42 protein-coding genes, 3 tRNA genes, 2 pseudogenes and 2 riboswitches are annotated in these 41,139 nt (G+C 67.4%); of the genes and pseudogenes, 21 read left to right on the forward strand and 26 right to left on the reverse strand.

Features of this window, described 5'->3' with window-relative positions:
• Window positions 1–659: 659 nt before the first annotated feature.
• The 3 genes and pseudogenes from DTQ71_RS21720 to DTQ71_RS21730 form a co-directional block, all read right to left on the reverse strand.
• The gene (locus DTQ71_RS21720; protein ID WP_109566394.1) at window positions 660–2,630 is read right to left on the reverse strand and encodes a molybdopterin-containing oxidoreductase family protein; all 1,971 of its coding nucleotides are present in this window, start codon (window positions 2,628–2,630) and stop codon (window positions 660–662) included.
• Window positions 2,631–2,838: 208 nt separating this feature from the next.
• Window positions 2,839–3,471, reverse strand: a pseudogene (locus DTQ71_RS21725) (tyrosine-type recombinase/integrase).
• Window positions 3,472–3,883: 412 nt separating this feature from the next.
• Entirely contained in the window at window positions 3,884–4,351 is a 468-nt protein-coding gene (locus tag DTQ71_RS21730) for a cupin domain-containing protein (protein ID WP_109566395.1), read from the reverse strand.
• 79 nt (window positions 4,352–4,430) lie between these two features.
• Here DTQ71_RS21730 and DTQ71_RS21735 point away from each other — a divergent pair, with 79 nt between their 5' ends.
• Complete coding sequence (locus tag DTQ71_RS21735; RefSeq protein WP_245947693.1) at window positions 4,431–5,381, forward strand: LysR family transcriptional regulator; 951 nt, start codon at window positions 4,431–4,433, stop codon at window positions 5,379–5,381.
• Window positions 5,382–6,046: 665 nt separating this feature from the next.
• Here the strand turns inward: DTQ71_RS21735 and DTQ71_RS23715 are convergent.
• The 3 genes from DTQ71_RS23715 to DTQ71_RS21750 form a co-directional block, all read right to left on the reverse strand.
• Window positions 6,047–6,211, reverse strand: a complete 165-nt coding sequence (locus DTQ71_RS23715) for a hypothetical protein (protein WP_170125539.1) — start codon at window positions 6,209–6,211, stop codon at window positions 6,047–6,049.
• A 241-nt stretch (window positions 6,212–6,452) separates the two neighbouring features.
• Window positions 6,453–6,527: transfer RNA gene (locus tag DTQ71_RS21745), tRNA-Asn, on the reverse strand.
• 58 nt (window positions 6,528–6,585) lie between these two features.
• On the reverse strand, window positions 6,586–7,473 hold the full coding sequence (locus DTQ71_RS21750; RefSeq protein ID WP_109566397.1) for an MBL fold metallo-hydrolase: 888 nt from the start codon (window positions 7,471–7,473) through the stop codon (window positions 6,586–6,588).
• Here DTQ71_RS21750 and DTQ71_RS21755 point away from each other — a divergent pair.
• Window positions 7,472–8,731, forward strand: a complete 1,260-nt coding sequence (locus tag DTQ71_RS21755) for an ATP-binding protein (protein ID WP_109566398.1) — start codon at window positions 7,472–7,474, stop codon at window positions 8,729–8,731. The two genes, DTQ71_RS21750 and DTQ71_RS21755, sit on opposite strands and share 2 nt — an antisense overlap.
• A 311-nt stretch (window positions 8,732–9,042) precedes the next feature.
• Here DTQ71_RS21755 and infC read toward each other — a convergent pair whose 3' ends face one another.
• Complete coding sequence (infC, locus tag DTQ71_RS21760) at window positions 9,043–9,609, reverse strand: translation initiation factor IF-3 (protein ID WP_109566399.1); 567 nt, start codon at window positions 9,607–9,609, stop codon at window positions 9,043–9,045.
• A 142-nt stretch (window positions 9,610–9,751) separates the two neighbouring features.
• Here infC and DTQ71_RS21765 point away from each other — a divergent pair, with 142 nt between their 5' ends.
• Window positions 9,752–10,630, forward strand: a complete 879-nt coding sequence (locus DTQ71_RS21765; protein ID WP_109566400.1) for a hypothetical protein — start codon at window positions 9,752–9,754, stop codon at window positions 10,628–10,630.
• A 111-nt stretch (window positions 10,631–10,741) separates the two neighbouring features.
• Window positions 10,742–11,431 (forward strand): RraA family protein, encoded by a 690-nt coding sequence (locus DTQ71_RS21770; RefSeq protein WP_109566401.1) that lies wholly within the window; start codon window positions 10,742–10,744, stop codon window positions 11,429–11,431.
• 73 nt (window positions 11,432–11,504) lie between these two features.
• Here the strand turns inward: DTQ71_RS21770 and DTQ71_RS21775 are convergent, their stop codons facing one another.
• The 6 genes from DTQ71_RS21775 to cysG all read right to left on the reverse strand — a co-directional run bounded on the left by DTQ71_RS21775 (window position 11,505) and on the right by cysG (window position 16,921).
• Complete coding sequence (locus DTQ71_RS21775) at window positions 11,505–12,362, reverse strand: ferredoxin--NADP reductase (RefSeq protein ID WP_109566430.1); 858 nt, start codon at window positions 12,360–12,362, stop codon at window positions 11,505–11,507.
• A 68-nt stretch (window positions 12,363–12,430) separates the two neighbouring features.
• Window positions 12,431–12,850 (reverse strand): DUF934 domain-containing protein, encoded by a 420-nt coding sequence (locus tag DTQ71_RS21780; protein ID WP_109566402.1) that lies wholly within the window; start codon window positions 12,848–12,850, stop codon window positions 12,431–12,433.
• A 1-nt stretch (window position 12,851) separates the two neighbouring features.
• A complete protein-coding gene (locus DTQ71_RS21785) occupies window positions 12,852–13,601 on the reverse strand; it encodes a phosphoadenylyl-sulfate reductase (RefSeq protein ID WP_109566403.1) in 750 nt (249 codons plus the stop codon).
• A complete protein-coding gene (locus DTQ71_RS21790; protein ID WP_109566404.1) occupies window positions 13,591–15,237 on the reverse strand; it encodes a nitrite/sulfite reductase in 1,647 nt (548 codons plus the stop codon). The genes DTQ71_RS21785 and DTQ71_RS21790 overlap by 11 nt, the downstream gene beginning before the upstream one ends.
• Window positions 15,237–15,542, reverse strand: coding sequence for a DUF2849 domain-containing protein (locus tag DTQ71_RS21795; protein ID WP_109566405.1), 306 nt, complete (start codon window positions 15,540–15,542; stop codon window positions 15,237–15,239). Before DTQ71_RS21795 ends, DTQ71_RS21790 begins: the two co-directional genes overlap by 1 nt.
• Window positions 15,539–16,921 carry a siroheme synthase CysG gene (cysG, locus tag DTQ71_RS21800; RefSeq protein ID WP_109566406.1) on the reverse strand — a complete coding sequence of 461 codons (1,383 nt, stop codon included), beginning with the start codon at window positions 16,919–16,921 and terminating at the stop codon, window positions 15,539–15,541. Before cysG ends, DTQ71_RS21795 begins: the two co-directional genes overlap by 4 nt.
• 116 nt (window positions 16,922–17,037) lie before the next feature.
• Here cysG and DTQ71_RS21805 point away from each other — a divergent pair, with 116 nt between their 5' ends.
• A complete protein-coding gene (locus tag DTQ71_RS21805; protein WP_109566407.1) occupies window positions 17,038–17,517 on the forward strand; it encodes an Lrp/AsnC family transcriptional regulator in 480 nt (159 codons plus the stop codon).
• A 366-nt stretch (window positions 17,518–17,883) separates the two neighbouring features.
• Here the strand turns inward: DTQ71_RS21805 and DTQ71_RS21810 are convergent, their stop codons facing one another.
• The 5 genes from DTQ71_RS21810 to DTQ71_RS21830 all read right to left on the reverse strand — a co-directional run bounded on the left by DTQ71_RS21810 (window position 17,884) and on the right by DTQ71_RS21830 (window position 20,436).
• Window positions 17,884–18,345, reverse strand: coding sequence for a SixA phosphatase family protein (locus DTQ71_RS21810; RefSeq protein WP_109566408.1), 462 nt, complete (start codon window positions 18,343–18,345; stop codon window positions 17,884–17,886).
• On the reverse strand, window positions 18,342–18,950 hold the full coding sequence (locus tag DTQ71_RS21815; RefSeq protein ID WP_109566409.1) for a 4Fe-4S dicluster domain-containing protein: 609 nt from the start codon (window positions 18,948–18,950) through the stop codon (window positions 18,342–18,344). The genes DTQ71_RS21810 and DTQ71_RS21815 overlap by 4 nt, the downstream gene beginning before the upstream one ends.
• Window positions 18,947–19,957 carry a GTP 3',8-cyclase MoaA gene (moaA, locus tag DTQ71_RS21820; RefSeq protein WP_109566431.1) on the reverse strand — a complete coding sequence of 337 codons (1,011 nt, stop codon included), beginning with the start codon at window positions 19,955–19,957 and terminating at the stop codon, window positions 18,947–18,949. Before moaA ends, DTQ71_RS21815 begins: the two co-directional genes overlap by 4 nt.
• Before the next feature lie 177 nt (window positions 19,958–20,134).
• A complete protein-coding gene (gene ykgO / locus DTQ71_RS21825; protein ID WP_005850168.1) occupies window positions 20,135–20,260 on the reverse strand; it encodes a type B 50S ribosomal protein L36 in 126 nt (41 codons plus the stop codon).
• Between the two features lie 101 nt (window positions 20,261–20,361).
• Window positions 20,362–20,436: transfer RNA gene (locus DTQ71_RS21830), tRNA-Val, on the reverse strand.
• A 147-nt stretch (window positions 20,437–20,583) separates the two neighbouring features.
• On the opposite strand from DTQ71_RS21830, the gene DTQ71_RS21835 reads away from it, so the two are divergent.
• Window positions 20,584–21,441 (forward strand): N-formylglutamate amidohydrolase, encoded by an 858-nt coding sequence (locus DTQ71_RS21835; RefSeq protein ID WP_109566432.1) that lies wholly within the window; start codon window positions 20,584–20,586, stop codon window positions 21,439–21,441.
• A 23-nt stretch (window positions 21,442–21,464) separates the two neighbouring features.
• Here the strand turns inward: DTQ71_RS21835 and DTQ71_RS21840 are convergent, their stop codons facing one another.
• Both DTQ71_RS21840 and DTQ71_RS23720 read right to left on the reverse strand, forming a co-directional pair.
• Window positions 21,465–21,827, reverse strand: a complete 363-nt coding sequence (locus DTQ71_RS21840) for a GNAT family N-acetyltransferase (RefSeq protein ID WP_109566410.1) — start codon at window positions 21,825–21,827, stop codon at window positions 21,465–21,467.
• A 6-nt stretch (window positions 21,828–21,833) separates the two neighbouring features.
• The gene (locus DTQ71_RS23720) at window positions 21,834–22,010 is read right to left on the reverse strand and encodes a hypothetical protein (protein ID WP_170125540.1); all 177 of its coding nucleotides are present in this window, start codon (window positions 22,008–22,010) and stop codon (window positions 21,834–21,836) included.
• A gap of 154 nt (window positions 22,011–22,164) precedes the next feature.
• Between DTQ71_RS23720 and DTQ71_RS25010 the strand changes: the two are divergent.
• From DTQ71_RS25010 to DTQ71_RS21855, 3 genes and pseudogenes are all read left to right on the forward strand, one after another.
• Window positions 22,165–22,359: pseudogene (locus DTQ71_RS25010) on the forward strand (LysR family transcriptional regulator); the annotation flags it as partial.
• Window position 22,360: 1 nt separating this feature from the next.
• On the forward strand, window positions 22,361–23,155 hold the full coding sequence (locus tag DTQ71_RS25015) for a LysR substrate-binding domain-containing protein (RefSeq protein WP_109566433.1): 795 nt from the start codon (window positions 22,361–22,363) through the stop codon (window positions 23,153–23,155).
• On the forward strand, window positions 23,080–23,310 hold the full coding sequence (locus tag DTQ71_RS21855; RefSeq protein WP_109566412.1) for a tautomerase family protein: 231 nt from the start codon (window positions 23,080–23,082) through the stop codon (window positions 23,308–23,310). Before DTQ71_RS25015 ends, DTQ71_RS21855 begins: the two co-directional genes overlap by 76 nt.
• Here the strand turns inward: DTQ71_RS21855 and DTQ71_RS21860 are convergent.
• On the reverse strand, window positions 23,303–24,556 hold the full coding sequence (locus tag DTQ71_RS21860) for a DNA polymerase IV (RefSeq protein WP_109566413.1): 1,254 nt from the start codon (window positions 24,554–24,556) through the stop codon (window positions 23,303–23,305). The two genes, DTQ71_RS21855 and DTQ71_RS21860, sit on opposite strands and share 8 nt — an antisense overlap.
• A 222-nt stretch (window positions 24,557–24,778) precedes the next feature.
• On the opposite strand from DTQ71_RS21860, the gene DTQ71_RS21865 reads away from it, so the two are divergent.
• The 4 genes from DTQ71_RS21865 to DTQ71_RS21880 all read left to right on the forward strand — a co-directional run bounded on the left by DTQ71_RS21865 (window position 24,779) and on the right by DTQ71_RS21880 (window position 26,602).
• The gene (locus tag DTQ71_RS21865) at window positions 24,779–25,672 is read left to right on the forward strand and encodes an SPFH domain-containing protein (protein WP_109566414.1); all 894 of its coding nucleotides are present in this window, start codon (window positions 24,779–24,781) and stop codon (window positions 25,670–25,672) included.
• Window positions 25,669–25,956, forward strand: a complete 288-nt coding sequence (locus DTQ71_RS21870; RefSeq protein ID WP_109566415.1) for a hypothetical protein — start codon at window positions 25,669–25,671, stop codon at window positions 25,954–25,956. The genes DTQ71_RS21865 and DTQ71_RS21870 overlap by 4 nt, the downstream gene beginning before the upstream one ends.
• Window positions 25,957–26,024: 68 nt before the next feature.
• Window positions 26,025–26,306, forward strand: coding sequence for a hypothetical protein (locus DTQ71_RS21875; protein WP_109566416.1), 282 nt, complete (start codon window positions 26,025–26,027; stop codon window positions 26,304–26,306).
• Window positions 26,307–26,386: 80 nt separating this feature from the next.
• The gene (locus DTQ71_RS21880; protein ID WP_109566417.1) at window positions 26,387–26,602 is read left to right on the forward strand and encodes a hypothetical protein; all 216 of its coding nucleotides are present in this window, start codon (window positions 26,387–26,389) and stop codon (window positions 26,600–26,602) included.
• 24 nt (window positions 26,603–26,626) lie between these two features.
• On the opposite strand, the gene DTQ71_RS21885 is transcribed toward DTQ71_RS21880, so the two are convergent.
• Complete coding sequence (locus DTQ71_RS21885; protein ID WP_109566434.1) at window positions 26,627–27,544, reverse strand: LysR family transcriptional regulator; 918 nt, start codon at window positions 27,542–27,544, stop codon at window positions 26,627–26,629.
• 96 nt (window positions 27,545–27,640) lie between these two features.
• Between DTQ71_RS21885 and metF the strand changes: the two genes are divergently transcribed.
• The 3 genes from metF to DTQ71_RS21900 are packed head-to-tail and all read left to right on the forward strand — an operon-like array spanning window position 27,641 to window position 29,418.
• Complete coding sequence (gene metF, locus DTQ71_RS21890) at window positions 27,641–28,504, forward strand: methylenetetrahydrofolate reductase [NAD(P)H] (protein WP_109566418.1); 864 nt, start codon at window positions 27,641–27,643, stop codon at window positions 28,502–28,504.
• 48 nt (window positions 28,505–28,552) lie between these two features.
• Window positions 28,553–29,026 (forward strand): PaaI family thioesterase, encoded by a 474-nt coding sequence (locus DTQ71_RS21895; RefSeq protein WP_109566419.1) that lies wholly within the window; start codon window positions 28,553–28,555, stop codon window positions 29,024–29,026.
• Window positions 29,023–29,418 (forward strand): PaaI family thioesterase, encoded by a 396-nt coding sequence (locus tag DTQ71_RS21900; RefSeq protein ID WP_109566420.1) that lies wholly within the window; start codon window positions 29,023–29,025, stop codon window positions 29,416–29,418. Before DTQ71_RS21895 ends, DTQ71_RS21900 begins: the two co-directional genes overlap by 4 nt.
• Before the next feature lie 27 nt (window positions 29,419–29,445).
• On the opposite strand, the gene DTQ71_RS21905 is transcribed toward DTQ71_RS21900, so the two are convergent.
• A complete protein-coding gene (locus DTQ71_RS21905; RefSeq protein ID WP_109566421.1) occupies window positions 29,446–30,162 on the reverse strand; it encodes a DsbA family protein in 717 nt (238 codons plus the stop codon).
• 174 nt (window positions 30,163–30,336) lie between these two features.
• Between DTQ71_RS21905 and DTQ71_RS21910 the strand changes: the two genes are divergently transcribed.
• Complete coding sequence (locus DTQ71_RS21910; RefSeq protein ID WP_109566422.1) at window positions 30,337–32,343, forward strand: protein-disulfide reductase DsbD family protein; 2,007 nt, start codon at window positions 30,337–30,339, stop codon at window positions 32,341–32,343.
• Between the two features lie 19 nt (window positions 32,344–32,362).
• Here the strand turns inward: DTQ71_RS21910 and DTQ71_RS21915 are convergent, their stop codons facing one another.
• Window positions 32,363–32,887 carry a gamma-glutamylcyclotransferase family protein gene (locus DTQ71_RS21915; RefSeq protein ID WP_109566423.1) on the reverse strand — a complete coding sequence of 175 codons (525 nt, stop codon included), beginning with the start codon at window positions 32,885–32,887 and terminating at the stop codon, window positions 32,363–32,365.
• 61 nt (window positions 32,888–32,948) lie between these two features.
• A riboswitch (glycine riboswitch) is annotated at window positions 32,949–33,020 on the forward strand.
• A 4-nt stretch (window positions 33,021–33,024) separates the two neighbouring features.
• A riboswitch (glycine riboswitch) is annotated at window positions 33,025–33,103 on the forward strand.
• Between the two features lie 34 nt (window positions 33,104–33,137).
• Here DTQ71_RS21915 and gcvT point away from each other — a divergent pair.
• The 3 genes from gcvT (at window position 33,138) to gcvP (ending at window position 37,557) form a co-directional block, all read left to right on the forward strand.
• Window positions 33,138–34,259, forward strand: a complete 1,122-nt coding sequence (gcvT, locus tag DTQ71_RS21920) for a glycine cleavage system aminomethyltransferase GcvT (protein WP_109566424.1) — start codon at window positions 33,138–33,140, stop codon at window positions 34,257–34,259.
• 22 nt (window positions 34,260–34,281) lie between these two features.
• Window positions 34,282–34,638 (forward strand): glycine cleavage system protein GcvH, encoded by a 357-nt coding sequence (gene gcvH, locus DTQ71_RS21925; protein ID WP_109566425.1) that lies wholly within the window; start codon window positions 34,282–34,284, stop codon window positions 34,636–34,638.
• 90 nt (window positions 34,639–34,728) lie between these two features.
• Window positions 34,729–37,557: an aminomethyl-transferring glycine dehydrogenase gene (gene gcvP, locus DTQ71_RS21930; protein ID WP_109566426.1), complete on the forward strand. Its 2,829-nt coding sequence runs from the start codon at window positions 34,729–34,731 to the stop codon at window positions 37,555–37,557.
• Between the two features lie 69 nt (window positions 37,558–37,626).
• Here the strand turns inward: gcvP and DTQ71_RS21935 are convergent, their stop codons facing one another.
• Window positions 37,627–38,883 carry a DUF2254 domain-containing protein gene (locus DTQ71_RS21935; protein WP_109566427.1) on the reverse strand — a complete coding sequence of 419 codons (1,257 nt, stop codon included), beginning with the start codon at window positions 38,881–38,883 and terminating at the stop codon, window positions 37,627–37,629.
• Window positions 38,884–38,958: 75 nt separating this feature from the next.
• Window positions 38,959–40,317: an ABC transporter substrate-binding protein gene (locus tag DTQ71_RS21940; RefSeq protein WP_109566428.1), complete on the reverse strand. Its 1,359-nt coding sequence runs from the start codon at window positions 40,315–40,317 to the stop codon at window positions 38,959–38,961.
• A 157-nt stretch (window positions 40,318–40,474) separates the two neighbouring features.
• On the opposite strand from DTQ71_RS21940, the gene DTQ71_RS21945 reads away from it, so the two are divergent.
• Window positions 40,475–40,550: transfer RNA gene (locus DTQ71_RS21945), tRNA-Ala, on the forward strand.
• Window positions 40,551–41,139 lie beyond the last annotated feature (589 nt).

A 41,139-nucleotide genomic window follows, 5' to 3' on the forward strand; every position in this document is an offset into this window, starting at 1 on the left:
CATTGCCACGCCTTACGACCGCCGCGCCGATGTCTTCCTCTCCGCCGTCGCACTGGCCGCAACCGTCAGCTACTGGTTATCAGGCCGGAGCCTAGCGGCCAGAGAGCGTTCGACTCCGGTCCCGTCCCCTCCGTCACTTGCCCTCGCGAAAGCGTTCTCCCGATCCGGCGGCGGCCGGATTTTCTCGTTGTATTCGAGGGTTATGCGGGAAAGGCTGAGCACTGGCATAGTCGCTGGAAGGCCAGGAAGCGGTTTCTCTACCCCAAAATTCTCCGGACCTCATGACTGCGCCGATTTGGTGAATTCCTTTCAAGCCCCTGTATCCATGTGGCTTTTGGGGCCGACCACCTAAACAATTCGATCCCGGTGGCGTTCGGCGAGATGGAACAGAGATCGAACGTTCGCCATTGCGACCGTTCGCTGCGGCCGGCCCCAACGTCTGGGTCGCGGACTTACCGGACCGATGCGCCTGCGGCGTTGGTGGTCGTCCAGATCGCTTACCGACGGCTATTTCATCGCTACTGCGCAGCTCGGTTTCCCATAAGCGGTCGTTCGAGCATCGCTAGTTGGGCCAGATCGGAACCGGTCGTTCGCCGCGGAGCCACTTGATGTCTGACAAGCGGACTTTGCTGCCGTCGTGTTCCCCGACATCGCCGACCTTAGTTCGCCGCAGTCACCTTTACAAAGATGTCATTGAACGTTGGCTGTCCGCCGTCGGTCCAGTTGCTTTCGGCCAAACGGTTTGAGACCGGCGAACCATCCTTATCAGCGGTCCACCAAAACTTCCCTTCGAGAACAGTGGTGCCTCTGACAACGGTATCGGTGACACGTAGGATCGCCGGCAATGTGCCCTTTCCATTGTGGGCTACGACCCGATCGCCATCTTGCAATCCCAAGTTCGCGGCATCCGCCGGGTTCATCTCAAACGTGGGTATTCCCTGTTGTCCGGCCTGCCTTGGCATATTCGCGAATGTTGAGTTCAGGAGGTAGTGCGGCTTGACGGTAAGGAGCCGCAGTCTACCGTCCGGAAAGAGGTCGCTCACGTCGATGTCCTCCGGCCCGTCAAGAGCCGTAGACATCTTCAGTGTCCCTCCCATCGAAGCCGGGTCTCTCCTCGGCTGTGGCGCATAAAGCCAGCCTTGCCGATTGAGTGTCTCCCAGTCGAAGCCGTCCGGCAGGCAGGAACGGGCGGTTGTTTCGTCGTCTGCGAAGAGCGCTGGCTCGTCGAGTCCCATTTTACTTGCCAGGTGGCGCAGGATCTCGGTGTGAGGCTTGGCCTCACCCATCGGCGGGATGGCAGGTTTGTTCAGGCCCACGTAGCATTGGCCCCAGGAGCCCTGAACGTCGAAATGCTCCAGCTGGGTGGTAGACGGCAAGACGATGTCAGCATGTCGGGCGGTGTCGGTCATGAAGTGCTCGATCACGACCGTGAAGAGGTCATTTCGGCAGAGCCCGTGCCTAACCGTCTCCGCATCGATCTGGTTAACGACGGGATTGTGCCCCCAAACCATCAGTCCCTTGATTGGCGGATCGAGGTCAAGCGAGGTCAGGATCTGGCCAAGCTGGCCCCTGTGGAGGCTGCGTGTGCCCTCTGGTGAAAGTTCTGGGCACTCGGGTGCGGTATTGTCGAAGGTCGGATAGCCCTCGATGGAAAGGCCACCGCCGGGGAGCCTCCAGTGACCCGACAGGATCGCGAGCGCGCTCAGGCTCTTGACGAAGACATCACCAAACCGGGATTGCTGGGGGCCGATACCAACCCGAAGAGTGCCCGGACGAGCCGCCCCGTAAACTCGTGCGATCCGTACGACATCATCCGGCGCCACGCCCGTGATTTCGCCGACACGGTCCGGCGTCCAGGCTTGGATTTCCTCAAGATATGCATCCAGATCGTCGGCGGCCGAACGCGCGTATTCGAAATCGGCGATACCGTCCTCGACGAGCACATTCGCTATGCCAGCGGCAAGAAAAGCGTCCGTTCCTGGGCGGATTGGAATGTGTTCGTCGCATTTTGCGGCAGTTCGCGTCCGTCTGGGGTCGATGCTGATGATCTTGGCGCTCCGCGCCTTTCGCGCTTCGAGGCAAAAGTGCCAATGATGGTGGGCTGTGGACAGCAGATTTGCTCCCCATAGCAGGATGCATTCGCTGTTCGCGATCGTCTCGGGATCGAAGCTGATCGGGTGTCCTTCCGCAGCCACTGTGTTGCCGGACTGGCCGCACAGACTGCCGTGGAGGCGACTTGCGCCGATATGGTGAAAGAGACGCATGAGCGCGCGGCGCTGCAATGCCCCGGCTGAGCCCATGTCGTGAAGCGGCATCAACGCCTCGGAACCCCAGTCATCAATAATATTTCCAAACTCAGCGGCGATCTCGTGTATCGCTTCGTCCCAGGAAATTCGCTCGAACTCCCCGCTGCCCTTTGCTCCAGTGCGGCGCAACGGGTGGAGCAGACGATCCGGTGCGTAGGCCCGAGTTTGGTAGTCATTGATCTTGGCGCACAAGATACCGCGGGTGAAAAGATGCTGCTTGTTGCCGACAACCTTGGTAACTTGACCGTCTTCGACATGTGCCACCCAAGAGCAGCCGTCCTGGCAATCGTGAGGACAGCATCCCGGCACTTCCGAATTTGCCATATTACACACCTCCCCGAGATCGAATTCGTGCCCATAGGGAGATGATAACACAGTTAAGCATGTCAGCCGAATGTTGGGCTCATGCTGTCAAAGCGATGAGAAGTGGAAGACAACGCGCGGCCGCTCTGGGCTCTAAACGGACGCTATGGTCAGATGTGGGCAGTGTCCGGTCTTGGATGGCGGACGACTGCTGCCGTCCGCCAACGCCTCAGATGTCGATCTTCTCGGCGATGCCCAGGGCGTCGTCGAGTTCGACGCCGAGGTGTCGGGCCGTGCTGTTCACCTTGGTATGACCAAGCAAGAGCTGGACCGCTCTGAGGTTGCCAGTCTTCCTGTAGGTCAGCGCGGCCTTGGTCCTGCGTAGAGAATGCGTGCCATACCCGCTTGGATCGAGCCCGATTGCACATACCCAGTCATGAACGAGACGTGCGTACTGTCTCGTCGAGATGTGCGGTGAGCTGTGGAACCAGCTTGGGAACAGGAACACCTGACCAAGCACGGAGGGCGATGTCACCCACGCGAGTACCGATCTCCGGGTGTTCTCAGTTACCTAGAATTGCGCTGGACGCCCGGTCTTGCGCTGGACGACAGACGTGCGATCGCGGACGGAGCCGCCGGCGACGAGATCGATAACCTTGAGGCGAACCAGGTCACAGCCGCGAAGCTTGCTGTCGATCGCGAGGTTGAACAATGCCAGGTCCCGTAAGTTGTCCCCGAGTTTGAGCCGCGCACGAATGGCCCAGACCTGCCTGGGCAGAAGAGGACGTTTCTGGCCGATCGGCCGCCCCTTGTTCCACGGCGGGCGCGGTGGTCTGGTTGCTGGAAGCTGGATTCTGGACATGGTGAGGTTTCCATCCAGCCCTCCCTCACCAGGCACCGGCACCTTGCCGCCGGCCGGAGTCTACCCCGCGATAACGAATGACTGCTTCGCAATTGCCGGATCTGTCAGGCGTCGCTGCGCCGCAGTTGTCTGCAGTGAGCCCAACGTGCTCAATGCTGCGCCCTGTTCGAACCGGCGGAATGCGCGATTAGCGGACATATCAGGCAAAAGAGACAGCCGGGTGCGAACTTTCCCCGGCCATCCCACCGCTGCAATGCAGCTTCACCGAACCAGTCGTTCGCGCGGCGTGCAGCATCACAAGTCAGGCGTTCGACGGCTGTGCGGACAAAGCCGACTTTCTCATGTCTGGGTAGTACAGGTGCGGGCGCTGTTTGCGTCCCGCACCTGTGGTGCTTGCGTTTTGCGGGTCGGGTCAAGCTGGTGCTTCGGCCGGAGCCACAAATGTCATGCCAACTTTCTCCGCGAGGGATAACACAGACGGAATATCTGGCTCGCTGGGTTCCGGCAGTTCGGTCTGGCCCTCAGGAAGGGGGTGTCCGATTCCGGTAAAAAACTTGTCGTGCATGTGCCCGGGCGCGTTGATGATCAAGAGGCGGGCCGGCTTGTCTCCGACCGCTTGGAACGCGTGCACGGCCCCATCGGGAATTGCCACGTGATCGCCTGGACCAGCCAGGATTTCTTTGCCATCGACCATAAAACCAATCTGCCCATCGATGATATAGAACGACTCCGTCTCGCCCGCGTGGTGGTTCGGCGGCGCACCGGCTCCAACCGGGACAAGGCATTCGACAAAGCAGAACTTGTCCATCGTCTCGGACGGAAAGGCATGAAACTTCATGAGTATGTTCAGAACGTTATAGGTGCGGGGGCGATCCAGCATCTTGATCCTCCTAGGGCTGATCGTTGGAGCTGATCTCAGGCTACTCGCGCCAGGTTAATCTGTTAAATCGATAGATTGTATGATATCAATTGTCATGGCAAATTTATCCAGCTTTGATCTGAACCTCCTGCGTGTGCTCGATGCGCTGCTGATTGAGCATTCCACCGTAAGGGCCGGTGCGCGTTTGGGCCTCTCCCAGCCAGCCGTATCCGGAGCGCTGAAACGGCTTCGCCTGTCTCTCGGCGACGAGTTGTTCTTTCGGAGCGGACAGAAGCTCGAAGCGACCGAGTTCGCCCTCTCGCTCAAAGAACCGCTTCAAGACATTCTGAGCCGTGTCGAAGCGCTGATCCGCGCACAGGATGCGTTCGACCCTGCGACCGCAGAACACAGTTTCCGTATTTCGGGCAGCGACTTCTTTGCCGAAATGCTCATGCCAGCATTGGCCGAGCATTTGACAGCACATGCTCCTTCACTGCGTGTTCACCTCGTCGACCTTATCCCAGACGACCGTGTTGACACCTTGGCAAGCCACGACGTGGATTTTGCCTTGCTCCCTGAAACGCCGTTGCCCGACTGGGCAGAAGGCCAACCGGTGTTCAGCTCAACCTTCTCTGTCATTGCCAGGAAAGCTCACCCAAGGACAACCGAGCTTGCGCTTGCACGAGGCGATGTCATGCCGCTCGACCTCTTCTGCGACCTTGGGCATGTGCTGTTTTCGACTGAAGGCAATCCTAAAGGCCTTGGGGATGAGGCCCTTGCGCGGATCGGGCGCGAACGTAATGTGGCAATGACCCTGCCAGTTTTCTCTGGAGTATACCGCGCCGTCGCCGGTTCTGACCTCATCGCCTTGCTTCCATCCGCGTTGGCACATCGCATTGCCAAATCAGCAAATCTCAATGTGTTTGAGCCTCCGATCCGCGTGGATCCGGCCCGGTTGGTTCTAATTTGGCACCGTCGGTTTTCTGACAGCCCGCCACACCTGTGGTTGAGAAGCCGGATAACTGAGCTGTTGCAACCCTTGAATGCTTGAACGACGCAATGACAGCAGAGTGCTCAAGTGTCGATTCCGGGCTCAGAACCGTCATCTGAGTTTTTCTGTCGGATGTTCAGGGGTCGAACGGCCGCTTTCTAGCCCGGGGGTTGGTTCTCTTGGCGGTCTAGGCGAATGACGGCATGTCACCGCGGAATTTAATCGCCGCGTTCGCGAACCGCAGATGCCAGCCACTCGCGCGCGGCAGCCAAGCGACCGTTTCGTTCCGCAACCCGGACCTTGAGGTCTGAGATCTCGCTGCACCGGTCACGGATGACCGCTTTTCCTTCTGCGCCGCAGCGGTCAGGACCAGAGGTGTTTATGCTGCATTTGCTAGGGCTTCTGCTGGGTCACTTCTGGAAAGAGCTCACTGCCGTCATCTGACGGTTTTTGTCGGATGACGGCTTTGCCGCGGACTGCGGACATCACTGCGTTGATTCCATCGGCCACACCATCGTGATTCAAAGGCGACAGGAGGATATTCCATGTCGCATCTGTTCTGACTCGACCGCGAGCACCTGAAACGCATCCAGCACTTGTTCCCAAAGCCACGCGGCGTTGCTCGGTCTGACGACCGGAAGGTTCTCAGCGGCATCATCCATGTCATTCGCAATGGCCTGCGATGGGCGGGATGCACCAGCCGAGTATGGGCCGCATAAGACGCTCTATCTCAGCCCCGCCCAGTTCGAGGACCGCAACGCCCGCACACCTGTCAAAACCGCCGCGTGATCCTGGCTGCGCTTGACCTCCTGCCAGTGATCGTAAACGCGGGCGAGATCGTTTTCCAACGGATCGGCGCTGCCTCGCAGAGCTTTCATCACTTCGGACATGCGGTCTCCTGCGCTCGGCGCCTCGAGGCGGAGTTCTCAGGATTTCGCCAAACGTCCGGAATTTCAAACGGAATTCGGCTACGCGGCTGTGAGGCAGCCCGAGAGCGGTACTTTCGCCGTGCGCAATGCCCCGCCACGTCTAATCGTGCTCGCGGTGGCGACTCCGTGGCGATTCAGGCGAAAGACGAAAGGTCGCCCGAAGCGACCTGATGCCCAAGATTCGGATTTCGTTGAAATATTTTGGCTCCGGCGGTAGGGATCGAACCTACGACCAATTGATTAACAGTCAACTGCTCTACCGCTGAGCTACGCCGGAACACGGGCGTTCGATTAGCGGGCGCGTGAGTTGGGCGCAAGGGGGGCGGTGGGATTTTTCAGAGCCTTTGCCAAAGGGCGTCCGGATGGATATCCGGCGCGGCGGCAACGCGGCCGGTTTGCTCCAGGTGGACCAGGTGCGCCAGCAGGTTCCGGGCGGCGGCTCCGTGGAGCGGGGGCGGCGTGTCGGCATAGATCTGGGGGACCAGATCCGCGATGCGCTGTGGGCGGGAGAGGGCGGCGAGCACGGCGGCCTCTCGTCCCAGGCGATGGGTGCGCAACGCGCGGCATCGGGCGGACGAGGCGTCGATGGGCGCGCCATGGCCGGGGTGGAACCGGCGCGCTTCCAGCGCCTCCAAGCGGTCCAGCGAAGCCATGAACTGCCCCAGATCGCCATCGGGCGGGGAAATCAGGGTCGAGGCCCAGCCCATCACCGTATCGCCTGTGAAGGTCTCGTTCCGCTCCCGCCAGTGCAGCGAGAGATGGTTCGCCATATGCCCCGGCGTGTGCAGCGCCTCCAGAGTCCACCCCTCGCCGGTGACCAGCGCGCCATCGGCCAGCCTCTCGTCCGGGCGGAAGCCCGCGTCCACGCCCTCGCCGCCGCCGACCAGCCCGTCGAGCCCGCGCATGACCGCGCTGCGCCCCGCCTCGGACGGCCCGAAGGCCAGGACGGGCGCGTCCAGCTTGTCGGCGAGCGGGGCGGCGCCGGGCGAGTGGTCCAGGTGCGAATGCGTCACGATCACCGCGCGCACCGGTCGGCCGGCTACGGCCCGTTCCAGCGCCGCAAGATGCGCGGCATCGTCGGGGCCGGGATCGATCACGGCCAGATCCGTGGTGCCCAAAACATAGCTGTTCGTGCCCGTTTCGGTCATCGGCGACGGGTTCGGCGCGACGAGACGGCGCAGGCCGCTTTCGCCCTGTCCCTCTGCGTCGTAGCTATCCGTCATGTCCGATCTCCTCGCTCCGAACCCGAGCCCGCCCGCCTCCCGGCGCTGGATGCCGCGCAGTTTCTACGCCCGCGCGGCGCTCATCCTGACCGTGCCGATCGTGGTGCTGCAGCTTGCCGTCGCGGTGATGTTCCTGCAACGCCATTACGAGGATGTCACCGTTCAGATGACGACCAACATGGCGCGCGAAGTGGCCCTCGTGCGGGGGCGGCCCGACCTGGCAGGCCCTTTGGGGATCGAGTTGGGCCAGGGTCCGGTTTCCAACCGGATCGGCGTCTGGGACCTGTCGGGCCGGGCCATGCGCGAGCAGTTCGAGCAACTTTTCGAGGGGGTGCGCGTCGATGCGCTCACCACGCGGAAGCAGGTGCGGCTGGGCTTCGCCGATGGCACCTGGATGGAGTTCTCCCGCTCCAGCGTCTCGGCCTCGAACCCGCACCAGCTGCTGGTGCTGATGGTAGGGGTCGCGTTGCTGATGACGGCCATTTCGTTCCTGTTCATGCGCGGTCAGATCCGGCCGATCTACCGGCTCGCCCGGGCAGCGGAGGCGTTCGGGCGGGGCCAATCGATGAAATACGTCCCCACCGGCGCCCGCGAGGTGCGCGCCGCGGGCACCGCGTTCCTGCACATGCGCACCCGGATCGAGCGGCATATCGAGCAGCGGACGTTGCTGTTGTCGGGGGTCAGCCACGATCTGCGCACCCCGCTCACCCGCATGAAGCTGGAACTGTCGATGATGGAGGGCCCGGAGGCCGAGGAGTTGACCCGCGACGTCGCCGCGATGGAGCGGATCATCGACACCTTCCTCGACTTCGCCCACGAGGACGCCGTGGCCAAGCGTGAGCCCGTGGATGCGCTGGATCTGCTGCGGGAGGCCGCGCGGACGGCGCCGGGCGATGTCGAGATCTGGGGCGTCCCCGCGACCGTGGACCTGCAAGCCGGGAGCATCGTCCGCGCCCTCGGCAACCTGATGGGCAACGCGCTTAGCTATGGTTCGTGCGCCCGGGCCGGGGTGACGGTCTCGGACCAGACCGTCGCGTTCACCGTCGAGGATGACGGGCCCGGCATTCCCGAGGCCGATCGCGAGGCGGCGACGCGGCCCTTCTCCCGGCTCGACACTGCGCGCAGCAATACGCGGGGCAATGTGGGGCTGGGCCTGTCGATCGTGCGGGACGTGGCGCGGGCCCATGGCGGCGTTCTCCGCCTGGGACAGTCGGAGACGCTGGGCGGCCTCAAGGCGGAGATCGTGATTCCGATCTGATCGGCCGCGCGGGGAGGTCGGAGGGGGACGGTTCGCCGGGCTTGCGGTCGTCCCATGCTTGCGGTCGTCCCATGTCGGCGCTGAGGGCAGGGATCCGGATCGCGGCCATGGCCGATGTCCCCACATGCGCCACAGCGTGTTTCCATATCCTCTGACGCGGCCCGGGGCCCGGGCAGGGGCTGGCGAAGGCCGGACGGGGGCGAGCGCCAACCGTCCCTCGGGAGGCGCGTATCGCGCCCGTCCCTGCGCCCCGCCGAAAACAGGAAGCCCCGGCGCAGGGCCGGGGCTATTTCGCGGATGGAAGATGGGGATCAGCGCTGCGAGGGGCCGATCATCATCACCATCTGTCGGCCTTCCATCTTGGGGAAGTTCTCGACCTTGCCGATATCCTTGGTGTCTTCGGCCACCCGCTCCAGCAATTCGCGCCCCAGATTCTGGTGCGCCATCTCGCGGCCGCGGAATCGAAGCGTGACCTTCACCTTGTCCCCGTTCTCCAGGAACTTGACGACGTTACGCATTTTCACGTCGTAGTCGTGGGTGTCGGTGTTGGGGCGGAACTTCACCTCCTTCACCTCGATGGTCTTCTGCTTCTTGCGCGCCTCCGCCTCTTTCTTCTGCTGTTCGTATTTGAACTTGCCGAAGTCCATGATCTTGCACACGGGCGGGTTGGCGTTGGGGCTGATCTCCACCAGGTCGAGCCCTGCATCTTCCGCCAACTGGCGGGCGCGGGAAGGGCTGACCACGCCGACATTCTGGCCGTCTGCGCCGATCAGTCTGATCTCGACGGCGCGGATTCGGTCGTTAACGCGGGGGCCGGTGTCGCGCGTCGGAGGCGCGTTGTGGGGTCTGCGGGCGATGGTCGTGGTCCTTTTCGTCATTCGGTCAGGCGCGCAAGGTAGCCGTTTGACGCCTTTTCTTCAAGGCGCGGATGCGTGCGCGGGAACCCCTTGCAGGGATATTTCGTTGGTCGCCCGACTAGGATATGCCCACGACGCACAACCCGCTCAAAGGAGCCATCCCATGTCCCGCAATGTGATTGTCGGTTTGGCCGTTCTGGTCGTCGCCGCCCTGTCCTGGATCGTCATCGACAGCCTTTCGGATGGCGAGGTTGCTGAAACGAGCGACGCCGAGGTTGTGGAGGACGAGGCGGCGGAGCCGACCCCCGCGGTCACCGCGCCGGTCGAGGAAGCGGAGCCTCCGGCCGCGACCGAAGAGCAGGCGCCAGCGGAAAGCGCGCCCGAGGCGAGCGAGGCTGCCGAGACCGACGCCGCTGAGACCGAAGCGGAGGCCGCGGCGACGGCCGAGGATGTCGGCGCCGAGCCAGCGGCCGCGACTGAGGCCGAAGAGGACGCGGCACCGGAGGCGGTCGAGGGCTCGGCGGAGCCGGCCGCTCAGGACGGCACGGATGCGGCCGAGGCTCCGGCGGAGACGACAGAAGAGGCTGCGACGGAGGATGCCGCCGCCGAAGCAGGCGCGACGGGCGATGCGGCGGCCACCGAAGAGACCGCTGCCGAACCCGAACAGCCGGCGGAAGAAGCGGCCGGAGCCGTGGAAGAGGGGGGCGCATCGGACGGCCCCGCCGAGGAACCTGCTGTCGAAGAGTCGCTCGCCACAGAGCCTGCAACCGAGGAGGCCCCCGCGACCGAAGAGACCCCCGCAACCGAGGAGGCCACCGAGGCGGAGAGCATGGCGGCGCCCTCGGGAGAGAGCGAACTCGCCGCGCTGTTGACCCGCGAGGGCTTCGACGTCGAGGCGCTGCGGACGATCGTGGAGACGAGCGATGCGCTCGATGCGGTGGGCCGGGTCGCCCTCTCGACCGCGCTGGACCAGGCCGAGACCAGCCCGGAATTCATCGATGCGACGATCCTGGCCTTCAAGCGGCGCTTCGGGATGGAATGAGTTGCTCGGCCACGTGATCGGCCGACGCACGGGGCCGCGCCGACTGGCGCGGCCTTTTTCGTTTGCGTGCCCTCGCTGGTCGCTCCAAACCAGCATGACGGAGGGACCGCAATGATCGAAGAACCGAAACGGCTGCGTATCGCCCGAAGCCCGCGCCGCCCGACCGAGGCGCATATCGCCGCCTTCGCAGGTATCCCGACAGGCTTCGTGGTCGATGCGATGTGGGGCAGCGGCGCCATGGATGCGTCCATCGCGCCGCTGCCCGGCTTGCCGGACCGCGTCCATGGCCCGGCGATGACGGCGGGCAACCGGCCCGGAGACCTGTTGGCGACCTTGGGCGCGATCCACCTCGCCCAGCCCGGCGATGTGATCGTGGCCGAGGCGCAGGGGTATATGGGCTGCGCCGCCGCCGGCGACCGTGTGATGGGGATCCTGAAGAATCGGGGCGGGGTAGGCTTGGTCACCGATGGACCGATGCGCGATCTCGATGGGCTTCAGTCGGTGGGCCTGCCGGTCTGGTGCCGGGGGCTGACGCCGAACTCCCCGGTGGCGCGGGGGCCGGGCACGGTGGGCCTGCCCGTGATCGTGGGCGGGATCCCGGTCGAGGCGGGCGACATGATCGTGGCCGATCGCGACGGTGTCGTCGTCGTGCCTTTCGCCCGAATCGACGAAACCATCGCCGCGCTTGCCCGGGTCGCCGAGGCGGAGCGGGCCCTGGATGCTGAGGTCGCCGAGGGGCGCGACCAAGTCGGGCTGATCGGCGAGATGCTTGAACGGGGCGACGAGGTGGAGTGGGTGTAGGGCGCGCATCTGCGCGCCCCACGGGCTGCACCGCGCTCGGACCCAGACCGGGAGACGGCGCGGAGGGAGCCGTCTAGCCGACGAACGCCTTTTCGACGACGAAGTGCTTCGGGTCGGAATTCGCGCCTTCCTCCAGGCCATAGCCTTCGAGGATCGCTTTCAGATCGGTATTCAGCCCAAGCGAGCCGCAGATCATCGCGCGGTCGGTCTCGGGCGAGATGCCTTCGATGCCGAGGTCGCGGAAGACCGTCCCATCCTCCAACAGATGCGTGATCCGCCCCATCTTGGGGCTCTCTTCCCGGGTGGTCGTCGGGTAGTAGGTCAGCTTGGCGAGGTTCTCCTCGCCCAGCAACTCCTGCATCATCTCGTCGGCGCGCAGGGAGTCGATCAGACGGCGGCCGTATTCCAGCTCCGCCACGTCGCGCACGGTGTGGGTGATGATGACCTGCTCGAACCGCTCATAGGTCTCGGGATCGCGCAGCAGCGAGGCGAAGGGCGCAAAGCCCGTCCCGGTGGCGAAGAACCACAGCCGCTTGCCCGGCAGCAGCGCGTCATGGACGAGCGTGCCCACGGGCTTCGGCCGCAGGATGATCTGGTCCCCCGGCTGGATATGTTGCAGCTTCGACGTCAGCGGACCGTTCTGCACCTTGATCGAGTAGAACTCCAACTCGTCGTCCCAGCTGGGCGAGGCGATGGAATAGGCTCGCAGAAGCGGCTTCTGGCGGCCGGTCTTCGGGTCCGGGTCGCCCATCAGCCCGATCATCACGAACTCGCCCGAGCGGAAGCGCAGGCTCGCGGGGCGGGTCACGCGGAAGCTGAACAGGCGGTCGGTCCAGTGCTGAACCGCCGTCACTGTCTGCGCGTCGGGCAGGACCGGCTGGGGCGTTGCGTTGACGGGGGTGGCGTGGGTCACGGGGCGATGCTCGGTCATGTCTTTCATGGGCGCAGGACTGCGCCCCTCCGGGGGGTCTAGTCGTTGAGACAGATCAAGGGAAGGCGTCAGAAGGCGCGGGCGCGGCCCAGACGGGATTGGTAATCATGGGCTTGCCAGTCGGCGCGGGCCAGCCAGTGCGGCTCGGGCTGGCGGGCGGCGAGGCTTTCGTCGATTTCCACCTCGTCGAACCCGCAGCGCCGCGCCATCGCGTATTGGTCGGCCAGCACGTGACCCTTGGCCCGCAGACGCCCGCGATAGCCGGCTCGGCGCAGCTGTCGCGCGATTGTGAAGCCGCGCCCATCGGCGAAGCTGGGGAAGTCCACACGAATTGCGCTCATCTCGTCCAGACGGGCGAGCACCGGCGCGAGATCGGCGTCGGAGGCCACGTCCACGGCGACCGGCCCGTTGGCGGGCAGGTCGTCGGAAGAGACGAAACGCGCGTTCAGGTCGTCCGGGGCAAAGCCGGAATCGGTCACGATGGGCATGTCAGAGGCTCGCGTCGGTCTTGGGAGAAGCGGGCCAGATCCGCGCCCCGTCGAAATGGATGCCGCATTCGGCCTTCTCCGACGCACGCCAGCGGCCGGCCCGCGGGTCTTCGCCCGGCAGGGTCGAGGTCGTGCAGGGCGCGCAGCCGATGGAGGTGAAGCCATTCGCCACCAGCGGATGCCGGGGCAGGGCGTGGCGCTCCATATAGGCGGCGAGTTCCGCGCCGCTCCATTTGGCCAGCGGGTTGATCTTGATATGGGGGCCGTCGACCTCGAACAGCGGGAGGCTCGCCCGCGCGCCGCCATGGATGCGCTTGCGCCCGGTGATCCAGGCGTCGAACCCTTGCAGGCTCAACTCCAGCGGCTTCACCTTGCGGATGGCGCAGCAGGCGTCGGTATCGACGCGGTTCAGCTCCCCGTCCGGGTCGTGCATGAAAAGGTCGGCGGCATCGGGACGGATGACGCGGATATCGGTCAGGCCGAGTGTCTCCGCGACCTCGCGCTGGTAGGCCAGCGTCTCGGAAAAGAGCATCCCCGTCTCCAGGAACAGCACGGGCCGCGTCGGATCGATCTGCGCCAAGAGGTGCAGCAGCACCACCGAGTCGGCACCGAAGGAGGACACCATCGCCACCTCGCCCAGGCGGGCATCGCGCAGGGCGTGGTCGAGGATCGTCTCGGCGGAGGCCTCCGCCAGATCGGCGTTCAGCTGCGCCGCGCGGGCGGTCAGGAGGGCGTGGACGTCAAGCGGCATGGGCTTTCTCCTCGGGGTAGAGCGCGGCCTTGAACGGCGCGGCGCCCAGGCGGCGATAGGCGGCCAGGAAAGTTTCGTCGGTGTCGCGGCGCAGCTTCAGATAGGCGCGGACCAGCCGCTCGACGGCCGGGACGATCTGATCGTAGGCGAAGCCGGGACCGGCGCGTTCGCCGATCGTCATCGTCTCGGTCCCGTCGCCGCCCAGGGTGATCTGGTAGTTCTCGACCCCCGCGCGATCGAGGCCGAGAATGCCGATATGGCCCACATGGTGGTGGCCGCAGGCGTTGATGCAGCCCGAGATCTTGATCTTCAGTGCGCCGATCTCCCGCTCCAGCGGTTGCAATGCGACCGCCAATCCTTGCGCTACCGGGATTGAGCGGGCCGTCGCCAGCGCGCAGTAATCCATCCCGGGGCAGGCGATGATGTCGCTCGCCAGCCCGACATTCGCCGTCCCGAGCCCCGCCTTGTTCAGGCGCGCGTAGATCGCGGGCAGGTCGGCGCGGCGGACATGGGGGAGGATGACGTTCTGCTCGTGGGAGATGCGCAATTCGCCATAGCCATAGCGCTCGGCCAGGTCGGCCATCAGCCGCATCTGGTCGGCGGTGGCATCGCCCGGCGTCTGGCCATGCGCCTTGATCGAGATCGTCACGATGGCGTGGTCGGCGCGCTTATGCGGCGTGACGTTCGCTTCGAGCCAGCCTTGCAGCGCGGGATCCAGCCGGTCCGGCAGGGGCGATGAGGCCCGGAAGGGCGGAAGAGCGAATTGCTTCCGGATCCGGTCCAGCGCGTCCATGTCGCGCCCGTCGAACTGGGCGCGCAACTCGGCAAAGCGGGCCTCCACCTGGGCGCGCATCTCGTCCAGCCCGTTCTCGTGCACGGTGATCTTGATGCGTGCCTTGTACTTGTTGTCGCGGCGGCCGAGGCGGTTGTAGACGCTGACGATGGCCTCGCAATAGGGCAGCAGATCGGCCAGGGGCAGGAAGTCGCGTATGGTCTTGCCGACCATCGGCGTGCGGCCCAGCCCGCCCCCGACCAGCACTTCGAACCCGGTTTCGCCGTCCCGCTCCGTGGCGACCAGCCCGATATCATGCGCCTTCGTCACGGCGCGGTCGTTGGGCGAGCCGCTCACGGCGATCTTGAACTTGCGCGGCAGGAACTGGAATTCCGGGTGGTCCGTGGACCATTGCCGGAGCAGTTCCGCATAGGGGCGCGGGTCTACGAGTTCGTCGGCGGCGGCCCCGGCGAAATGGTCGGCGGTCACGTTGCGGATCGTGTTGCCCGAGGTCTGGATGGCGTGCATCCCCACCTCCGCCAGCCGGTCCAGCATGTCGGGAATGTCCCGCAGTTTGGGCCAGTTATACTGGATGTTCTGGCGCGTGGTGAAATGGCCGTAGCCCTTGTCCCACCGCTCCGCCAGTTCCGCCAGCACGCGCATCTGATCGGCCGAGAGTGTCCCATACGGGATCGCCACGCGCAGCATATAGGCGTGGAGTTGCAGGTAGACGCCGTTCATCAGGCGCAGCGGCTTGAATTCGTCCTCGGTGAGGCTGCCATCCAGGCGGCGCTCCACCTGAGCGCGGAATTGGGCGTTCCGCTCGGCCAGAAAGGCGGTGTCAAATTCGTCGTATTGGTACATCAGAGCACCTCGTGCGCTTTGCCGTGGGCGTAGTTCGTGGGGCCGGAGGCGCGGAACGCCTCGCGGAAATGGACGGGCTCGGGGCCGTCGGGGCCGGGGGTCACGTCGGCCAGGTAAACGCCGACGACCGTCTCGGTCTGACGGCTGGCGTCCAACAGGCGCGCTTCGGCGACAGCCTCGTCCTCGTAGATTTCGGCCTCTTTCAGCGAGACGACCCAGCGGTCATCGGCCGCGAGGTAGACGACATCGCCCTCGATCAGACGGTTGGCGGTGACGACCTTGGGGATGAAGGGGCGGCGGCTCATAGGGCGATCTCCCGGTCGGCGAGGGCGGCCTGCGCGGCGCGGGGCGCCAGGCCGTGGAGGAGGAGGGCGGGGCCGTCCACGCCGTTCAGCGCGTCGGGCAGGGTGGCGAGAGTGGCGGCGACGATCCGCTGCTCGGGGCGCGATGCGTTCTCGACCACGGTCACCGGGGTCTCGGGCGCCGCCCCATGCATCATCAGGCGGCCCTGCATCCAGCGCGCGGCGCGCTTGCCCATGTAGATCGCGGCGACCTCTCCGGGCCGGGCCAGCGCGCGCCAGTCCTGATCGGCGAAGCCCTTGACGTCGTGCCCCGTGAGGAACCGCACCGCGCCGTTGCGGCCGCGTTTCGTCAGGCTCTGCCCGATCGCCGCGACCGAGGCGGAGGCGGCGGTGATGCCGGGGATGACGGCCCAGGAGAGGCCCGCGCGGTCCAGTGCCTCGATCTCTTCGTCGAGGCGGCCGAAGACGGCCGGGTCGCCGCCCTTGAGGCGCACGACATGAGCGCCGTTCAGGCCGTGTTCGACGATGAGCGCGTCGATATCCGCCTGCGCCATGGAGGGGCCGAACCCCGTCTTGCCCGCTTCGATGATGGTCGCTTCGCGGCGGGCGAGCTCCAGGATAGCAGGGGGGACAAGCCGGTCGTGGATCACGACATCGGCCTCGTGCAAGGCCTTGCGGGCCTTGAGCGTCAGCAATTCGGGGTCGCCGGGCCCCGCGCCGACAAGATCGACGTGACCGGGGCGCTCATCGGCCTGGAGATGCTCGGCCAGCAAGCTGGCCAGCGCCTCTCCGACGGCCTCTTCGCCCTGATCGGCGGCCCGCGGTCCGGCGTGATCGTAATACGCGGCCCAGAAACGGCGCCGGGCGGCGCCCATCGGCAGCGCCTCGGCCATCTTGCGGAAGCCCTTCCCGACCCGTGCGAGCAGGCCCAGCCGCGCGGGCAGTCGCTCTTCGAGCTCCGCCTTGATCTTGCGGGCGAGGACGGGGGCCGCGCCCTCGGTGCCGATGGCGATGGTCACGGGGTCGCGGTCGACGATGGCCGGGGTGATGAATTGCGAGTTGGCGAGATCGTCGACCACGTTCACAAGCGCGCCATCCGCCGCCGAAAGGCGCAGGCTGACCGCGTCCTTGGCGGCATCCTCATGCGCGGCATAGGCGATGACGCAGCACAGGGCGTCGCCCGGCTCTTGGGCGCGGGGGATCAGGGCCAGGCGGCCCTCGGCGGCCCAGCTCTGGATCTCGGGCGCGGGATCCTCGGCCACGACGGTGAGACGGGCGGTGGTCTTGAGCAGCAGGCGCAGCTTGGCGATAGCGGCGTCACCACCTCCGGCGACCAGGACGCGGCGGCCTTCGAGGGCGAGGAAGACGGGGAAATGGTTCATGGCAGCCTCGTTGCTTGCCCGCGAATATAGGACGATTTCCCTGTGTTCTGCGATAGGGAGGGTTATAACAGGGATGAATGACGGAATAACGGCGAGCACTTGGGAAAGGCGTCTAGATGTCAGATGATTTGCAGACACGGGTCCAGCTCGACGCGCTCGATCGGAAGATCCTCCGCGAGATGCAGCGCGATGCGTCGCGGTCGCTTGAGGAAATCGCGCGGGAGGTGGGGTCTTCGAAGACGCCGGTTTGGAATCGGATCCGGAAGATGCGCGAGGCCGGGGTGATGGGGCCGCCGGTGGCGGTGGTCGATCCGGACGCGCTGGGGCTGGAGGCGTGTTTCTTCGTGCTGATCCGGACCTCGGAGCATGAGGCGGAGTGGCAGGCCCGCTTCCTCGCCGCGCTCCGCGCCCGGCCGGAGGTGCAGGAGGCGCATCGGCTCGCGGGAGATATCGATTATATTCTGAAGGTTAGGGTCGCGAATGCGCGTGCCTATGACGTGTTCTATCAGGCGCTGATCTCGGAGGTGCGGGTGTTCAACGTGACGGCGCTCTTGTCGATGGAGGAGTTGAAGTCGGAGACGGCGTTGCCGGTTTGAGCGGTCGAGATTTGAGGATTTTTGAACCCGTGATGGGGGGCTGGGCGCGCGACTGTCCCGGTCGGCCTTTGGTGGGCCGGGTCGTGATCTCGGTCGTGATCTGGGTCGTGATTTTGGTCGTGACGCGATCGGCGCACTGGCGCGGCTTTAGCTCGGCGCGCGGGGGCCTGGCCAAAATCGCTCCGCGTTGGACCGTCCGGGGCGGGGCGGGAGCAGAGGTCTGGCATGTTGTGCAAAATCCGGTCGCTCGGGGGCGGCGTTGCGCTGGGCCGTGCGGCGGCTGCGCCATCTGGGCGGCGGCTTGAGTCTTCGCGATGCGTCAGGGGGCGGGGAGGGACAGGGCCTCGGTGCCGTGGCTCGGGCGCCTCAGTCCTCCGCCATGTCGCGCGGGACGGCGAAGGCCAGGACGCGGCGGGCTTGGGTGTCGATCACGGCGGTGGCGCCGGTCGGGTAGCGGTCCCAGTCGGGATGGGCCGGGGGGGCGTCGACGGCCGCTTCGGCGGCTTCGGCGATGCCGGGATTATGGCCGATGACCAGGAGTGGGCTCTCGGTTGCGGCCCGGGCCAGGGTCAGGATCGTCCCCGGTCCGGCGAGGTAGAGGTCCGGGCGCAGCTCGGGCGGGACATCGAATCCCAGGGCGGCGCAGGTCTGCCGTGTCCGGACGGCGTCGGAGCAGAGGATGCGCGCGGGCGTGAAGCCCTGCGCCCGCAGCCAGGCGCCCATGCGCGGCGCCGCCTCGCGCCCGCGCTTGTTCAGCGGGCGTTCGTGGTCCTCCTGCATGGGGTCGCCCCAGGAGGATTTGGCATGGCGCATAAGGATCAGGATCATGGCAACTCGCGATGGAAGAAGGACATGTGATGGGCCGATTGCGCCGCCGGGCGGGGCGGCGAGACGGGGCAGGCGCGGCGGATGGCGCAGCCCTGGGCCATGCAGGCGTTCGGGCCCGACAGGTGGGCGTGGCAGGCGTCCAGGTCGTAGCCTTGCGGGTCGATCGCGCCGACCGGGCAGGCGGAGAGGCAGGGGGCCGCGCAGCCGTCGCAGGGAGAGGGCCGCGGGGCGGGCAGGGCGATGCGCCCGGGCAGCAGGAGCGCGCCGCGGGCGCTGACCATCAGGCCGTGGGTGTCGTGGACCAGGAGGTGAGCGGGCGAGACGTGGCAGCGGCCGGTGCGCAGCATCCAGGTCACGAAGGGTTGCGGCGGATCGCCGAAGGGGAAGCGGGCCTCTGCGCCGAGCTCCCGCGCCCAGGCGCCGATGACGCGGGTGGACCATGCATCGACCGGGTCCGGCGCGTTCCAGTCCGGGGCGGCGGTCAGGGCGGGCCAGAATGTCTGCGGATCGGGGCCGAGGATCAGGACGGTGCCGTCCTCGTGAAAGCCGCCAAGGATCGTGAGGGCGCGGGCCTGGGCCTGACGCTCCAGGTCCGCGTAGGTCATCCGCCGGTATGGCTCATATGCCGGGAGACCTGACCGTCGGCGCGTTGGCGGGAATAATCGAAATCGTGGCCCTTGGGTTTGCGCGCGATGGCGGTGCGGATCGCGTCTTCCAGGGGGGCGTCCGATTCGGAGGCGCGCAGCGGCGCGCGCAGATCGGCCATGTCTTCCTGGCCGAGGCACATGTAGAGTTGGCCGGTGCAGGTGAGGCGGACCCGGTTGCAGCTTTCGCAGAAATTATGCGTGAGCGGCGTGATGAAGCCGATCTGCTGGCCGGTCTCCTCCAGCCGGACATAGCGGGCGGGGCCGCCGGTGCGGTGGGCCAGTTCGGTCAGGGTATAGCGCTCGGCCAGGCGGGCGCGCAGATCCTTGAGCGGCCAATACTGGTCGAGCCGCAGGGTGCCGTCGGTGCCATCGCCCATGTCACCCATGGGCATGACCTCGATGAAGGTCAGGTCGAGATCCTCCCGTGCGGCCCAGTCGGTCAGATCGAAGAGCTCCGCTTCGTTGAAGCCTTTGAGCGCCACGGCGTTGATCTTGACGCGCATCCCCGCCGCGCGCGCCGCGTCGATACCGCGCAGCACCTTGGGCAGGGCGCCCCAGCGGGTGATGGTCTTGAACTTTTCGGGGTCCAGCGTGTCGAGCGAGACATTGACGCGCCGCACGCCGGCCGCCGCGAGCGGCTGGGCGAAGCGGTCGAGCTGCGAGCCGTTGGTGGTCAGCGTCAGCTCGTCGAGCCCGGCGCCGAGATTGCGGGACATGGCCTCGAAGAAGGTCATGATGCCGCGGCGGACCAGCGGCTCGCCGCCGGTGATGCGGAGCTTGCGGACGCCCATGCGCACGAAGGCGGAGCAAAGCCGGTCCAGCTCCTCCAAGGTCAGGAGATCCCGCTTGGGCAGGAAGGTCATGTGCTCCGACATGCAATAGGTGCAGCGGAAGTCGCAGCGGTCGGTGACCGAGATGCGCAGGTAGTCGATCCGGCGCGCGAAGGGGTCGATGAGAGGCTCCATGCGCGCGAAGCTATGCGCGGGCGCCCGGCGGGACAAGGGAGGGACGCCGCCCCCGCGGGGCATCGAGCCCCGCGCGGCCGGGCGCATCCGCGCGGCGCCCGGCGGGGCAGGGCGGCGCACAATGAAAAAGGGCCGCCCCCCGAAGGTGCGGCCCCGATCCTGTCGATCGTCCGGCGATCAGCCCTGGCGGGCCTTGAACCGCCGCTGGGTCTTGTTGATCACGTAGACCCGGCCCTTACGGCGCACGACGCGGCAGTCGCGGTGCCGGTTCTTCAGCGACCGGAGGGAATTGCGAACCTTCATGGCTGCTCTCCTATTGCCTGCGGAGCGCGCGCGCCCCTGGGTGAACCTTTGCCCCCGGAGGAGCGGTGAAACCTGTATCCGACCCGGCCTGGACCGGGCGGTGGTGGGCGATACTGGGATCGAACCAGTGACCCCTTCGATGTCAACGAAGTGCTCTACCGCTGAGCTAATCGCCCCTCCGCCACGGTGCGTCGATCGGAACCCGACCGTGCGCCCCGCGCTTTGGTGCGGCGGTGGATAGTGTCTTTCAAGAAGGCGTGCAAGGCCCCTTTCCCCGTTTTCGTCCGCGCTCTATTTGAAGGCCCAAGATAGGGATGTACCCGATGACGAAACCCCCATTCCGCTTGCTCCGGCCCAGCGCCGTGACCGCGCCGGTCGTGGTCGCGTCTCCGCATTCGGGGCGCAATTACGGTTGGGAGTTCCTGTCGCGCACGGTGCTCGACAGCGAACGGATTCGGTCCTCCGAGGACGCCTATGTCGATCTGCTGCTCGACCGCGTGCCCGCGCTCGGCGTGCCGGTCTTGCTGGCGGAGGTGCCGCGGGCGGTGCTGGACCTCAACCGCGCGGCGGAGGAACTCGACCCGGCGGTCATCCGGGACGTGCCGCGGGGCGCGACCAACCCGCGGGTGAGCAGCGGACTGGGCGTGATTCCCCGTGTGGTCGCTCAGGGCCGCGCGATCTATCGCGGCAAGATCAGCCATGCCGAGGCGCTGGAGCGGATCGAACAGGTCTGGCACCCCTATCACACACAGCTCGACGCGCTGCTCGCGGAGGCGCAGGCGCAGTTCGGCCATGCCCTGCTGATCGATTGCCACTCGATGCCCCATGAGGCGATCGAGGGGAGCGGCGGAGCGAGGGGCACGCCGGAGATCGTCCTGGGCGACCGGTTCGGCGCCTCCAGCGATCCGGGGCTGGTCGAGATGGTGGAAGAGGTGTTCACCGATTTGGGCTTCCGCGTGGCGCGCAATGCGCCTTTTGCCGGGGCCTACACGATGCAGGCCTATGGCAAGCCGGCCCAGGGGCGTCACGCGCTCCAGATCGAGATCGACCGGGCGCTCTATCTGGACGAGGCGCGGGTCCGGCCCAACGACCGATTCGATGGGATGCAGAACCTGATGACCGAGGCGCTGTCGCGCATCTGCGCGGCGATGCGCCCCTCGCGGGAAGTGGCTGCGGAGTAGCTCGGCGACCGCGAAAGTGGGTGTCAGAGGTCGTATCGGAAATGGGTCATGTGCTCGGCGAGATCGGGGTTGATCCCGATCGAGGCGGAGCCGTGGAACGGCGGCACCACGCGGAAGCCCAGTGACCGATACAGCACGGGCATTTCGGGATTGCCGGTAAAGGTGTCCGCGACGACGCTCCGCAGCCCGATCTCGCGCGCCGCTTGCATGCGCGCCTCGACCAGCCGGCGGCCGAGACCGGTGCCCCGCGCCTCGGGCCGCACGTAGAGATGTTTCATCTCGCCGAGTCCGTCGGCCAGGGTCCGCAGCGTGCCGGTCCCGACCAGCGCTCCGTCTTCGGTCCAGGCGAGGTAGAACCGGCCATGGGGCGGGAGGGCGGAGAGCAGCTTTTCCTAGAAAGAGGCGATATGCATCTTATGATCGAAGGGGAAGCCGCCCATGGACAGGAACCGGTCATGTATCATCTGCCCGTATTCCAAGAGGATGCCGTTGGCCGCCTCGAAGGGGATGTCGACCCGGCTGGCATAGCTGCGCAGCTCGACGCGACCGGGGGCGCGGGGCGTGCTCATGGGGGCGAGATGTCTTGTTTTGCCGCTCTGGGCGGCGGTCTGTAGCACTTGGGGCGTAGCTGTGCTCCTGAGCTGCGGGATGACAGGAGACTAGAATTTCCGCGCCGGGCCGCTTCGCCAGGAATGATGACGACACGATAGCTGAGGTATCGTCTTGCTTGACTGGCGCGCGCTTCCCTCGCTGACGGCGCTCCGGGCCTTCGACGCGAGGGCGCGCCATGGCAGCTTCGCGGAGGCCGCCCGGGCGCTGAACGTCACCCATGCGGCCGTGGCGCAGCAGGTGCGCGCGCTGGAGACGGAGTTGGGCCACCGGCTCGCGACCCGGCAGGGCCGGCAGGTTCAGCTGACCGATGCCGGTCGGCAGCTCGCCTTGGCGCTGGCCGACGGGTTCGGGACCATCGCGGACGCGGTCGGCGGCTTGCGGGACCGGGCGCGGAGCCGCGCGCTGCGGGTCACGACGACGCCCTTTCTCACCGAGCGGGTCATCATGCCCCATCTCGCGTCTTTCCGGCGCCGAGATTTCGATCCATCCGGACCGATCCTTCGTGGATGTGGTGGGCGAGGGATTCGATCTGGCGATCCGGGCGGGACAGCCCGGGACGCTGACCACGCCGCCCGGAACGGACCGATGCCTCGTCGCGCCGGTGGGTTTGATCGGGATCGTCTCGCCCTCGCTGCTGAACGGCGCGGCGCCGGACCCGCACGCGCTGCCCTGGCTCTGGCATGACGGGATGGAGACCAAGATCCAGTTGATGCGCGATTGCGGATTGCAGACCGACCGGCTGGAGCAGCGCTGCATCGGCAGCGCCAACCTCCTGCTGGAGGCGGTGCGTCAGGGGCTGGGCGCGACGATCTTCAAAGCGGCCATCGCGCGGGAGGAGATCGCCTCGGGGGGAATCGTCGAAGTGCCTTTGCCGGTCGCCGCGCGGGTCGACTATGTGGCGTTCCTGCCCAAGGGGCCGCATCATGGCGGCTCGTGCCATGTCCAGCCGATCCGGAGCGCAGGCCGCGGGACGGGGTCGAGGGAAGCTGTGGTATCGTCCGACCGATCATCAGCAAGGGGGGCTTCATGCCGTCAATCGAAATCCAGGTACTCGAGGGGGTCTTCTCGGACGAGGAAAAGGCCGAGATCATCCGCCGCGTGACCGAGGCGTTTGGCTCGGTCGCCGGGAAATCCATTCGGGACGGCACATCGGTCCGCGTGTTCGAGGCGCGCAGCGGGTCCTGGGGATGGGGTGGCAACGTCCTGACGACGCAGGACGCGCTTGCCATGCGGGCGCGGGACGTGGACGCTACCTGAGCGCCCGGCCCTTCACGATCGCCTCCGTCCCGAACCGGGCGCGGATGGCGTCGGTGGCCCGCTCCGCCGCGGCGCGTTTCGCGGCGCTGGGGTCGAGTAAGTCCCCCGCCCGGTCCGCCTGCGCCTCCGGCACGAGGTCCGAGATGCCGCAGCCGATCAGCCGGGTCTGGCCCAGCCGGTCGAGTCCGTCCAAGAGCCCCCGCGCCTCGCGGTAGATGCGGTCGGCGATCTGGGTCGGCTCGGGCAGGGCGTGGCGGCGGGTGACGATCTGGAAATCGGCGCGCTTGAGCTTCAGCGTCACCACGCGGCCCGCCACCCCCTTGGCCTTGGCGCGGGCCGAGACCTGCTCGGCCAGGCGCCAGAGATGGCCGTCGAGCACGTCGAGATCCTGGGTGTTCTCCGAGAAGGTCGTCTCCTTCGAGATCGACTTGACCGGCCGGTTGGCCGAGACGCGGCGCCGATCCTCGCCCCGCGCCAGGTGCCACAGCCGGTCGCCCATCGCGCCGAAGCGGCGGCCCAGATCGCGCCGGTCCCAGCGGCGCAGGTCGCGGATGGTGTGGATGCCCGCGCGACGGAGCGACTCCTGCCCGACGGCGCCCACGCCCCAGATGATCCCCACCGGCTTGTCCGCCAGGAAGCTCTCCGTCTCCCCGCGCCCGATCACCGAGAACCCCTGGGGCTTGTCCAGATCCGAGGCGATCTTGGCCAGAAACTTGTTATGCGACAGGCCGATGGAGCCGGTGATCCCCAGCTCCGATTTCATCCGTTTCACCAGCCGCGCCAGCATGACGGCGGGCGGCGCGCCGTGCAGCCGCTCCGTGCCGGTCAGATCGAGAAACGCCTCGTCCAGCGAGAGCGGTTCGATGGCGGGCGTCAGCTCCTCCATCATGGCGCGGACCTGGCGCGAGACCTCGGCATAGAGGTCCATCCGGCCCTTGAGCACGACCGCCTCGGGGCAGAGTTCCAGCGCCTTGAACATCGGCATGGCCGAGCGCACGCCCTTGATGCGCGCGATATAGCAGCAGGTCGTCACCACGCCGCGCCGCCCGCCGCCGACGATGACCGGGACATCGGCCAGGTCCGGCCGCTCCCGCTTTTCGACCGAGGCATAGAAGGCGTCGCAATCCATATGGGCGATGGAGAGTTCCGTCAGTTCAGGGTGGGCCACGACCCGCGGGCTGCCGCAGGCGGGGCAGCGGCGGCCGGTCTCGAAGACCGTCAGACAGGTGCGGCAAAGGGCGGACATGGGAGCCGCAGGATAGACCGGCGGGCGGCTCAGGGGAACGGCGCAGCGGACCCGTGGTGACCGAATCGGCAAGCATGCCGCGCGCTGGGCTTACGTTGATCCATGCCCTTGTGGCGCCGGACGTCAGCCGCGAAGACGACACGCTTATTCGGCAACATGTGCTAGACTGCCCCGGTTTCCGAGCCATTCGGCAGGACCGGGACGTGGCGATGGGGCATTGAAATGGACCTTCAGCAAGAAATTTTGAGCTTTCTCGGGGCGAATGCGGTGCTGATCGCTGTCGCTCTGTTCGTGATCCTCTGCGTGCTGCTGGGCGTGCGGATCGTGCCGCAATCCGAGAAGTTCGTGGTGGAGCGGTTCGGCCGGCTCCGCTCGGTCCTCGGGCCGGGGATCAACCTGATCGTGCCGTTCCTCGACCGGGTGGCCCATAAGGTCTCGATCCTGGAGCGGCAGTTGCCCAATGCCAGCCAGGACGCGATCACCCGCGACAATGTTCTGGTGCAGGTCGAGACGAGCGTCTTCTATCGGATCCTTTCGCCCGAACGGACCGTTTACCGCATCCGCGACGTGGATGGCGCCATCGCCACCACCGTGGCCGGGATCGTGCGCGCCGAGATCGGGATGATGGAGTTGGACGAGGTGCAGTCCAACCGCTCGCAGCTGATCGCCAAGATCAAGGCGCAGGTCGAGGATGCGGTCGACGATTGGGGGATCGAGGTCACCCGGGCCGAGATCCTGGACGTAAACCTCGACAAGCAGACCCGCGATGCGATGCTGCAGCAGCTCAACGCGGAGCGGGCACGGCGCGCGCAGGTGATGGAGGCCGAGGGGAAGAAGCGCGCCGTGGAACTGGCCGCCGACGCGGAACTCTATGCCGCCGAGCAGACCGCCAAGGCGCGCCGAATCCAGGCCGATGCCGAAGCCTATGCGACCCAGGTCGTGGCCCAGGCGATTGCCGAGAACGGGCTGGAGGCGGCGCAATATCAGGTCGCGCTCAAGCAGGTGGAGGCGCTGACCGCCTTGGGTGGGGGCGAGGGGAACCGGACGATGATCGTCCCGGCTTCGGCGATGGATGCGTTCGGACAGGCGTTCGAGATGCTGAAGGGGCGCAAATGACCGCCTGGTGGGTCTGGGCCCTGGCCGCCGTGGCGCTGGGCGTGGTCGAGGTGCTGGCGCCCAGCTACTTGGCGCTGGGCTTCGCCATCGGGGCGGGGCTGATCGCGCTGGGCCTGTTGACGGGGGTGCTGGGCGCGCTGTTGGGGCTTGCTGGGGGCTATGGATCGGGCGTGATCCTGCTTCTCTTCGCGGCGCTGTCGCTGGGGGCCTGGCTGACCCTGCGCCGCGTGTTTGGCGCGCCAGGCGGGCAGGTTCGGACCTTCGAGGATGACGTGAACGATTGACGCAGGCCGGACCCGGGACGGGGCGTTTCCGTTGTGCCGGCAAACGTTATCCCGAAACGGAGGCCGCCATGGCCGATATCGAACATGACCGGACCGCGTCTGCCAAAGGCTCTACCCGCCGCGTTGCCCTGATCGCCGCTTGCGTCGTCGCCATCGGGTTGATCGCCGCCTCTCTCATCGGCGGCGTCACCGAGCCCGAGCCGACCCTGCTGGGCGTCGCCGAGGGGACCGATGCGAGCCCCGTGATCGTGACCGACCCGGCGACCGGCGCGGAGGCGCCGCTGAGCGGCGACGCGCAAGGGGCGACGCGGGTGGAGTTGGGCTCCACGCCGGAGACCACCATAGACTGACGCGCCGCCCCCTGCCTGAGAGCCAATGACCGGCGCGCCTAGAGCCGGGCGCGCCGCCCCTGAAAATGTGGAGAAGCACCATGGTTTCCGAACCCAAGGACGCCCCTGTCCCTGACCGCTCCAAGCGCAATTACTATATCGGCGTCGCCACCGCCCTGGTGATCGGCGGGCTGCTGGCCGTCTTCGTGCTGCCGAACGCCTTGATGCTGACCGATGAGGGTCCGGCGGTGGACGACGGCTTCCAGATCACGCTGCCCGGCGATGACGGGCTGGAGCGGGTCGAGATCGGCGGATGACGCCCTTGGCCTGACCGCGCGCGGTCAGGCCTCCGCCCGGGCGCGCTGGAGCTTCAGCGGCTCGGTGCGCATCAGGCGCAGGACATGGGCCATGTAGGGCTTCGCGCTATCCTCGGACCGCACCGCCGCATAGAGCCGCCGGGTCAGCCCGCCCTCGGTCAGCGGCCGGGTCACGTAGTCGGAATTGTAGCGCACCTCCCGCACGACCCAGTCCGGCAGCACCGCGACCCCCCGGTTGGAGGCGACGAGCAGCAGGATCACCGCCGTCAGTTCGACCTGCCGTATCGCCGCCGGCTCCACCCCCGCAGGCGTCAGCAGTTGCGAAAAGACGTCCAGGCGCGCGCGGTCGACGGGATAGGTGATGAGGGTCTGGCCGATGAAATCCTCGGCCTCGATGAACGGTTTTGCCGCCAGCGGATGCGCGGAGGAGGCGAGGAAGACCGGCTCATAGTCGAAAAGAGGCGCGAACTCGATCCCGGGCAGGTCTTCGGGGTCCGAGGACACGACGAGATCCACCTCTTCCTTTTGCAGCGCGGGCAGGGCCTGGAATTGCAGCCCGGGGCGGATGTCCACATCGACCTCGGGCCAGGCGCGGCGGAACTGCTCCAGCACGGGAAAGAGCCATTCGAAACAGGCATGGCATTCGATGGCGATGTGCAGCCGCCCCGTGCGCCCGGACTTGAGCCCCGCGAAATCCGCCTCCACCGCCTCGACCTGAGGCAGGACCTGTTCGGCCAGACGCAGCAGCCGCTGCCCCGCGGGCGAGAGCTTCATCGGTTTGGAGCGGCGCACGAACAGGTCCACCCCGATCTGCGCCTCCAGGTTCTTCACCTGATGGCTGAGCGCCGATTGGGTGATGTTCAGCCGCTCCGCCGCTCGCGCGAGGCCGCCGCATTCGACGATGGCCTTGATCGTGCGAAGATGCCGGAACTCGATGTTCAGCCTCATGTCGGCCTCATGTCGATGTTGAACAATATGAGGCTGTCTCACGGAAGCGCCGTGAGGCACAAGAGGGCACGCAGTCAGGAGCCGCCCAAAATGCCTACGCCTACCGTCAGCTTCGAGTTCTTTCCGCCGAAATCGCTGCAAGCGTCGTTCCGGTTGTGGGAGTGCGTGCGGACCCTGGCGCCGCTCGGGCCGGACTGGGTTTCGGTCACCTATGGCGCGGGCGGCACCACACGGGATCTGACGCGCGAAGCGGTCGCGACGCTGGGTCAGGAATTCAACCTCCGCGTGGCGGGGCACCTCACTTGCGTCGATGCCACCCGGGCCGAGACGATGGAAACGGCGCGCGGGTTCCGCAAGGCGGGCGTCGAGGACATCGTCGCGCTGCGCGGCGACCCGCCCAAGGGCGCCGACCGGTTCGAGCCGCATCCCGAGGGCTTCTCCGATTCGGTGGAGCTGATCGGGGCGCTGGCCGCCGACGGGTTCCGCGTCCGTGTCGGCTGCTATCCGGATGTCCATCCCGAGGCTGCCTCGGCCGAGGCCGATATCGCCTGGCTCAAGCGCAAGATCGATGCCGGCGCGTCCGAGGCGATCACCCAGTTCTTCTTCGACGCGGAGACGTTCCTGCGTTTCCGCGACCGCTGTGCGGCGGCGGGCATCGACGCGCCGATCGTGCCCGGCCTCTTGCCCATCGAGAACTGGGAGAAGGCGTCCCGCTTCGCCCGGGCCTGCGGCGCCGTGATCCCCGACGACCTCGCGCAGGCCTTCGAGGTGGCGACCCGCGACGATCGCGCTGACCTGCTGGCCGTGGCCCAGGCCTCTGAGCTGGCCGACCGGCTGGTGGGCGAGGGCGTGGAGCATCTCCATTTCTACACGCTCAACAAGCCCGAGCTGACCCGCGACGTCTGCCTCGCGCTGGGCCTCGCCGCGCGCCCCGCGCTGAGCCGGGTGGCCTGACCGCGCGCCCGGCGCTACCGTCGCCGCGAAATCGGTGTCGGAGGCCTCATGTTCGCACAATCACCCGAGGAGCTGGTCCCGCGCGACCGGCTCCTCTCGCTTTCGGGGCTGGAGTTCCTCCAGGGCATTCGCGACGGAGAGCTGCCGCAGCCTCCGATCGCGCGCACGCTGAACTATCGCCTCGTCGAGGTGGAGGAAGGGCGCGCCGTCTTCCGTGGCGCGCCGCGCTTCGAGCATCTGAACCCGATCGGGTCGGTGCATGGCGGCTGGTACGGGACGCTGCTCGACAGCGCGATGGCCTGCGCGGTGCAAACGATGTTGCCGTGCGGGGCGACCTATACGACGCTGGAATACAAGGTGAACATCACCCGCGCGATCCCGACGGGCATGGAGATTCTCTGCGAGGGCCGGGTGCAGCATGCCGGGCGCAGCACCGGCATCTCTCACGGGGAAATCCGGGGGACCGAGGATGGCAAGCTCTATGCGACCGGCTCCACCACCTGCCTGGTGATCCGGGCATGAGCGTCGAAGCGCGCATCCGCGCGAGCTTCGAGCGCCAGGGTCTGATGGCGACGCTGGGCGCGCGGCTGGTGCATGTCGCGCCGGGCGCCGTGCGCATCGAGGCGGAGGTCACCGAGGCGACGGCCCAGCAGCATGGCTATGGTCATGCGGGGCTGACCTTTTCCCTGGCCGACTCGGCGGCTGGCTATGCCGCGCTGACGCAGATGGAGGAGGGGCGCGAGGTCGTCACGGCGGAGTTCCGCATCTCTCTCCTGGCGCCCGCCAAGGGGCTGCTGGTCGCCGAGGGGCGTATCGTTCGGCCCGGGCGGCGGCTGGTCGCGGTGGCCGCCGATGTCCATGGCGCGGACGGGGTGCATGTCGCGACCGCGCTTGGCACGATGGTCCCGGTCTAGGGCGCGCGCGCCGCGCGCCCCGCCCGGTCACTCTTCCCGCGCGGTCTCGACCAGTTCGACCAGCTGATCGGCGTCGATCAGCCCGGGCGCCAGCGCGTCGCCGATGACGAAGCTCGGCGTGCCCGAGAAGCCCAGCGATTGGGCCAGCGCGAACGTGGTCTCGATATGCGTCTGGACCTCGGGCGCTTCCATGTCGGCGCGGAGCTTGTCGAGATCGAGCCCGATCTCTTCGGCGATCTGCATCACGACGGGCTCGTCCACCCGGCTACGCGCGGCCATCAGCGCCTCGTGGAATTCGCCATACATCCCCTGCTCCCGCGAGGCGAGCGCGGCGCGGGCGGCGAAAACCGAGCCCTCGCCCAGGATCGGCCATTCGCGGTAGACGACGCGCACATTGTCGTCCCGCTCCAGCAGCACCGCGACCTGCTCGGCGGCGCGGCGGCAATAGGGGCAGTTGTAGTCGAAGAACTCAACCACGGTGACGTCGCCGTCGGGATTGCCCAGGACCGGCGCGTTCTCGTCGCGCTCCAGCAGGGCGCGGCCCTCGTCCAGCGTCGTGCGGGCGGAGGCCTGGGCCTCTGCCTGCTCGCGTTGTTGCAGGATGCCGACGGCCTCCATCACGATCTCGGGGTTTTCCAGGATCGCCTGGAGCGCGAGCTGCTTGATCTCCTCTTCGGTGAAGTTCTGTGCGGCGGCGGGCAGGGCGAGCAGGGTCGAGAGAGCGAGGGCGGCGAGGCGGGTCATGAACAGGGCTCCGAGGGTCGCGGGGTCCGGCGCAGGCAAACACTGGCGGGCCGCCGGGTGCAAGACGGGGCGATCACATCCGCGTCAGGACGGGTTGCGTCGCGGGGTCACAGTTGTGTCACCGGGGCGCGTCCGGTCTTTTCCACCGGGGGCAGTCTGCCCTAGCTGGGGGCTATGATCCGTGTGCTGCTCCTTCTTCTGACGTTTCTTGCCCATCCGCTGCTCGCCGCGACCTCGGCGACGGTCGAGACACGGACGCTGACCGCGCGTGTCATCACGGCCTCGGAGGGCGTTGGCGACGGGGTGTCCACGCTCCAGGCCGGGCTCTCGTTGGAGATGGCGCCGGGCTGGAAGACCTATTGGCGCTCCCCGGGGGAGGTCGGTCTGCCGCCCGAACTGAGCTGGGAGGGCAGCGAGAACGTCGCCGACGTCGCGCTGGCCTATCCGGCGCCGACCCGCTTCACCGCCTTCGAGATCGAGAATTTCGGCTATGGCGGCGAGGTCGTCTTTCCTCTGACCGTGACCCTGGCCGAGCCGGGGGCCGCGGCGCATCTGGCGCTGCGCGCCGATCTTTTGGTCTGCGCGGAGCTCTGCATCCCCGAGACGGTGGAGTTTGAGCTCTCGTTGCCCGCCGGCGGTGGCGTGGATGCCGAGAACGCGGGCGTTCTGGCCGAGTGGGTCGCTCGCGTGCCGGTCGGCGGGGCAGAGGCGGGAATCGCGCTGGAGGCCGCGCATCTGGACGACACGGCCCTGACGGTGCGGCTGCGCTCCGACAGACCGTTCCTCGACCCAGATGTCTTCCCGGAGCACCGCCCCTATGGCGCTTTCGGCAAGCCCGACATTCGTTTGGGCGAGGGCGGCCGGGTGCTCTGGGCCGCGCTGCCGGTGCTCGGCCCCGGGGAGGGCGCGCTGGACCTGACGGTGGTGGATGGCGCGCGGGCGGCGACGCTCGCCGCGCCGCTGGACGCGGTGGCGCCGGCGCCGCCGGGGCAGGGCGCGGGGCTCTTCTGGATGCTGGGGCTCGCCTTCCTGGGCGGACTGATCCTGAACGTCATGCCCTGCGTCCTGCCGGTTCTTTCGATCAAGCTCGCCTCCGCGCTTCAGGCGCAGGACCGGGCGCCCGCGCAGGTGCGCGCCGGGTTCCTGGCCTCGGCGGCGGGCATCGTGAGCTTTTTCGCGCTGCTGGCGGGGGCGTTGATCGGCCTCCAGACCGTCGGCGTGGCGGTGGGCTGGGGCGTGCAGTTCCAGAGCCCCGTGTTTCTTGCCGCCATGACGCTTCTGATGACGATCTTCGCGGCGAATCTGCTGGGGTTCTTTCAGATCGGCCTGCCGGGATTCGCGATGACGGGCATGGCCCGCCGGGCCGGACGCGAGGGCCTGTCGGGGGACTTCGCCACCGGCGCCTTCGCGGCGGTGATGGCGACGCCCTGCTCGGCGCCCTTCGTGGGCACGGCCGTGACCTATGCGCTGACCGCCGATCCGCTGCGGGCGTTGGGTATCTTCCTGGCGATGGGGCTCGGCCTCGCGGCGCCCTTCCTGCTGGTGGCGGGGCGGCCCACGCTGGTGCGGCGCCTGCCACGGCCGGGCCGCTGGATGAAGACGCTGCGCCTCGTGCTCGGTGCGATGCTGGGGGCGGCGGCGCTCTGGTTGCTGACGGTGTTGGCGGGCTCGGCGGGGCCGAACGTGGCGCTGGCGGTGGGCGCGGCCGCGCTCGCGACCTTCGGCGCGCTGGCCTTGCGGCGGCAGGCGGGGCTGGTGTCTCTGGGTGGGCTCGGTCTGGCCGCTTTGCTGGCCATCGCCATGCCCGCATCGGAGCCGGGCCGGGACGCGGCGACAGGGCTGTGGCAAGCCTTCGACCGGGAGCGCATCGCGACAGAGGTCGCGGCGGGCAATGTCGTGGTCGTGGATGTCACGGCGGATTGGTGCCTGACCTGCAAGGTCAACAAGCGCCTCGTGCTGGACGCGGAGCCGATCTACAGTCGGCTGATGGCGCCTGGGATGACGGCCTTGCGCGCGGACTGGACCCGGGCGGACGAGGACATCGCGGAGTTCCTGCGCGAGAACGGCCGCTTCGGCATTCCTTTCAACGCCGTCTACGGTCCGGGCGCGCCGCAAGGCATTCCGCTGCCCGAGATCCTGACGGCCGGCGCGGTCTCGGAGGCGCTGGACGCGGCCCGCTGACACGGAGAGACCCTGGCGGTCAGAGGCGCGTCGCGCCGATCTCGCGCAATTTGCGATCCACCAGCGCCGTTTCCTCGGCGGTCAGGCCTTGTGCCCTGGGATAGACCGGCGCGGCGCGGTCGTCCCGGATCGGCGCGTCCCAGCCCTGGGTCGTCGCGAAGAAGCGGTCGACCCCGTCCTGGCCGAACAGCTGCAGATAGCCCTGCACCACCGTGTCGAGATAGCTCAGCAGCACCGGATGGGCGCGGCTCGCGGGGGCGTGGTGTCCTTCGGGGATGTGGTAGATCGACGGTCCCTCGGGTAGCACGAGGCGGAGATAGGCCGCCTCGCGCAGGTCGAGCGCATCCCAGTCGCCGCCGGGCACCTGCGCCACGACCCCGTCGAGTTCCGCCCCGTCCTGCGGCACCGCCGTCAGGAACGCGACCTCCCGAAGGGCGGTGTGCCGCCAGGCCCGCGCCCAGCCCCGCACCTTGACCGGCCGGGCGCCCGGGTAGTCATGGGTGGCCAAGTTGACGAGCGATCCGTATCCGAAGAATTCTCCCATGCGCGATGCGATACCCTCTTGCGAAGGCAGGGTCGAGTTTCGTATCGGAAACCCGCGCGACCCGGGAGACGCCGCCGCAAGGCGGGGCCGAAGGAGCAACCGCCCCGGTAAACTCTCAGGCACCCAGGACCGGCCGCGCGAAAAACTCTGGAGAGACCCCCCACCGGGGGCGCCGAAGGGATAGCGATCTCAGGCGAACGGGACAGAGGGGGCATCGACCGGCGGCTCAGGCCGCCCTTGGAGGTGCCGCATGACGACTGAGCCGACCGATCCGATCAAGCTGCCGCTCGATGCGCTGCATGCCGAGCTTGGGGGCAAGATGGTGCCCTTCGCGGGTCATTCGATGCCCGTTCAATACGCGATGGGGGTGATGGGCGAGCACCTTCATACCCGCGAGAAGGCGGGGCTCTTCGACGTCTCGCATATGGGCCAGATGGTGATTCGCGGCGAGGGCCGGGCCGAGGCGCTGGAGCGGCTGCTCCCCATCGACGTGGTCGGGCTGAAGGAGGGGCGGCAGCGATATGGCCTCCTGATGCTGCCCGATGGCGGCGTGGCCGACGATCTGATGGTCGCCAACCGGGGCGATCACCTGCTGATGGTGGTGAACGGGGCGATGAAGTGCCTCGATCTGGAGATCGTGCAGGCGGGCATGCCGGACCATGACGTGACCCTGCTGGAGGACCGCGCGCTGCTGGCTCTGCAGGGGCCTTCGGCCGAGGCGGTGCTGGCCGGGCTGGTGCCCGAGGCGGCCGAGATGCGGTTCATGGATGTCCGGACGCTGGACTGGGACGGGACGGAGCTCTGGGTCAGCCGCTCGGGCTATACCGGCGAGGACGGCTATGAGATCAGCGTTCCGGTGGCGCGGGCGGAGGCGTTCGCGCGGGCGCTGCTGGCGCATGAGGACGCGGCGCCCATTGGGCTGGGGGCGCGCGATTCGCTCCGGCTGGAGGCGGGGATGCCGCTTTACGGCCAGGACCTGACGGCCGAGACCACGCCGGTGGAGGCGGGCTTGGGCTGGGCGATCCAGAAGGTGCGGCGCACCGGCGGCGCGCGGGAGGGCGGCTTTCCCGGCGCCGACCGCGTTCTGGCCGAACTGGCGGAGGGGGCGACCCGCAAGCGGGTCGGTCTGCGCCCGCAGGGTCGGGCGCCGATGCGCACAGGTGTCGCGCTATATGCTGACGAAACGGGCGGCGATCCGGTGGGCGAAGTCACATCCGGGGGCTTCGGCCCCTCGGTTGGCGCGCCCGTCGCGATGGGCTACGTGCCCGCCGATTGCGCCGTGGGCACGGTGCTCTACGGTGACGTCCGGGGAAAGCGGCTCCCGGTGACGGTCGCCGACCTTCCCTTCCATACGCCGCGCTACAAGCGGTGAGAGACCGACAGGAGGCCATGCCATGAAATACACCGAAGAGCACGAGTGGCTCGACAACAGCGACGGCGTCATCACCGTCGGCATCACCGAACACGCCGCGACGCAGCTGGGCGATATCGTGTTCATCGAATTGCCCGACGTCGGGCGCGAGGTGACCAAGGGCGAGGAGATCGTGGTGATCGAGTCGGTCAAGGCCGCCTCCGACATCACCTCGCCGCTCGACGGCGAGATCACCGAGGTGAACGAGGCGCTTGCCGACAACCCTGGCCTCGTGAACGAGGACGCCGAGGCGGCCTGGTTCTTCAAGATGACGACCACCACCCCCGAGGAGATGGACGACATGATGGACGAGGACGCCTACAAGGAATTCATCGAGTAGTTTCCGTAGGGTGGGCATCACCATGCCCACCGCCCCGCAGAGGTGGACATGCTGATGCCCACCCTACAGCCTCCAAGCCGGACCCGTTTCATGACCCTGACCGACTACGATACCTACGACTTCGCCAACCGCCGCCATATCGGCCCCTCCCCGCAGGAGATGGCCGAGATGTTGCAGGTCGTGGGCGCCGATAGCCTTGACGCGCTGATCGACGAGACGGTTCCGAAGTCGATCCGCCAGGCGGACCCGCTTCCCTGGCCGCAAATGACCGAGCACGCGATCCTGGGGCGGCTGCGGGAGCTGGCCGACAAGAACCGCGTCACGACTAGCATGATCGGCCAAGGCTACCACGACACGGTCACGCCCCCGGCGATCCAGCGCAACATCCTGGAGAACCCGGCTTGGTACACGGCCTACACGCCCTATCAGCCGGAGATCGCGCAGGGGCGGCTTGAGGCGCTCTTGAACTTCCAGACCATGATCTCTGACCTGACCGGCCTGCCGGTCGCCAACGCCTCGCTGCTCGACGAGGCCACCGCCTGTGCGGAGGCGATGGTGATGGCGCAGCGCGTCGCCAAGTCGAAGGCCACCGCCTTCTTCGTCGACGAGGGCTGCCACCCGCAGAACATCGCCGTCATGCGCACCCGGGCCGAGCCGCTGGGCATCGAGCTGATCGTCGGGAACCCGGACGACCTCGACCCCTCCGCCGTGTTCGGCGCGATCTTCCAGTATCCCGGCACCTACGGGCACCTGCGCGACTTCTCCGCGGAGATCGCCGCGCTGCATGAAAACAAGGCCCTGGGCATCGTCGCCTGCGACCTGCTCGCGCTCTGCCTGCTGAAGGAGCCCGGCGCGATGGGCGCCGATATCGCCGTGGGCAGCGCCCAGCGCTTCGGCGTGCCGCTGGGCAATGGCGGCCCGCATGCGGCCTTCTTCGCCTGTGCCGACGCGCATAAGCGGTCGATGCCGGGCCGGATCGTCGGCGTCTCGGTCGACAGCCATGGCAACAAGGCCTACCGGCTCAGCCTCCAGACCCGGGAGCAGCATATCCGCCGCGAGAAGGCGACCTCCAACGTCTGCACCGCCCAGGCGCTGCTGGCGGTGATGGCGAGTTTCTACGCCGTGTTCCACGGGCCGAAGGGGCTGCACCATATCGCCACCCATGTTCACGCCCATGCCGTCGCGCTGCGCGACGCGCTGACGGGGGCCGGGTTCGAGGTCGCCCCCGAGGCCGTGTTCGACACGCTCACCGTGACCGTGGGCGCGATGCAGGGGGTGATCTGGCGCTCGGCCCGGGCCGAGGGGATCACGCTGCGCAAGGTGGGCACCGACCGGATCGGGATCGCCTGCGATGAGGTGACGGATGCCGAGGTGCTGACCCGCCTGTTGCGCGCCTTCGGCGTCGAGGGACAGATCGCCGCGACCCGCACCGACATCCCGGACGCGCTGAAGCGCCGCTCCGACTATCTCACCCACCCGATCTTCCACATGAACCGGGCCGAGGCGGAGATGATGCGCTACATGCGCCGCCTCGCCGACCGCGACCTGGCGCTGGACCGGGCGATGATCCCGCTCGGCTCCTGCACGATGAAGCTGAACGCGGCGGTGGAGATGATGCCGGTCACCTTCCCGGAATTCGGCCGCATCCACCCCTTCGCACCTGCCGAGGATACCGTGGGCTACCGCGAGATGATCGACGAGCTTGCGGAGCGGCTCTGCGTCATCACCGGCTATGACGCCATGTCGATGCAGCCCAACTCGGGCGCGCAGGGCGAATATGCGGGCCTGCTGACCATCGCGGCCTATCACAAAGCCAATGGCCAGGACCGGCGCATCTGCCTTATCCCGACCAGCGCCCATGGCACCAACCCGGCCTCTGCCATGATGGCGGGGATGAAGGTGGTCGTGGTCAAGTCGGCCGAGAACGGCGATATCGACCTCGACGATTTCCGCGCCAAGGCCGAGGCGGCGGGCGACGACCTGGCCGCCTGCATGATCACCTATCCCTCCACCCATGGCGTCTTCGAGGACACGGTGCGCGAGGTCTGCGAGATCACCCACGCCCATGGCGGGCAGGTCTATCTCGACGGGGCGAACCTGAACGCGCTGGTGGGCCTGGCCAAGCCCGGGGAGATCGGGGCCGACGTCTCGCACCTGAACCTGCACAAGACCTTCTGCATCCCCCATGGCGGCGGCGGCCCTGGCATGGGCCCCATCGGCGTCCGGGCGCATCTTGCCCCCTACCTGCCGGGCCATCCGGCGCAGGGGACGAGCGGCCCCGTCTCCGCCGCGCCCTTCGGCTCCGCCTCGATCCTGCCGATCAGCTATGCCTATGTGATGATGATGGGCGGCGCGGGTCTGACGCAGGCGACCAAGGTGGCGATCCTGTCGGCCAACTACATCGCCGCGCGGCTGTCGGGCGCCTATGACGTGCTTTACAAAGGCCGCAACGGGCGGGTCGCGCATGAATGCATCGTCGATACGCGGCCGTTCAAGGACACGGCGGGCGTCACCGTGGACGACGTGGCCAAGCGCCTGATCGACAATGGCTTCCATGCGCCGACCATGTCCTGGCCGGTGGCCGGTACGCTGATGATCGAGCCCACCGAGTCCGAGCCCAAACCCGAACTCGACCGCTTCGTCGCGGCGATGCTGGCGATCCGGGCCGAGGTGGAGCAGATCGAGCAGGGCAAGATGGATGCGGAGAACAACCCGCTCAAGAACGCCCCGCACACGATGGAAGACCTGGTGCGGGATTGGGACCGGCCCTATTCGCGCGAAGAGGCCTGCTTCCCGCCGGGCGCCTTCCGCGTCGACAAGTATTGGCCGCCGGTCAACCGGGTCGACAACGTGGCCGGGGACCGTCACCTCGTCTGCACCTGTCCGCCGGTCGAGGATTATCTCGAAGCCGCGGAATAGGCCGAGACGGCTTGGCAGCGCGGGCTCTGCCGCGCCGCCTTTTCGAACGCGGGTGCCCGGCGGCGCGGCCTAGCGCGGCGCCGTTCGGGCGGGCGCGGCCTTGCGCACGCGGCGGCGGTCTTCGCTGATCTCCAGCGCCTTGTCGGACCGTTTCAGCGCGCGGGCCGAGAGCTTGCGCGCCGCCTCCGCCATCTCGCGGGAGGGATGCTTCGCCAAGACTGCCAGCGCCTCCTGCACGGCGAGTTGCACCTCGAGCAGATGGGCGCCGTCCCGGGCGATGTGGTCGAAAGCCTCGCGTATCAGCGCCGCCGCCTTCAGGGGCGGGACGTAAAGCCGGGGGAAGCGGGGGGGCTCCTCTGGTGTCGTCCGCCCGGGCCAGAGCGCCAGCAGCCGCAGCTGCCGCGCCACCACATCCGTCGCCGTGCGCGGATCGTTCAGCCCGGGGGAGAGCGCGCGCTGGGCGATCTCGGACATGACCTCGATCCCGAAGGCGGGATCCTGGGCGAAGCTGCGCCGGCTCTCCACCATGATCGTGCCCGCCATGGCGTTTTGCCGGCTGACCGAAAGCCGGTCCACCGCGACATGCATCAGCGGGCGTCCGGGCTGCATCCGCGCGCCGGGCACGCCCTCCAGATGGATCTCTGCCCCCGCCTCCTCGGCCAGGGCGGACAGGCGGGGCAGGTCGATATGGGTGACCCAGCCATGCTGCGCCGCTGGGATCGGGATTGCGTACTCGGGCACCTCTCCGGCCGGATGCCCGCCCAGCCAGGGCGCCTCCATGCGGTGCGTCATCGCTTCCCGGGCCGCCTCTTCGACCCGGTCGGTCGTCCGCTCGACCGAGCCCAGGTCACTGAGTTGCTGAACCCACCGCACCAGCGCGACCGTCACCAGGGCGATCACCAGGATCGTCACCCCATAGAGCACGACATAGTCGCGCCCATCGAACAGCCCCGCATTGATGACCGAGATCGCCACCAGGGCGTAGACGAAGGCCCCGATGAACGTCGCCAGCGCCGACTGCGTCCGCGTGTCGTCGCGCAACAGCCGGTGGGAGCGGGGCGTCACCTGGCTGGCCGCATAGTGATGGGCCGCCACCATGACCGAGAGCGAGAAGGTCGCCACCGCCAGCATCGATCCCGACAAGACCGAGAGCAGGTCCGAGACCGCGGCCTCGTCGATGCGGTCCCGCATCCCCGGGGGGAGCCAGGGGGAGACCAGCGGCGCGATGGTCGCCGCCATCAGCGCGAGCGCCGAGATCAGCGCGATCCGGACCCAGATCATGCGCGCGATCTCGCGCAGTTTGAACAGGCCGGTGGAGAGGAACATCGCGAGTGGCCTCGGGTAGGGCTCGACCAGCGAGCGGGGGCGCGGCGCCCCGGGCGAGGGACGCCGCGCCGGAGCTTAGCGGATCGAGTCCCAGCGGGTCTGGATCTTGGCGGCGACCTCCTCGGCGCTCTCGCCGGTGACGTAGTCGATCATGCCGGTCCAGAACGCCGCCGTCCCGATCTCGCCGGGCATCAGGTCGGAGCCGTCGAACCGGAAGGTCGTCGCCTCCGTCAGGATGCGGCCCAGCGAGCGCTGGAGGTCCGAGGTGTAGATCTCGGTATTGGCGTCCTTGTGCGGGGTCAGGAACTGACCCTGGGCCATCATGATCTCATGCGCGATCGGCGTGCCCAGGAAGTCGATGAAGGCGCGCGCCGCCGGCGTGTCCGTCGTCATCGTGATCAGCCCGCCCGAGCCCAGGACGGGACGGCCCAGATCCTCGCTCTCGAAGGCGGGGAAGTAGAAGAAATCCACGTCCACCCCCGGCTCCTGGCCCTCGGGGAAGAAGAACGGGATGAAGGACGCCTGACGGTGCATGTAGCAGCCTGGCGGGATGTCGAAGAGCGCGTCGGGGCTGTCGCGGAAATCGGTCGCCGCCACCCCCTGCACGCCGCCCGCGACAAAGGCGTCGTTGCGGGCGAAATGGCCGAACTCCTCGATGGCGCGGATGACGCGGGGGTCGTCGAAGGGCATCTCGTTGCGGACCCACTGGTCGTATTCCTCGGGGGTGACCGTGCGCAGCATCATGTCCTCGACCCAGTCGGTCGCGGGCCAGCCGGTCGCTGCGCCCGAGGCCAGGCCGATGCACCACGGCGTGCCGCCATCCTCGACGATCTGGTCGGTCAACGCCTTCAGCTCCTCCATGGTCTCGGGGATGTCGTAGCCCGCCTCGTCGAAGGCGGCCGGGACATACCAGACCAGCGATTTCACGTCGGTGCCGAAGAAGATGCCATAGATCTCCTCTTGCCCATCGGGGCCGGGGAAGGTGCCCAGATCCGCCCAACTGCTACCGGCGGCATAGGTCTCGGTCACGAAGTCGCGCAGCTCGGGTCCGAAGGGCTTGAGCGTTCCGCGCGCGGCCAGATCCCGCGCCAGCCCCGGCTGCGGGAAGTTCGCGATATCGGGCAGGCCGCCCGCCTGGGCGTTGATGACGATGTCCTGCTCAAAGCTCTCGGAGCCGGAATAGCTGACCTCGGCGCCGGTCGCCTCGGTGAAGTAAGCATAGAGCGCCTGCAACCGCTTGCCGTCCTCGCCAGTCGAGGCGCCGGTGACGCTGAGGCTCTGGCCGGTCAGGTCGGTCTCAGCGGCGAAGGTCTCGTAGCTGCCCCAGGAAAAGGCGCCTTCGCCGATGGGGAACAGAAGCTCCTGCGCGCTCGCGCCCTGGGCGGCAAGCAGGGCCAGCGCGCCCGCCCCCTGGCGGAGTGTCGATCGTTTCATTTTATCCTCCCGGTCTCGAGGCCGCGTCGCTCCTCCGACCCCGTTCGGGCAGGCTGTCACGTTCCATGCAACAGGTCAAAAGCGGTGTCTGACAGGACAGGTTCCTGTCGGGACATGCTTGACGGCGCCTCGGCGCCGGTGCATACGCCGCGCCGTTGGGGTCGTAGCTCAGTTGGTAGAGCGCGTCGTTCGCAATGACGAGGTCAGGGGTTCGATTCCCCTCGGCTCCACCAAATCTTCCTGTCGATTGTTCGTAAATGCCGGGACCGTAAGGTCGGGTTCGGGGTCTGAGCCTTTGCCAAAACCCCGGCGAGGGCGCGCCCGAAGGCCGGTTTGCGCGTGCTCCAGCGCAAACGATTCTGCCGGAGGCGCCTCGTTTCCAAGGCGACGAAGGATGCCGCAGGCGGGCCGGAGGATGTGTCCGGGCTTGCCAACGCCGCCGCCCCTCTCAGCCCGCGCCTTCTTTCATGTCGGGGCTGCGTCGTGACGCCCCGATTCTTTGCGTTCTTTCAAACGATAAGAGAGCTTTCCGCCTTGCAGGTGGCCCATCGGGTCCGCCCCCGCCTGGGCGGCCACTCCCCCGACCGGATTGGCCCAGCCTGGAGGTCATAGCGCGACCCGCCGCCGCTCTGGCGAAGCGGGGGCTTCCCTCTGAGCGGGGGGCTTGTCGGCGCGGCGGGCGCGGCAGCGCGGCCCGTCTCGATAGAAATCCCCCTCTTTGTTCACGTGGTTTTAATGGGGATTGGGTGAGGGTTGGTTGGATTGCAGAATCCAGTCGCGAGGAAGGCCGATGCCGAAGACCGTCCCTCTGCCGCGCCCTGA

The sequence above is a fragment of the Jannaschia seohaensis genome (assembly GCF_900116765.1).
Classification (GTDB): Bacteria; Pseudomonadota; Alphaproteobacteria; order Rhodobacterales; family Rhodobacteraceae; genus Jannaschia; species Jannaschia seohaensis.

Bases quoted from the DNA above. Each gene is read 5' to 3' on its own strand.
- moaA (WP_109566431.1), bottom strand. From the start codon at position 19,957: ATGGAGCCTCTCATCGACCCCTTCGCGCGCCGGATCGACTACCTGCGC.
- DTQ71_RS21785 (WP_109566403.1), bottom strand. From the start codon at position 13,601: ATGCCGCTTGACGTCCACGCCCTCCTGACCGCCCGCGCGGCGCAGCTG.
- DTQ71_RS21865 (WP_109566414.1), top strand. From the start codon at position 24,779: ATGGACCTTCAGCAAGAAATTTTGAGCTTTCTCGGGGCGAATGCGGTG.
- DTQ71_RS21855 (WP_109566412.1), top strand. From the start codon at position 23,080: ATGCCGTCAATCGAAATCCAGGTACTCGAGGGGGTCTTCTCGGACGAG.
- DTQ71_RS21730 (WP_109566395.1), bottom strand. From the start codon at position 4,351: ATGCTGGATCGCCCCCGCACCTATAACGTTCTGAACATACTCATGAAG.
- DTQ71_RS21880 (WP_109566417.1), top strand. From the start codon at position 26,387: ATGGTTTCCGAACCCAAGGACGCCCCTGTCCCTGACCGCTCCAAGCGC.
- DTQ71_RS21755 (WP_109566398.1), top strand. From the start codon at position 7,472: ATGTCCGATCTCCTCGCTCCGAACCCGAGCCCGCCCGCCTCCCGGCGC.
- DTQ71_RS21875 (WP_109566416.1), top strand. From the start codon at position 26,025: ATGGCCGATATCGAACATGACCGGACCGCGTCTGCCAAAGGCTCTACC.
- DTQ71_RS21815 (WP_109566409.1), bottom strand. From the start codon at position 18,950: ATGACCTACGCGGACCTGGAGCGTCAGGCCCAGGCCCGCGCCCTCACG.
- DTQ71_RS21900 (WP_109566420.1), top strand. From the start codon at position 29,023: ATGAGCGTCGAAGCGCGCATCCGCGCGAGCTTCGAGCGCCAGGGTCTG.
- DTQ71_RS23720 (WP_170125540.1), bottom strand. From the start codon at position 22,010: ATGAGCACGCCCCGCGCCCCCGGTCGCGTCGAGCTGCGCAGCTATGCC.
- metF (WP_109566418.1), top strand. From the start codon at position 27,641: ATGCCTACGCCTACCGTCAGCTTCGAGTTCTTTCCGCCGAAATCGCTG.
- DTQ71_RS25015 (WP_109566433.1), top strand. From the start codon at position 22,361: ATGCCGGTCGGCAGCTCGCCTTGGCGCTGGCCGACGGGTTCGGGACCA.
- DTQ71_RS21805 (WP_109566407.1), top strand. From the start codon at position 17,038: ATGTCAGATGATTTGCAGACACGGGTCCAGCTCGACGCGCTCGATCGG.
- DTQ71_RS21770 (WP_109566401.1), top strand. From the start codon at position 10,742: ATGATCGAAGAACCGAAACGGCTGCGTATCGCCCGAAGCCCGCGCCGC.
- DTQ71_RS21935 (WP_109566427.1), bottom strand. From the start codon at position 38,883: ATGTTCCTCTCCACCGGCCTGTTCAAACTGCGCGAGATCGCGCGCATG.
- DTQ71_RS21790 (WP_109566404.1), bottom strand. From the start codon at position 15,237: ATGTACCAATACGACGAATTTGACACCGCCTTTCTGGCCGAGCGGAAC.
- DTQ71_RS21735 (WP_245947693.1), top strand. From the start codon at position 4,431: ATGATATCAATTGTCATGGCAAATTTATCCAGCTTTGATCTGAACCTC.
- gcvT (WP_109566424.1), top strand. From the start codon at position 33,138: ATGACGACTGAGCCGACCGATCCGATCAAGCTGCCGCTCGATGCGCTG.
- DTQ71_RS21810 (WP_109566408.1), bottom strand. From the start codon at position 18,345: ATGATCCTGATCCTTATGCGCCATGCCAAATCCTCCTGGGGCGACCCC.
- DTQ71_RS21750 (WP_109566397.1), bottom strand. From the start codon at position 7,473: ATGACGGATAGCTACGACGCAGAGGGACAGGGCGAAAGCGGCCTGCGC.
- DTQ71_RS21765 (WP_109566400.1), top strand. From the start codon at position 9,752: ATGTCCCGCAATGTGATTGTCGGTTTGGCCGTTCTGGTCGTCGCCGCC.
- DTQ71_RS23715 (WP_170125539.1), bottom strand. From the start codon at position 6,211: ATGTCCGAAGTGATGAAAGCTCTGCGAGGCAGCGCCGATCCGTTGGAA.
- DTQ71_RS21780 (WP_109566402.1), bottom strand. From the start codon at position 12,850: ATGCCCATCGTGACCGATTCCGGCTTTGCCCCGGACGACCTGAACGCG.
- DTQ71_RS21905 (WP_109566421.1), bottom strand. From the start codon at position 30,162: ATGACCCGCCTCGCCGCCCTCGCTCTCTCGACCCTGCTCGCCCTGCCC.
- DTQ71_RS21860 (WP_109566413.1), bottom strand. From the start codon at position 24,556: ATGTCCGCCCTTTGCCGCACCTGTCTGACGGTCTTCGAGACCGGCCGC.
- DTQ71_RS21870 (WP_109566415.1), top strand. From the start codon at position 25,669: ATGACCGCCTGGTGGGTCTGGGCCCTGGCCGCCGTGGCGCTGGGCGTG.
- cysG (WP_109566406.1), bottom strand. From the start codon at position 16,921: ATGAACCATTTCCCCGTCTTCCTCGCCCTCGAAGGCCGCCGCGTCCTG.
- DTQ71_RS21940 (WP_109566428.1), bottom strand. From the start codon at position 40,317: ATGAAACGATCGACACTCCGCCAGGGGGCGGGCGCGCTGGCCCTGCTT.
- DTQ71_RS21895 (WP_109566419.1), top strand. From the start codon at position 28,553: ATGTTCGCACAATCACCCGAGGAGCTGGTCCCGCGCGACCGGCTCCTC.
- DTQ71_RS21910 (WP_109566422.1), top strand. From the start codon at position 30,337: ATGATCCGTGTGCTGCTCCTTCTTCTGACGTTTCTTGCCCATCCGCTG.
- DTQ71_RS21775 (WP_109566430.1), bottom strand. From the start codon at position 12,362: ATGACCGAGCATCGCCCCGTGACCCACGCCACCCCCGTCAACGCAACG.
- infC (WP_109566399.1), bottom strand. From the start codon at position 9,609: ATGACGAAAAGGACCACGACCATCGCCCGCAGACCCCACAACGCGCCT.
- DTQ71_RS21795 (WP_109566405.1), bottom strand. From the start codon at position 15,542: ATGAGCCGCCGCCCCTTCATCCCCAAGGTCGTCACCGCCAACCGTCTG.
- gcvP (WP_109566426.1), top strand. From the start codon at position 34,729: ATGACCCTGACCGACTACGATACCTACGACTTCGCCAACCGCCGCCAT.
- DTQ71_RS21835 (WP_109566432.1), top strand. From the start codon at position 20,584: ATGACGAAACCCCCATTCCGCTTGCTCCGGCCCAGCGCCGTGACCGCG.
- gcvH (WP_109566425.1), top strand. From the start codon at position 34,282: ATGAAATACACCGAAGAGCACGAGTGGCTCGACAACAGCGACGGCGTC.
- DTQ71_RS21720 (WP_109566394.1), bottom strand. From the start codon at position 2,630: ATGGCAAATTCGGAAGTGCCGGGATGCTGTCCTCACGATTGCCAGGAC.
- DTQ71_RS21915 (WP_109566423.1), bottom strand. From the start codon at position 32,887: ATGGGAGAATTCTTCGGATACGGATCGCTCGTCAACTTGGCCACCCAT.
- ykgO (WP_005850168.1), bottom strand. From the start codon at position 20,260: ATGAAGGTTCGCAATTCCCTCCGGTCGCTGAAGAACCGGCACCGCGAC.